Source organism: Mycolicibacterium pyrenivorans (genome assembly GCF_025821625.1).
In the GTDB taxonomy this organism is placed as follows: Bacteria; Actinomycetota; Actinomycetes; order Mycobacteriales; family Mycobacteriaceae; genus Mycobacterium; species Mycobacterium pyrenivorans.
Genome location: NZ_JACKSH010000022.1, coordinates 1 through 54126, shown reverse-complemented (window position 1 = coordinate 54126; position 54126 = coordinate 1). Strand labels below are relative to the sequence as shown.

Sequence of the window (54126 nt, the reverse complement as noted above, 5' to 3'; positions counted from 1 at the left end):
CCCACCGGAGCGGTCTACCACTCCACCGCCCCACCACTACCCGGACCACCAATCCGACGACGAGTCAGCCTCATCGAAGGCCGACTCAGCATCGACCTGGTTACTTTCGACGCTGCGTGACGTACCAGTCGAGCAGGTCCGGATCGTCGACGGCGCTGCGCTCGACGACCTTGGCCGGGTCGCCGCCCTGGAACAGCTTCTTGATGGGCACTTCGAGTTTCTTGCCGGTTCGGGTGTGTGGAATGCCTGGGGCGACGATGATCTCGTCGGGCACGTGCCGCGGTGACACCTCGGATCGGATGGTGCCGTTGATGCGTTCGCGCAGTGGGTCGTCGAGGTCGACACCGTCGGCGAGAACCACGAACAACGGCATCCAGTAGTCGCCGTCGGGCTGCTCGGCTCCGATCACCAACGCCTCGACGACCTCCGGCAGGCTTTCTACCGCCTGATAGATGTCGGCGCTGCCCATGCGGATGCCGTGACGATTGAGCGTGGAATCGGAGCGCCCATGCACGATGACGCTGTCATGGTCGGTGATGGTGATCCAGTCGCCGTGACGCCAGACCCCCGGGAACGTCTCGAAATACGCGTCTCGGTAACGCTGTCCGTCGGGGTCGTTCCAGAACCCGACCGGCATCGACGGCAACGGCTTGGTGACCACGAGTTCACCCACTTCGCCCCGCACCGGCTTGCCGTCTTCATCCCACGCATCCAACGCGACACCCAGAAACGGCGCCGACAGCTCACCGGGCCAGACCGGTACCGTGCGGACCCCGCCGATGAACGCCGACACGACGTCGGTGCCGCCGCTGATCGACGCGACCTGGACATGCTCACCGACATGCTCGCTCAGCCACAGCGACGACGCCGGCGGCAGCGACGATCCGGTGATCCCCACCGTCCGCAGCGCCGACAGATCGTGAGTCCCCTTCGGGTCGGCGTCGGCCTTCATGCAGCCGAGCACGTAACCGGGACTGGTGCCGAGCACCGTCGCCCCGACCCGGGCCGCGATCTCCCACAGGGCATCCGGCCGTCCCGCCGACGGGCTGCCGTCGTAGCAGACGATCGTCGCGCCCACGAGGAGTCCCGCGATCTGGAAATTCCACATCATCCAGCTGGGGCTGGTGAACCAGAAGAAGGTGTCGTCGCGGCCGATGTCGGACTGCAACGCCACAGCTTTGAGGTGCTCGAGGACCACCCCGCCGTGACCGTGCACGATGCCCTTGGGCAGGCCGGTGGTGCCCGACGAGAACAGGATCCACAGCGGGTGCTCGAAAGGAACTGCGACAGTCTCGATCTCGCGGTCACTGCGTGCGGCGAGGTCGTCGACGGTGAACGTCGCCGCCAGCGTGGGCAGCCCCGCTCGGAGCGCGGCAACCTCGTCGCTCTTGTCCCGGTACTTCCCGCCGAACGTGTACCCGTCCGCGGTCACCAGTGCCTTGGGTTCGAGCTGGCCGAGCCGGTCCAGCGCGGCCTTCGCCGAGTAGTCCTGCCCGCAGGCGCTCCAGACCGCGCCGGCGGCGGCCGTGGCCAGGAACGCGATCACTGCTTCCGGGATGTTGGGCAGATACCCGACGACGCGATCGCCGGCGCCGATACCGGCCGCGCGCAGCGCGCCGGCGAATGCGGCGGTGCGTCCCAACAGCTCGGCCCACGACACCTCGCGGTCCGGTCCCTCTTCGCTGACGTAGATGATCGCGGGCCGGTCCGTGCGTACGTTGCGGACGATCTGGTCGACGTAGTTCAGCGTGGCGCCGGGAAACCACCGGGCTCCCGGCATCTCACCGTTCTCGAGAACCGTCGGACCACGGTCACCGACCTCGAAGTAGTCCCACAACGTCGCCCAGAAGCCCTCGATGTCCTCCACCGACCAGCGCCACAGGGCGTGGTAATCCGGGAACGCGGACCCGGTTCGCCGCTCGGCGAAACGCGCGAAATCGGTGACTCGGGCGTCGGCGATATCTCGGTCTGTGGGAACCCACTGGGGTTTCATGGGCGGCCCACCGCCCGCGGCACTGCCGTAGCCTTCAACGCGCACTCCATCCGCCATCCATCGTGTACGAAGCTCCCGTAACCATGCCAGCAGCCGGTGATGCCAGCCAACCCGCCAGGGCGCCGACCTCCTCGGGCTCGACGAGACGTTTCACCGCGCTCTCCTTGAGCAGGATCTTGGTGATCACCTGGTCATCCGGAATCCCGTGCGTCTTGGCCTGGTCGGCGATCTGCTTGGTCACCAGTGGGGTGCGGACGTAACCGGGATTGATGCAGTTGCTCGTGACGCCGTGCGGGCCGCCCTCCAGCGCGGTCACCTTCGACAGCCCCTCGAGGCCGTGCTTGGCGGTGACATAGGCGACCTTGAACGGGGACGCCCGCAGACCGTGCACCGACGAGATGTTGATGACCCGCCCGAAACCGCCGCGGTACATGTGTGGCAGCGCCGCACGGATCAACAGGAACGGCGCCTCCACCATCAACGTCATCATCATGCGGAACCGCTCCGGCGGGAACTCGGCGATCTCGCTGATGCTCTGCACACCGGCGTTGTTGACCAGGATGTCGGTGTTCAGCTGCAGGCTCTCCAGCGCCTCGACGTCGAGAAGGTCGACCGCCCAGGCGGTTCCGCCGATCTCCTGCGCCAGGTCCTTGGCTCCGACGTCGTCGATGTCGGCGACCGTGACCGACGCTCCGCGGCCCGCCAACTCGCGTGCGCACGCCGCACCGATGCCGCTCGCACCGCCGGTCACCAGCGCGGTGCGGCCGTCGAGATCGGTCATACGATGCCGGCCTTGGCGAGTTGCTCGCGGTCGGCCTCGTCGAGCGTCTTCAGGTCCAGGCCGTTGGTCTCCCGGTTGAACAGGGCGGCCACCAGGGTGATCGCCGCGGCACCGGCGAGGTACAGCGCGATCGGCACCCACGAGTCGAACATGTCGAGCAGCCAGGTGGCGATGGCGGGCGCCAGCGAACCGGCGACGATCGATGTGACCTGATAGCCAAGAGAGACACCGGAGTACCGCATTCGGGTGGGGAACATCTCCGCCATGATGGCCGGCTGCGGCGCGTACATGAGCGCGTGGATCATCAGGCCGAGGATGACGGCCGCCATGATCATCAGGTAGTCCCCGGTGTTCATCATCGGGAAGGCGAAGAAGCCCCAGGTGCTGGCCAAAATGGCGCCGACGATGTACACCGGACGCCGCCCGAACCGATCCGAGAGCCGGCCCACCTGCGGGATCACCAGGAAGTGCACCGCGTGAGCGGCCAACAGCCACCACAGGATGTCGCCGGTGTCGGCGCCGACGTGGGTCTTGAGGTAGACGATCGAGAAGGTGACGACGAGGTAGTACATGATGTTCTCGGCGAAGCGCAGGCCCATCGCGGTGAAAACCCCGCGGGGGTAACGCTTCAGCACCTCGAACACACCGTAGGACACCGCCTTGACGCGCTCGACCTCCTCCTGGGCCTCCAGGAAGATCGGCGCATCGGTGACCTTGGTGCGGATGTAGTAGCCGATCAGCACCACCACGGCCGACAGCCAGAACGCGACCCGCCAGCCCCAGGACAGGAACGCCTCGTCCGACAGCGTGCCGGTCAGCACCAGCAGCACCACGGTGGCGAGCATGTTGCCGACGGGCACCGCGGCCTGCGGCCAACTGGCCCAGAACGCGCGTTCCTTGTTCGGGCTGTGCTCGGCGACGAGCAGCACCGCCCCGCCCCATTCGCCGCCGACAGCGAAGCCCTGCAGGAACCGCAGGAGCACGAGAAGAATCGGCGCCCACACCCCGATCTGCGCGTACGTCGGCAGGCATCCCATCAGGAACGTCACGGCCCCGACGAGCAGAATCGCGAACTGCAGCAGTTTCTTGCGGCCGTACTTGTCACCGAAGTGTCCGAACACCACCCCGCCGAGCGGACGCGCGACGAACCCGACCGCATAGGTCAGCAGCGCCGCGATGAGCCCGCTTGCCTCGCTCATGCCCTCGGCGAAGAACACCTTGTTGAACACCAGCGTGGCAGCGGTGGCGTAGAGGAAGAACTCGTACCACTCGACGACCGTGCCCGCCATCGAGGCGACCACCACGCGTTTGAGACCGGTTGTGACGGACCTCGGATCGTCGGGCCGCGACTCTTGTTGGGTGCTCATGGAAACCCCTTCGTTGTGACGACCACCACAGATCCTTGTGAGTATTCATGCAGCTACTCGTTGCGGCAATGCCCAAAATTGCGGGACATATCTGCAAAAATGCACAGGTGACCGCGGCCAATCGACGCCCCAGCCCCGATGACCTGCTGGTGTTGCTGGCGGTGGGCCGGACGGGCAGATACACCACCGCCGCCGACGAACTCGGCCTCAACCACACCACGATCAGTCGCCGCATCGCGGCCCTCGAGGCATCGATCGGTGGGCGGGTCCTGGCGCGGGTGGCCGGGGGTTGGGAGCTCACCGATCTCGGCCGCGAGGCCCTTGCGGCCGCCGAGGCGGTCGACTCGGCGGTCCGTTCCCTCTCGACGGCCACCGGCGGGCACCGCGCGCTGGAGGGGGTCGTTCGGATCTCGGCGACCGACGGCTTCTCCGCCTACATCGCGGCCCCTGCCGCGGCCGTCGTGCAGCGCAGCCACCCCAAGGTGGCGGTGGAGATCGTCGCCGCCACCCGGCGTGCCACCCAGCAGCGTTCGGGACTCGACGTCGAGGTCGTGGTGGGCGAGCCGACCGTGCGGCGGGCCAAGGCTCTGCGCCTTGGCGACTACTGCCTGGGGCTCTACGGGTCCCACGACTACCTCGCCGAGCACGGCGCCCCGACGAGCATCGCCGACCTGCAACGGTTTCCGCTGGTCTACTTCATCGACTCGATGCTCCAGGTCGACGACCTCGACCTGGCCACGAGCTTCGCACCAGCGATGCGGGAATCGGTGACGTCGACCAACGTCTTCGTCCACGTCGAGGCCACCAGAGCGGCGGCAGGACTGGGCCTGCTGCCGTGCTTCATGGCCGACCGCCACGACGACCTGGTCCGCGTGCTGGCCGACTCGGTGTCGATCCGCCTGACGTATTGGCTCGTCACCCGCGCCGAGACATTGCGCCGGCCCGAGGTCGCGGCGGTGATCGACGCGATCACCGCGCGCATGGACGATCAGCGCGACATGCTTCTCGGACGACGGTAAGCGACGCGCTCGACATCCCGTGTTGTGCTATACGGACGTACAGCCAAGAGTTCGGTGCCAGAATGCTGGTAATCGATCGATCGAGGAGACCATGGCTGCATCGCCCCGGCGCGTAGGCGCCGAGACATCCAAGACGCGCGACACTCTTCTGGAGTGCGTCGAGCAGATGATGCTCGACGAGGGTTACGCGAGTGTCAGCTACCGCGCGCTGGCCACCAAGGCGGGTGTCACGCCGAGCCTGGTGCAGTATTACTTTCCCAGCCTCGACGACATCTTCATCGCGGCGATTCGGCGTTACTCCGAACGTAATCTCGCCTACCTGACCAAGACACTCGCCGAGCGATCCGAGGATCCGTTGCGGGCCCTGTGGGAGGTCAGCCGACATGAGGCGACCGGTGCCCTGATGACCGAGTTCATGGCACTCGGTAACCATCGCAAGAACATCCGGGCCGAGATCGCCGCCGTCACCGAGAGCGTTCGCAAGGTCCATCTCGACGCACTCGTCGCCAAGTACGGCAAGGGGGCGCGCCTCGGCGGAGACCTTTCGCTGCCCGCGTTGCAGTGGTTGATCTCCAGCCTTCCGAAATTCCTCAGCCTCGAGGAGGGCATCGGCGTGACCACCGCACACGCGGAGGTCACCGCCGCGTTCGAGCGCTACCTCGATTCGATGGACCCGCCGATGTCGCCGCGCAAGCGCAAGGCGGTGCCCCGCAAGCGCCGCACACCTGGCGGTGCTAGGTCCGTGCCTCAGCCGCGAGATCACTGACGACCTCGCGAACTCTGGCCACCAACTCCGTATCTTCGCCGGGATGCCTGCCCCGCAACGACTCCGTGGGCACCGACATCGCGATTGAGCCGATCACTCGAGGTCCCGCGATTGCCAAGGACTTACGCGCCTCGTCGTGGGCCCACACCCCGCCGTATTGCCCCAGAGACGCACCGATCACCGCCGCCGGTTTACCTTTCACCGGGCTCTGACCATAGGGCCGCGACAGCCAGTCGATCGCGTTCTTGAGCAGACCGGGGACGCCGCCGTTGTACTCCGGGGTCACGGCCAGCAGGGCGTCGGCCTCGGTGGCCGCCGCCCGCAACGCCACGACGGCCTCGGCCGGGTGCTCGGTATCGATATCCTCGTTGTACAACGGCAATTCACCCAGCCGGTCGAACAAGTGCATCCGGATACTCGACGGCGCATTGTCGATCGCCACTTCGGCGAGTTGCCTGTTGATCGACGCCCGACGCAGGCTTCCCAGGAGCACCAGGATCGTGGTCGTCGGTGAAGACGCAGTCATCCGGTGCAGAACATCCCGCGGTACTTGTGGGCCGGGTGCCGTTCGGAGACGTCCGGCGTTGACACGTCGAACAGCTTCTCCCGCAACGTTCCCGGCTGGTACTCGGTCTGCATCAGCCCCTCACGCTGCAGTACCGGCACGAGATGCTCGAAGAACTCGTCGTAGCTCTGCGGCATCAGGATGTTCATCACCTGGACGCCGTCCACCCCGGCGGCCTGGAACTCGCGGAGCCGGGCGACGATCGTCTCCGGCGACCCCACCACCATCTGTGGTAGCGACATCGACGTCAGGAAGTCCTTGACCGTCGGCTTGGATCCCGCCGGCCACGCGTTGATCATCGACAGGAATGCGCCCTGGATGCCGGGGATCTCGGCGATGATGTCCTCGAGCGGCGTCGCGGGATCGTAACGGCCCAGATCCATGCCGCTCAGGCTGGAGAAGTACGCGGTCTGCGCCTCCGGGCTGCGCCACTCCTCGAGCTCACCCCACATTCGGAAGGCCTCTTCGTCGGTCGACCCGACGACGAACATCAGCCCCTGCAGGAACAGGATGTCACCGTCACGGCGCCCCTTGGCCCGGGCGAGTTCGCGTACGCTGCCCACCTGCTGGGCGATCGTCTCCGGTGAGTACGCCGACAGGAACATCAGCTCGGCGTGTGCGGCCGCGAAGTCGAGTCCGGCCGGAGATCCGCCCGCCTGCGCCAGCACGGGTGTCCGCTGCGGTGACGGCTCCATCAGGTTGAAGCCCTCGACGCTGTAGCGATCACCCTTGTGGTTGATGTCGTGAACTTTCGTCGGATCGGCGTAGACACCGTTCGCCGGGTCGTTGACGATGGCGTCGACATCCCACGAGCCCTCCCACAGCTTGTAGGCCACGTCCACGTACTCCTTGGCCCACGCGTAGCGCTCGTCGTGCGAAAGCGTCGCGGGCAGACCGAGATTGCGGAACGCCTTCTCGTTGGCGGAGGTGACGATGTTCCAGCCGATCCGCCCGTTGCTCAGGTGGTCGAGCGTCGACGCCGCGCGGGCGAAGACGAACGGGTGGTGCGAGATCACCGAGCTGGTGTAGAGGAACCCGATATCGTCGGTCTCGCGGGCCAGCGCCGGGATCAGCATCGTGCAGTCCCCGATGGGCACGTTCATGGCCATCTCGAAGACGATGTCGCGGGAACCGTTGTACTCGCCCTGCACGCCCATGACGTCGGTGAAGAAGAATGCGTCGAACTTGGCCTGTTCGGCCTTCTTCGCGAGGTCCACCCACATGTCGAAGCCCTTGAACTCGCGGTTGCGGGCCTGCGGGTGCCGCCAGCTGCCGTGGAAGTTGTGCCCGATGGAGTCCATCACCAGCAGAGTGAAGATCATGCGCTTGCTCATTTGTACGATCGTATAGCAGCGCGGCGCGCGCGTATGCCATTCGAGCCAGTCTCTACGAGATATTGCGGGTTTCCGCGACCATCTTCCGTACCAGCACCTTCTGGATCTTGGAGCTCGGCGTACGGGGGAAATCGTCGACCTGGTGAACCTCCTCCGGCCACTTCTGTTTGGCCAGACCGCTGTTCGCGAAGTGTTCCCGCAATTCGTCCATCGTGGGGAGGACGGCGTCGGGCTTCAACCGCAGCACTGCCGCGGTGCGCTCGCCGAAACGCTCATCGGGCGCGGCCACCGCCACCGCCTCGGCAACGCCTGCCATCGTGAGCAGCACCTCCTCCACCTCCATGGCGCTGATGTTCTCCCCGCCGCGGATGATGATGTCGGACTTGCGGTCGACGATCGACAGGTAGCCTTCGTCGTCCAAAGTCCCGATGTCACCGGTGTGGTACCAGCCCTCGTCGTCGAAGACAGTGCGGGTCAGTTCGTCGTCGAGGTAACCGAGGCACAGGTCGGGCCCGCGGCTGAGGATCTCGCCCTCGGCGGTCAACCGGATCTCCACCCCGGGGAGCGGCCGTCCGTCGGTGTACATCCGCTTCTCTGCCGGCGCGGTGTAGTGCGTGCTGGCGATCGACGGATGCTCGGTGCTGCCGTACGAACGCCACACCGTGACGCCGTGGTCATGCAGCCGGCGTGCGACCGCGGCGGGCACCGATGACCCGCCCATCCCCGCGTACCGCATGTGGTCCAGGTGCGCGGGCGTGAAGTCGGGATGATCGAGCAGGCTGATCACGAAATACGGCGCGCCACCACCGAAGGTCAGGCCGTCGCTGAGCATCAGCGACAGAGTTTGGGCCGGGTTCCAGGCGTCGGTCAGGTAGACCGGGGTCCCGTTCAGCACCGGGATCAGGAACGCGTTGAGCATGCCGATGAAGTGACCGACCGGCGCCGCAGTCAGCTGGCGCTCCAATCCTGGCGGGTAGGCGTCACCCAGCTGCCGCGTCTCGTACACCAGCGTCTGGTGGCTGTGGACCACACCCTTGGCGTTCCGCGTGGTGCCTGAGGTGAAGGCGATCACCGCGGGCAGCGTCGGTGCGACCTCGATGTTGTCGGTGAGCGGCTCCGCGTCGAGCAGGTCGTCGAAGTCGCGCCCGACAACGCCGACGATCGGGATGTCGGAGAACAGCTCGGGGTCATAGCGGGTTCGGCCGAACTCCTCGAAGGTGATGAACACCTTCGGCTTCGCCGTCGCCGCGATGTGCCGGATCTCCTTGGCGCCGTAGAAGTGCACGACGGGCACGACGACCGCGCCGAGGAACGCCGAAGCCCAGAACGTGGCCGCGGCTTCCATCCAGTTCGGCAGCTGAAACGCGACGACATCGCCCGGACCGACCCCTCGACGGCGCAGCCCCGCTGCGAGCCTTCGCGCGATCTGCTCGACGTCACCGAATGTTCCCGACCATGGCCGGGTTGCCGAATACACCCGGAACTCTGCCTCAGGTGCTCGACGCAGTCCATGAGTCAGCAGGTCCGCGATGGTCTCCTCCGTCCACCATCCGCTCGCGATATAGCTCCGGGCCAATTCGGCTGGAATGGCTCGGTTTACCGATACCGGCCCGGCGCTGTCCGGAGGAGTGGCCTGAGTCCTTGACACCCAGGCAGTGTGGCACGCATCATACGAATCAATCAAGCGATTGATTGGAAGGTGCCCCGTGTGAGGAAGTCCCTCGAAGAACGCGTTCAGCTGATCGAGGACCGTCAGGAGATCGCCGACCTGCAGGCGCGCTATATCAACTGCAACGATGGCGGATGGCTCGGACCGACGCACCGCCATCCCGGCACCGTGGCGGGATTGTTCACCGAGGACGGTGTGTGGGAGGGGCCGCTCGGCACTGTCCGCGTACAGGGCCGTGCCGCCATCGAAGAGCTGTTCCGGCAGTTCCAGGTCATCCCGTTCATCATCCACAACGTGATGAACCCGTTGATCGAGATCGACGGCGATCAGGCACGCGGCGAATGGCACGCCATGATCGCCACGACAGCCGCCGAAGGACAGGCGTTCTGGACTTTCGGTCGCTACCTCAACGAGTATCGCCGAACGCCTGACGGTTGGCGTTACACCAGGATGGCGCTGGAAGCGGCATCCATCACGACCTACGAAAAAGGCTGGGGCGCTGAACAGTTCCTCGGCCAAGACGCCGTCCGCCCCCAGTTCGACACCACCGACCGCTAGCCCGCGAAGGACTGCACATGGATATCCAGGAGATCAGTGACCGGCTCGAGATCGAAGCGCTGCTGGCCAAGTACGCCAGAGCGGTCGACACCCGAGACTGGGACCTGTGGCGATCCTTGTTCACCGACGACGCGACGGTGGACTACTCGTCGGCGGGCGCCATCGCCGGTACCCGCGACGAGGTCGCCGACTGGCTGTCACAGGCATTGAGCGCGATGCAGATGATGCAACACTTCATCTCCAACATCGAGACGGTGATCTCCGGTGACACCGCTCAGGTGCGTGCCATGTTCTACAACCCGATGCAGTTGCCGGGAATGGACGAGCTGAGCTACTGCGGCGGGTACTACCACCACACGTTGGTCAGGACACCTTCAGGCTGGCGTAGCCGGGAGATGCGCGAAGAGAACGCCTGGTTCGCCAACCCGCTGCTGCCGGTGCAGGGATAGGCGGCCGTGGGTAAGAAGCTCGTGATCGGCGGCAGCGGATTCGTCGGATCGAACGTGGTCCGCAAGCTCGTCGAACGCGGTGAGGACGTCCGCGTGATGCTGCGAGAAACGAGTTCCACCAAGGCGATCGACGATCTGGACGTCGAACACTGCTACGGTGACGTCTTCGACGACGACGCGCTGCGTCGGGCGATGACAGGCTGCGACGTCGCGTTCTACTGCGTCGTGGATGCCAGGGCCTGGCTGCGCGATCCGTCACCGCTGTTGCGCACCAACGTCGAGGGCCTGCGCCACGTCCTCGACGCAGCGCTGGCCGCCGACCTCGAGCGCTTCGTCTTCATGTCCACGATCGCGACGTTGGCCGTCAGCACCGACGGCACACCAGTCACCGAAGACGACCCGTGCAACTGGTACTCCGACGGCGGTGCCTACACGCAGTGCCGGGTCGACGCCGAGAACCTGGTGTTGTCGTACGCGAAAGACAAGGGTTTACCGGCCGTCGCGCTGTGCATCTCGAACACCTATGGCCCGCGTGACTGGCAACCGACGCCGCACGGCGGGCTGATCGCCGCGATCTCGGCCGGCAAGGCCCCCTTCTACTTCCAGGGCATCGGCCAAGAGGTGGTGGGCATCGAGGATGCCGCCGAAGCGATGGTCCTCGCCTCGCACAAGGGTCGGATCGGGGAACGCTACATCATCTCCGACAGGTTCATGACCACTCGTGAGCTGCATGCGCTGGCGGCCGAGGCGGGCGGGGTGAGGGCACCGTGGATCGCGATCCCCCGGCGGGTGCTGCTGGCGTTGTCGTCGGCGGCTCAGCTGTTCGGCGACCTGACCGGACGCGAGGTCAAGTTCGTCCGACGGGCATTCAACATGGTCGACAAGATGTCGCCGCTCGATCACAGCAAGGCCGAACGCGAACTCGGCTGGAAGCCCGCGCCGTTCGAGGACTCGATTCAAAAGGCCGTCGCGTTCTACCGTGCGCAGCACATGTCGTGACGCCTACTTGAACAGCGTTCCACTGACCAGGCGCTTGAGCGCCTTGACCGTCGAGTGATACTCGTCGGGATCCGCGGTGGCGGCGTAGTCGGTCATTCCCTGCAGCACGAGATAGATCGAGTTGGCCACGCTGTCGATGTCGGTGCTACGCGACAGTGCGCCCTCCCGCCGGGCCTGCTTGATGATGTCGATCGTCACCAGACGCAACGACGAGAACAGCGTCTCGCGGCTCTCCGCCAGGTGCGCGGCGCTGCCCACCCTGATGGCGCGGTCGAACGCAGCGATCATCGGGTACTCCCGCATCAGCTGATCACATTCGTCGAAGACCGCGACCAGTCGTTCCCGGAAGTCATCGCTGCGCTGCGCGGACGCGGCCACCCGGGGGATGGTCATCTCGGCCCACTCGTCCAGAGTGGCTTTGATCAGCTCGGTCTTGTTGGGGAAGTAGTGGTACAGGCTTCCGCTGGTCATGTCCGCTTTGCGGGCGATCTCCCGGATCGTCGCGCGCTCGTACCCCACCTCGGCGACGCAGCGCATGGTGGCATCGATGATGCGTCGCCGGGTCTCCTCGCCGTTGGCGCCGACGGGCCGGCCCAGCAGCGACGGGTTGGTGGACACGGATCCCCCTAGGTCGGCGACGGTACTAGTGAGAGTTTCTCACGCCACCCTCCAGCAGTGGTTCGCCCGTGCCGGCCGACGCCGCATGCTCGCCCGCCCGCCTGCCGGAGAACACGCAGTCCGCGAGTGCCAGACCACTGACATAGCTGTGGGAACAGATCCCCACCGCCGTACGCCCTGCTGCGTACAGGCCCGGGATCGGTCGGCCCTGTTCGTCGATCACCAGGCCGGTGTCGCCGTCGACCTTCAGCCCCCCGAGGGTGAGCCCGGGCACCGGATAGGTCAGCGAGGGGCGGACCGAGATGTCGACGCCGTAGAACGGTGCCTGCTGCACCGGCGCGCACAGCTCCGGCGCCTTGTGGGCCGGATCCACGTCGCCCGAAGCGATGGCAGCGTTGTAGGCGTCGACGGTGGCGGACAACCCCGAGGCCGAGATGCCCAGCTTGCGGGCCAGGCCGGGCAGGGTCGCCGCCTTGCGGTGACCGATGCTGAACACGGCAGCGATCTGCAGGCGCAGGATCGACTCGGCCTGGTCCGCGCCCTGGGCCCGCGCGCGCTTCCAGGTGTCGGCGTCGACGATCAGAAAACCCTTGCCGCCGAACCGCCGGACCATGATGTCGCAGTGGGTGGCGCCGTACAGGTCCTCGTTGGCTATCCGCCGGCCGTCGACTCCGACCGTGATCCCTTCGATCAGCGCGGACGGCGGGGTCAGCAGGCGCCAGGCGCTGACCCGCTCGAGCTGACCCGTCGCACCGCCTGCCTTGACGCCCAGGCGGATTCCGGCCCCGTCGTCAGCTCGGGTGCCCAGCGGACGAATCTGTTGGAATGCCGGCGCGTGGCGGAGCAGCATGTCCTCGTTGAACGCGAACCCGCCGGCCGCCAGGACCACGCTTGGCGCGGTGAAGGTGCGCTCCTGAGCGCACCGGCGCCACATCCGGTCGGCGAGACCCGTGATGGGATGCCCGATCGGCGGCATCCAGTTGGTCAGCTTGGCGCCCACCGCCGTCGTCCGGCCGTGGAGGAACTGCGCGGGCCGACCACCTCCGATCCACGTGCGGCACCGTATTCCGGCCACCCGGCCGTCGATGACCAGAAGGTCGTCCACGAGGGTGCGGGGCAGGAACACCACGCCCAGCTCGGCTGCGGCGTCGCGCATACGACGCCACAGGTCACGGCCCGATTTCGTGCCCGTCGCGATCTGCCGATGCCCCCTGGGGGCGGGCCGGGCGTGCAGCCGGTACGGGTACGCCTTCTCATTTCCGGAGAAGTACAGGTAGTGCTTGGTCGGGTAGGAGGTCTTGTACGGGCACAGGGATGCCTTGAATTCCGCTCCGTGCGTCTCCAGCCAGGCGAGTTGTTCGACGCTCCCCTCGCAGAACCGGCGCAGGGTCGCATCGTCGACGACACCCTGCACTTCCTGCCGAAGGTAGTTGAACATGTTCTCGGGGTCGTCGTCGTAGCCGGCCGCCTTCTGGTACGGCGTCCCGCCGCCGGCGTACACCACACCGCCCGATACCGCCGACGAGCCCCCGCCGAGCGCGCGGTCGACCGCCAACACCCGTGCCCCGTTCTCGGCCGCCGCGATGGCCGCGCAGACCCCGGCGAGGCCGAAACCCACCACGATCAGATCGAAATCATCACTGACCCTCGACATTCGCCGCCTCCTGGTCGTTGACGGTGGACTGTTTCCTGACGCCGGGCTTGCGCACCGTGATGTGCCCCGAGGCCTTCGCCTGGCAGGCCAGCCTGATCCGGCGCGGGTTGGCGCGTCGCACCCGGCGGTCGAGACTTCCGAGCAGCGCGACCTCTGCGTCGGTGCGTTCGGAGAGCAGGTGCAGCCCATCGAGGATCTCGCAGCGGCACGCGGTGCAGGTGCCCCGCGCCAAACACAGTGTCGGCCAGTAATACCCGGCACGCCAGGCGGCCTGCATCAGCGTCTCGCCGGGGTGCACGTCGATGTCGATGCCGGCGGGCTCCACCCGCATCGTCACCGTAGACGCGTCAGTAGGTCGCAATGTAGCGGTCGATCTCGGTGTGCAGTGAGAAGATCATCGGCTCGTACCTGGGTGACAGGGTCGAATGTGCGATCGCCCCTGAGCGGTATCCCGCCTGCTGGCGGTAGATGTTGCCCATGTCCTGCTGCAGCACGAACGGCCAGTCCCCCGGTTCCAGTGGACCTTCTCGACGCGGGGCCGCATTGTCCATGTCGCAGCGCCGCGGGATCTGCATCGCCAGCGCTTCGAAGATCGCCGAGTTCGGGTCGTGGCCGTTCGGGCGGAACCGGTAGAACAGCAGGTTGCCGGTCAGGCCGAGGAACACGAGGTTCGGGAACACGAACCCGTACGTCGAGGCGTTCGGATCCAGTGGGGGCAGCGGGATGTCGGCCTCTTCGGCGTACTTGTAGAGCTCCTCGAAGAACTTGAACAGCACATGGTCGTCGGGCAAGTCACGAATCCGGTCGGCGATGTATTCGTCACGCGCGGTGGCGAATCCGTCGGTTCCTTCGAAGAGCACCTGGTTCTGGTCGATGAAGAACCGGCCCGGTTCCATCCCGGCTACCAGGGTCGGAGGCAGGGTGTAGTCCTCGGGATGCTCCGGATCGAACGGTGTGGCCGTGTCCACGTGGCCCATGCCGTGGTGGTAATAGGGAACCCCGTCGGCGTTGTAGTCGTCGTCGGTGGCGCCCATCGCGAGTTCGGGATGGGCCTGCATGACGTGATACGCCTCGAGAAACGCCTCCGCAGCCACCTTCCAGTTGCCGGGCACTATCGAGTACTTCCACCAGCGCACCCGCATCCGGTCCATCGCCATGGGCGCGAGATGCTTGTCGTAGTCGCCGAAGAACTCTTCGAGGGTGGGGGCGTCGTCGTCGAAGTTGATCCACACGAAACCGTATTTCACGGCCGACCGCACCTCGTTCAGCCGCATCGTGTCCGGGCCGATCGAGCCGGGCGCAAAGCCCTGCCTGCAGTAGATGTAGGCCTGGCTTCCGTCGGTGTTGAACCGCCACCCGTGAAAGGGACAGACGATCTGGTTGCCGCCGAACGTTCCAGCGTCGTCGGGTTCCACCAGTTGCGTAGCCCGGTGCGGGCACACATTGTTGAGCACCTTGATGCCGCGGTCGGGCTGACGCACCACGATGACGGTCTTGTCGACGATCGAGTACTCGATGAAGTCGCCGGGTTCGGGGATGTCCTCCTCGCGACACGCCCACTGCCACGTATGCAGCCACATCTTCTCGTACTCCAGGTCGGCAAAGTCCTGGTCGTAGTACCGCTGCACCGGCAGGTGCACACCGTCGGCGACCCGGAGCGGCACCTTCGAGGTGTCGAGGTTGTGCCGAGGCACGTACGGCTCTGCCGCCTCGCTGGCTGATGTCGTGTCAACGGGGGTGAGTTGCGCTGTCATGCTGCGCCTTTCAGTGGATGGTCGCGACGACGGTGCCGACGGGATAGTCCTCGTCGACCTCACCGATGATGGTGATCTGACCGGCTACCGGACTTTCGATCTCGGTCTCGGTCTTGTCGGTGGCCAGCACGTAGATCGCCTGACCGGCCTCCACGGTGTCGCCGTCGGCACAGAGCCATTCGGTGATCTGGCCTTGTTCGACGGCGACGCCGAGTTTGGGGATTCGCACTTCATGCGCCATGAGTGTGTGTTCGCCTTCTGTCAGCTCAGCAGTGCCCGGATTGCCGGCTCGATCCGGCTGGTGGGCAAGAAGTTCTGTTCGAGCGAAGAAGCATAGGGAACCGGGGTGTTGGCGCCCCCTACCCGGGACACCGGTGCAGCCAGCTCGCCGAACAATTCGGAGTGGATCTGCGCGCTCAGCTCCGCGCCGAACCCGCCGCGGGTGACGGCCTCGTGCACCACGACTGCACGCCGGGTCTTCGCCACAGACGTGAACACAGTGTCGGTGTCGAGCGGCTGCAGGGTGCGCAGGTCGACGACCTCGATCGAATAGCCCTCGGCAGCCAGCTTTTCAGCTTCGGCGATACAGTCCAGCACCTGGCGCCCATAGGTGATCAACGTCAGGTCGGTACCTTCTCGGGCGATGCGCGCCTTGCCCAGCGGCACCCGATAGTCGCCCTCGGGTACCTCGTCGCGGACGCCGAAGTAGAGGCTGCTCATCTCGACGATCACCACCGGATCGTCGTCGAAGATCGCGGACAGCAGCAGGCCCTTCGCGTCGGCCGCCGTTGACGGAATCGCGACCTTGAGTCCGGGAGTGTGAATGAGCGTGGCTTCCAGCATCTCGGAGTGTTGCGCGCCGAAGCCGGCACCCGCGCCGGTGGTGGTCCGCACCGTGAGGGGGATCGGGGTGGCGCCGCCGGACATGTAGCGCAGCTTGGCGGCGTGGTTGAACAGCTGATCGGCGGCCACGGAGATGAAATTCATCAGCATGATCTCGGCCACCGGGCGCATTCCGGCCATCGCCGCGCCGATCGCGGCGCCCATGATCGCCTGTTCGCTGATCGGTGTGCACCGGACGCGCTCGGAGCCGTACTTGGCTTCCAGGCCCTTGTGTACGCCGAACCCGCCACCCTTCGGATCCTGAATGTCCTCACCGAGTTCGAAGACCTCCGGGTCCAGGCCCAGCGCGACGTCGAGGGCGTCGTGCACGGCCTCGAGCATCATCATGGTGCGGGACGCGGTCGCAGTGCTCATCGGGCGGTCTCCTCGGCGTAGACGTCGGTGGTCAATTCGGACGGATCAGGAAGTGGCTGCTCGAAGGCCCAGTCCGCCGCGTCGTCGACCTCTTCCTGGGCGAGCCGGTCGATCTCGTCCAGTTCCGCTGCCGGAACGCTGAATTCATCGACGAGCTGGGCACGGAAGCGTGGGATCGGGTCGGCTTCGTTGGCGGCAGCGAGCTCCTCGGCGGGGATGTACTCACTCTGGTCACCGAAGTAGTGGCCGCAGAACCGGTAGGTGACCGCTTCCAACAAGGTGGGGCCGCCACCACCGCGGGCGCGTTCGATGGCGTCTCCCGCGGCCCGGAACAACTCGACGGGATCATTGCCGTTGACCGTCACCCCCACCATCGAGTAGGCGGCCGCCCGGTCGGCGACGTTGGCCACCGTCGTGCCCCCGGCCAGCGAGGTGTACTCGGCCCATTTGTTGTTCTGGCACAGGAAGATCACCGGGAGGCTCCACAGCGACGCCAGGTTGAGGCTCTCGTGGAACGCGCCGATGTTACTGGCGCCGTCTCCGAAGTTGACGACGGTGACTTGATCGGTGCCCCGCATCTGGGCGGCCAGCGCCAGCCCGTTGGCGATCGGAAGGCCCGATCCCACCACACCGGTGGTGACCATCAGCCCGTGCTTGGGCGATGTGACGTGCATGGGGCCGCCCTTGCCGCGGCACGTCCCGGCCGCCCGGCCCAGGTACTCCGCCCAGAGGTCCCGCAGTGGAACACCTTTCGCGATCTGGTCGTGTAGCCCCCGGTAGGTGGTCACGACGTAGTCGGTGGGCCGCAGGTGCGCGGCGACCGACGCGGCGGCGAACTCCTGGCCCCGCGGCGAGTAGTACATACCGGCGAACTTGCCGCTCATCATCTGCGTCCGGTAGGTCTCGTCGAAGGCATTGATGCGCGCCGCGGTGCGGTAGAGCCCGACCAGGGTTGCCTGGTCCACGCCTGTTTCGATGGTCGTCATCGGAGAAACTCTCCCCTCGGGAGGCCGGTGGCCTCTAATTAATCAACTGATTGATTGCTTACGCGCTATGAGCTGGGTCACCATCCGTCAAGCAACGATTCCGGGGCCAGATGTCAGTTCAGTGGCCGGATCGGTTCGCTGCCGTCCCACCCGTCGGCGGCCTCGCGGACGAACTTCGCGAGACCCTCGGTGACTTCGGTGAACTCCATGAGTTCCACCACCGTGGCGACGCCGGCGGGCGGCTCGGCGTAGGCATACCGAACCCCTCCCTCCTCCGCACTGGACCAGACCACCGGCCAGCCGGCGTCTCTCACGGCGCCCAGTGCGGCGTCGAAATCGTCGGGCCAGTAGGCAAACTGATGAAACCCCGCCCCCCGATCGTCGAGGAACTCGGTGTAGATGCTGGGCGTCTCGCCGTGCTGCTGGATCAGTTCGAGTTGAAGTTCGCCGCTGTTGGCGAGCGCGATCGAGATCGTGACGTCACGCGGATCGCCGCGGTAGTCGGCCTGCTGTGCGATACGCCGCAGTACGAACCACGGCCCCACGCCGAGTTCCACCCAGTTGGCAAGTGCGGCGTCGAGGTCGTCGACCACATATCCGACCTGGCGGATGGGGCCGAGCGAAGGGGATGGGGGCATCTGAAGTCCGATCTGATTGGCCGATCAGGCGATCTGGGTGCCGCCGTCGACGGACAACACCTGACCGGTCACGAAGGCGGCGGCTTCGGACGCGAGGTAGACCACCGCAGCACCGACCTCTGCCGGGTAGGCGTACTGACGCTCCAGCACCGTGCGCCGCCCAATCGACGTGAGTTCCTCGGCCCGGGTGGACATCAGCTGCATGAAGATCCCGTCAGGATGCCATCTGCTGCCCGTGGAAATTGCATCCTCGCCATCCGGGAATGTCGAGTAGGGCGCGACCGCGTTCACCGTGACCCCTCGCGCACCGACCTCTTTGGCCAGCACCTTGGTGAACGCGTGCACAGCGCCCTTCATCGCGGAATACACGGCGAGCAACGGGTCTCCCACGATTCCCGATGTCGAGCCGATGTTGATGATCCGGCCCCGACCGCGGTCGAGCATCCCGGGCAGAAAGGAGTGCGTGCAGTTGAGCATGCTCCCGAAGGTCAGGTCGATGTCGCGGCGCCAGGTGTCCGGATCGGACTCGGCGAAGGCATCCATGCCGACGTTGCCGCCGACACCGTTGACCAGGACATCAGTGGCCCCGAACCGTTCCTGGACGGCTGCGGCAAGTGCGCCGGCCTCGGCCCGATCCGTCACGTCACAGGCCTGCCAGGCCACCTCTCGCGCCCCCTGCTCCAACAGGTGGTTGCACACTTTGGCGCCCTGGGACCGGTCTCGACCGACGACGACCACGTTGGCGCCCTCGGTGGCAAACGCCAGGGCGACACCGCGGCCGATGTTCGCGTTGCCGCCGGTGACCACCACGGTGTGGCCGGCGAGACCGGTATCCAATTTCCCCACTGCACCTTCGGGTTGTCATCGGGCGCGCCCTAATTGATCACGCGATTGATTCCTCCGACGATATGGCTCAGGCCACTTCCCGTCAACCATGGGATGCCGATCGCAGATTTTCCTTGACCTGCTGTCGCGGCAGCCCTACATTCCAATGAATCAATCAGTTGATTAGTTCTGACCGGCCGTCCCACTTCGAGAGAGACGCGAATGCCTGACATCATCACCGTCGATGATCTGCGTGATCCACAGCTGACCGACTTGCAGCGCCAGGTACTCGACGCCACCCGGCACCAGGAAGTGGATTTCGACATCGACGCGATGTTGGACGAGGCAGTGCAGACCTCCGGCATCACCGGCTTCGGCGGAGAAGGCCTCGACGGTGAGTTCCGGAAGCGTCTCGGCGTGCACTTCGCAGCCATCGATGCCGACGATCTGAACCCGCTGTCGCGGATGACTCTGCGGGAGCGATCGGTTCGCCTACTGCGGAGCCGGGTGTTGTTCACCGACCTGTTGCGGCGCTACCCCGAGATCGAGGACATCGAGATCGAGAAGCCGTTCATCGTGATCGGGATGCCGCGTTCGGGAACGACACATTTCGTGAACCTGATCGCGGCAGACAGGCGACGCCGGGCACTGCCGTACTGGGAGAGTCGTGAACCGTTCCCGATCCGCGGCGAAGCTGCCGGCCCCGATGGCATCGACCCTCGATACCAGCGCACCGCCGACGAGTACGGATTCGTCAAGCAGTTCATGCCGTTCGCGCTGGCCGTGCACGACCGGTATCCGGAGGCCATCGAGGAAGAGATCGAACTCGACCTGGACTTCTCCAACTACATCGTGGAGTGGTACGCCCACGTGCCCGACTGGCGGGACTACTACCTCGGGTTGAATCAGGTCGAGCATTACGGTTACCTGAAGAAGGTTCTGAAGGCCCTTACCTTCCTGCGTGGCCCGCGGACCTGGGTGCTGAAGGCGCCCCAGCACTGTGAGCAGATTCCCGCGCTGCTGGAGGTGTTCCCCGACGCGACTTTCGCGTTCACGCACCGCGATCCCGTCGCGGTCATCCAGTCGACGGTCACGCTGATGGCCTACGGCGACCGCATCCGGCGAGAGAAGGTCGACACCGACCGAATCGTCGACTACTGGGTCGACAGGGTCGAACGACTGCTCGGCGCATGCGTTCGCGACCGGGATCTGGTGCCGGCGGAACGCAGCATCGATATCTCGTTCCACCACCTCAACGGAAACGAGATCCCGTTCCTGGAAAAGCTGTATCAGCGCGGCGGGGTGGACCTGCCGCAGGAGACCCGGGCTGCGTTCGACCAATACCTGTCGGGCAATCCGCGTGGCAAGCACGGCCGGATCGCCTACGACCTGGAGCGCCACTTCGACCGGAGTCCCGACGAGATCCGTAGCCTCTTCGATTTCTACTTCGACAAGTTCGATGTGCGCCCGGAAACTTCCGGCAGGGACGTCCGGTGAGCACCGCACCAGACGAACAAGTCGACGGTTTCGAGCCGATCTATCGCAGTAGGCCCGGCGCCGACGATCTCGCGGGTGCGTCGGCGACGGAGGCACAGCGGGTGGCGCCCGGCGTCTGGATGTCACCGGGGCTGACCAACTCGTACATGCTGACCACTGACGACGGTCGCGTCATCGTCAACACCGGAATGGGATTCGAGTCACCGGTGCACAAGGCCAACTTCGACGCCGTCGACGACGGGCCGGTGCGTTACATCATCTACACCCAGGGGCACGCCGACCACGTCGGCGGAACCGACGTCTTCCGCGAGCCGGGCACCCACATCGTCGCGCAGGCGAACTGGGAGATGTGGCGCGACGACACCGAACGACTGCTGGCAAATCGCGCCCGCAACACGATGTTCGCGTTCATCGACAAGATCAGTGCCACCGTGACGGGAATTCAGAAGCGGTTCGGCGAGGTCCTCCCCGCGCAGGCCGATCCCGATCCCGACATGATCGTCGAGGACACTTTCGCCCTCGACGTCGGTGGCCGCCGCATAGAGCTGATCGCCACCCCCGGGGGTGAGACCACCGACTCCCTGGTCGTATGGCTCCCCGACGAGCGGATCTGCCTGAGCGGCAACCTGTTCGGACCGTTGTTCGGCCATATCCCCAATCTCGTCACCATGCGCGGCGACCGCTACCGCGACGCCCTGACCGCCGTCGCCTCCTACGAACGGGTTCGGCTGTTGCAGCCCGAGGTGCTGATCACCGGGCACTTCGACCCGATCCACGGCGCCGCCCGGATCGATGCCGAGCTGACCCGGCTGCGCGACGCGGTGCAGTACATGCACGACCAGACCGTGGCCGCCATGAACGCCGGCGACGACGTCCGCGACGCGATGGCTCAAATCACGCTGCCGCCGCACTTGGAGGTCGGCCAGGGATACGGCAAGGTCAGCTGGAACGTCAGGGCGATCTGGGAGAACTACAACGGGTGGTTCCACCGCCGGTCCACCACCGAGCTGTACCCCGTCGGCCCCGAATCGGTTGCCCCGGACCTGGTGGAACTCGCTGGAGCCGCGGCTATCTGCGACCGTGCCGGTCGGCATCTCGCCGCGGGCGATCCGTTACGCGCGATCCACCTCGGGGAGATCGTGCTCGAAACCGACCCCGAACACCAAGCCGCCCGCGTGGTCGTCAGATCCGCCCATGAAGCGCTGCTGGCGGGCAGCGACAACTTCTGGGAATCAGCCTGGCTACGCAAACAGATCGGAGAACTCCCATGACCGCACGCGCCACCTACGACTTCACCGGAGCAACCGCGCTCGTCACCGGCGGCACCAGCGGCATCGGCCACGCCATCGTCAGCAAGCTGCGCGATGCCGGGGCGGCGGTGACGACCACCGGTCGCAAGCCTCAGGCCGCCGACTACGCGGTCGATCTGGAAGGAATCGAGTACCGCCAACTCGAGCTGACAGACCGAACCGGAATCCGGGACCTGGCCGGTGAATTCAACACCCTCGACATCCTGGTGAACAACGCCGGCGCGATCTTCGCGGGCGGCCTGGACGAGTCGACGCCCGACGGCTTCCGCGCCACGGTGGATCTGAACCTGTTCGGACCGTACGAACTCTCCATCGCGCTGCACGATGCACTCGCCCGATCGACGGCCAAGGGCGGTGCCAGCGTGGTCGGACTGTCGTCGCTGTCGACTGTGCGGGCCGTTCCGATGGTGCCCGCCTACGGCGCCGCAAAATCCGGTGTCCTGTCGATGACGCGCAACTTCGCGATGAAGTGGGGTCCGGACCGAATCCGGGTCAATGCCGTGACCGCGGGCTTCATCGACACCCCGATGACGTCACCGGAGCTCGTCCCCGACTACATCGCCGAGCAGTGCGCGCGAACCCCGCTGGGACGGCTCGGGACACCCGACGAGGTCGCCGAGGCCGTGATCTTCCTCTGCACCGAGAACAGCGCCTTCATCACCGGATCCGTCGTCACCGTCGACGGCGGTTACTGCGTCGGCTGATCCAGCCCACCACTCGAGGAGATGCCATGACAGCGGAATCCGTGCTATCCCATCCCGATACCCACGAGCTGGGCACCGATCCGATCCCGACGGGCCCCTACTACCAACCCGAGTACTTCGAGGCCGAACGTGAGGCCATCTTCAAACGGACATGGCTCGAGATCGGCCACGTCTGCGAACTTCCCGAACCCAACAGCTACATCGTCCGCGACCTCGAAGTGGCCAACACGACAGTGCTGATCACCCGCGGCAAGGACGGTGAGATTCGCGCGTTCCACAACGTGTGCACGCACCGTGCCACCCAACTGGTGCTCGATCGAGGTGGGCAACGGTCGTCCTTCAGCTGCCAGTACCACGGATGGAACTTCACTCCGGACGGCCGGCTACGGTCCGCACCGGACTTCGGCAACTTCTACACGGACAAGTCGCAGTGCGGGCTGCCCAAGATCGCGGTCGATGTCTGCGCCGGGCTGATCTTCATCAACCTCGACCCCGAACCTGAGCAGAGCCTGCGGGAGTTCCTCGGTCCGATGGCCGCCAAGCTGGAGTTGCTGCCGGTCGCGCAGGCGACGACGTTCACCGAGTACGTCTACGAGATCGACGCGAACTGGAAGCTCACCTTCGACAACTTCCAGGAGAACTACCACCTGCGGTTCATCCACCCCCGCAGCGGCGGCAACGGACCCACCGGGCCCGACAACCCGTTCGGTTACCCCACGAACATCGGGTTCTCGGGGCCGCATCGATACCAAACCGTCTGGACCAACCCGGAATTCACGCCTGCCGAGGTGCAAGGGATGGCGCTGATGAAGCAGCTGGAAGGGGCGATGGCCAGGCAGTTGGAGTTCAACATGGACTACCTGGTGCTGTTCCCGAACTTCTTCATCTTCGGGATGGCCATTCAGCACTTCTCCCACGTCGTCTATCCCGTGTCGGCGACGAGATCGCGCGGTGTCGTGCGGCTCTACTGGGTGGGCGACGACGCCAACGCCAGTGAGCGGTTCGCCCGCGAGTATGCCGCCTGCACCACCCTCGACATTCATTCCGAGGACCGCGAGGTGATAGAGGCCGGCCAGCGCGGAATCAGCAGCGGAGCGCTGAGCCACATACATTTTCAAGCTCAGGAGGTACTGCTGCGGCACCTCTATCTCCAGGTCGACGCGGCGGTGTCGTCCTATGAGGCGGAGGTGGCCAAATGACCACGCATCTGTTGCCGCCCGGATTCGAGACCCTGGAACCGTTCGTCGACCGATGGGTGTGCGAGTCGGCCGATGACCGTCTGAAGCGGCGCCTGGGCAGCACGGACGCCGAGCGGGTCGAGTTCTTCGATGCGGCCAAGGATCGTCTGCAGGACGGGCTGACGTACCTGGACAAGAAGCCGTTCACCGAGTACGACGATGACGAGACACGGCTGATGAAGCTGTTTCTCAGCTTCGCCCACATCGCGCTGGCGGTCGAGGTGCAGGGGGACGCCGAGCCGAAACACGCTGTGGGCGCGCGGTTCATGACCATCACGCAGGCCCCATCGGCCGCGCGTTGATCCGGGGCGCCCGCGTCAGCCTGGGATGCAGCGCGCATCAAGGCACCGCGGCGTGTCAGTGAGTCGGGTACTGCGCCCGCTGGCAGGTCTTGCGGCGATTATCGCAGGTCTGCTGCTCGCAGCGACGGCCGTCGCGATGTTCCAGGGACGAACTACCGACACAGTCCCGCTGACGGTCATGTCCAATCGAGCCGGGCTGGTCATGAATGTCGATGCCAAGGTGAAACTTCTGGGCGTTCCGGTGGGGAGAGTCGCCAACATCGACAGCCACACAGACGGTTCGGCCGTCATCCACCTTGAGATGGACCTCGCCGAGCTCGAAAGGATTCCCGCCAACGTACGTGTCGACATCGCGTCCACGACGATCTTCGGTGCCAAGTCCGTGGAACTGTTACCACCAGATAATCCGTCGCCGCAACATCTGAAGCCGGGACAGGTGCTCGATGCCGACCATGTCACGATCGAGATCGATTCGATCTTCGAGCAGCTGACCGCTGTCCTGAGCAAGATTCAGCCAGAGAAGCTCAATGCGACACTCGGCGCCATGTCCACGGCGTTGGATGGCCGTGGAGGCGCGCTCGGCCAAGCACTCAGTGACTTCGAAAGTTTCCTCGCCTCAATAGATCCCAGTATGACGATCCTCACTCGCGATATCGAGGCAGCGACCATGGCGGTCGGGACCTACGCCGACGTCGCACCTGACGTATTGAAGATCGTCGACAACGCGACGGCGATCAGCAGCACCGTCGTCGAAGAACAGCACAATCTCGACGCGATGCTCATCAACGCCACCGGTCTGGCAGACATCGGCAACGAGGTGGTTGGCGGCAACCAGCATCTGCTCACCGACGTCGTGCATCTCCTGCTTCCGACCACGGCGCTGACGAGCCAATACAGCCCCGCGCTGACGTGTGGGCTGAAGGCGTTGGAGCGCCTGGATTCTCTACCACCCGCCCCTGCGCCGGGTGTTGTGGTCAGTACCGGCCTGATGCTCGGCTTGGAGCGTTATCAGTATCCGGCCAACCTCCCGAAGGTCGCAGCGCGCGGTGGTCCGCAGTGCACCGATCTGCCCGACATGCCGATGAACACGCGTCCGCCGTTCGTCGTGACCGATACCGGTGCCAATTCGACCCAGTACGGCAATCAAGGGATCCTGCTGAATTCCGACGGACTCAAACAACTGCTGTTCGGGCCGATCGACGGGCCTCCGCGTAACTCCGCGCAGATCGGTCATCCGGGATGAAACGGCGCTCGAGCTTCGGCCTCAAACTCGGTGTGTTCGCGTCGGTCATGGCAGTGTTGACGGCCCTGTTGTTCTTCATCTTCGGGCAGTACACGACTGGAGCCACGACCAATTACTCCGCGGTCTTCAGCGATGTCTCGGGGCTCGAGACCGGCGACTCGGTGCGAGCCGCGGGGCTGCGCGTCGGCACTGTGACAGGACTGACAATGCGACCCGACAGCACCGTCGTCGTCGCGTTCGACGCCGATCGCAAGGTTCCTCTAACCGTGGGGAGCAAAGCCGCTGTTCGCTATCTCAACTTGGTCGGCGATCGATTTCTTGAATTGATCGACGGTCCGGGACCGGCGGGATCGATGCCGCCCGGTTCGCAGATCCCGGCCGAACGGACCGTGCCCGCCCTGGACATCGATCAGTTGCTCAGCGGTCTGCGGCCTGTCATCGCGGGGTTGAATCCACGCGACGTGAACCTCTTGACGGCATCACTGTTAGAGGTCTTCCAGGGCCAGGGCCACACGCTGGAATCTGTTCTGGCGAAGACGACCTCGTTCTCGGAAAACTTGGCCGACAACAACGCCACCGTCCAGCTGTTGATAGACAATCTCAACGCGGTGATGGCTACCCTTGCCAACGGTGACAAGTTCAGCGAGGCGATGAACCGCTTCGAGCAACTCGTCACCGGGCTTGCCGGGGACCGCGATCCGATTGGCGCCGCCATCGACTCGTTGAGTAACGGCACGGCCTCGCTCGCCGGTCTCCTGACCAAATCCCGCCAACCGCTGGCCGCGACGGTGAACGAACTCAACAGGTTGGCTCCCCTGCTCGACAAGGACAAGCACGTCCTTGACGCAGCTCTCGCGAAGGCGCCCAACAACTATCGCAAACTGGTGCGACTCGGCGCATACGGGAGCTGGCTGAACTACTACATCTGCTCACTTTCGCTACGCGTCAGCGATCTACAAGGCCGGACCGTAATCATCCCGTGGGTTTACCAAGAAGACGGGCGGTGCGCAGAGCTCTGATGCTCAAGTATCACGGATCTCGGTTGGTTCGCCCAGGTTTAATCGGCGTCGTCTTGACCATCCTTGTCATTGCCGTAGGTCTGCAGCCGCAGATGCTGTGGTCATGGGCGACGGCGATTCGGTATCACGCCTTGTTCACCGAAGCAGGCGGACTCGCCGCAGGCAACGAGGTGAGATTGTCAGGGATGAACGTCGGTTTGGTAGAGGATGTGTCGTTACTCGGTGGCAAGGTCATCGTCACATTCAGTGTGGACAGTACGGTGCGACTCGGCGCAGACAGCACGGCTCATATCCGCACGGCAACCCTGCTCGGCCAGCGTGTCCTGACGCTGGAATCTGTAGGTCACGAGGCGCTGAATCCGTCGGATGTGATCCCGACGTCGCGTACCTCAGCGCCCTATTCGCTGACACAGGCAGTCAATGATTTCACGACGAACGCCGCCGACACCGATACCCAGGCAATCGGCCAAGCCCTCGACACACTGTCGTCCACCCTCGACCAGATCGCGCCCCGGCTGGGCCCGACGTTCGACGGGCTGTCCCGACTGTCGCGGTCGCTCAACGGGCGCAACGAAGTGCTCGGGGAACTGTTCCGGAACACCGCCGCGACTACTGCAGTGCTGGCCGAGAGGAGCACGCAACTCAACTCCCTCATCCTCAATGCCAACGACCTCGTCGCCGTGCTCAACGACCGACGCGAGACGATCATCGAGCTACTGGCCGGCATCTCAGCGGTGAGTCGGCAGATATCCGGGATCGTGGCCGACAACGAGAAGGTCCTTGCTCCTACCTTGGAGAAACTGAATTCGGTCACGGCCATGCTGGAGAAGAACCGCGACAACATCGCCAAGGCGCTGCCGGGACTGGCGAAATACATGGTGACTCAGGGGGAAACCGTTTCCAACGGCTACTACTACAACGCGTACGTACCAAACATGGTGCCTGCCCAGTTCTTGCAACCGTTCCTTGACTACGCGTTCGGGTTTCGTCGCGGCGTGGATTCCGGACAACCGCCGGACGATGCCGGACCGCGCGCAGAATTTCCCTGGCCGCGCAACGGAATTCCCGGCGGTTCGCGATGACCGCGACACGCCGCAGGCTCAACGTCACCCTCGCGGTTGCGTTGGGGCTGATACTGGCTGCCGGGGTAATCGTGATGGTCCAGCAGCGACTGAACTCTTCTACTCGGATCACCGCATACTTCGCCAGTGCCACCGGCATCTATCCCGGGGACGACGTCCGAGTACTCGGCGTCAAGGTTGGAGAGATCGAGGCCATCGAGCCGGCCGGCGCCGAGGCGATGATGACGATCGATGTCGATCGCGACGTCCCCATTCCGGCAGATGCCAAAGCTGTCATCGTCGCTCAGAACCTGGTATCAGCGCGCTACGTGCAACTCGCCCCGGCGTACGAGACGAGCGGTCCGGTCATGGCTGACGACGCAGTGATTCCGATCGGGCGAACCGCAGTGCCGGTCGAATGGGACGACGTCAAGACACAGTTGATGAAACTCGCCAGCGACCTGGGTCCTGGCGACGCAGGCTCGGAGACGTCAGTGTCGAGATTCATCAATAGTGCTGCCAACGCGCTGGACGGCAACGGTGAGAAGCTCCGGCGGGCGCTCGCTCAACTCTCGGGGGTTGGGCGAATCCTGGCAGAGGGCAGCGGCAATATCACCGACATAATCAGCCATCTCCAGGTTTTCGTCACAGCCTTGCGCGACAGCAGCGACCAGATAGTCGTCTTCCAAGACCGGTTCGCCACACTGACCGGTGTTCTCAATGAGGATCGATCTGGTCTTGATGCGGCCCTCACCGATCTTTCTGTCGCAATCGACGACGTCCAAGGGTTTATCTCCGGAAGCCGCGATCAGACCGCCGAGCAGATCCAGCGGCTGGCCGATGTGACGCAGAATCTTGTGGACCACAAGACCGACCTGGAGAACGTGTTGCACGTGACACCGAACGCAATTGCCAATGGTTACAACATTTACGACCCCGATACCGCAACGCAGGTCGGCTCGTTCGTGATCAACAACTTCAGCGACCCGGCGGGTTTCATCTGTGGGGCGATCGGGGCGGTGGCGAATGTGACGTCGCCGGAAACCTCAAAGCTGTGCGCCCAATATCTCGGGCCCGCGGCACGACTGCCCAACTTCAACTATCTTCCGCTTCCCTTCAATCCATACCTGGCGAAATCCCCGGACAACGTGATCTACAGCGATCCAGCCCTGGCGCCCGGCGGTGCCGGCGCCACGACTACCGCCGAGCAACCGCCGTCCGTCTCGGCCTACACAGGCGCCGCGGACGACCCGTTCCCGCAGCCCACCGGTCCCACACCACCACCAGGGGCGCCGACCCTGACACAGATCCTCTTGCCTGCCGAAGGGGCACGGCCATGAGTATCGGTGTAACCACACCGCGGCGATGTCGGCGGCTGCTCTCGGTGTTGATCACCAGCGCTGCTGTGGCTTCGGCGGGGTGCGGATTTCAGGGCGTGAACTCCCTGGCTCTCCCCGGCGCGAAAGGACGAGGCGCGCAGGCCACGACCTACTATGTCGAGTTCGCGAACATCGGCACACTGGAATCGAATTCGCCCGTGATGATTGCCGATGTCGTGGTAGGCAGTGTGGGCCGGATGACGTTCTCGAATTGGCTCGTGCAGGTCGAAGTTTCGATCGAGCCCGGGGCCACGGTGCCCGCCAACACGGAGGCGAGCATCGGGCAAACCAGTCTGCTCGGATCCACACACGTAGCGCTCAGCCCGCCGCTCGGCCAGGAACCGGACGGGCATCTCGCGCCGGGCACCACGATCCCCGTGAACAAGTCGTCGATCTTTCCCTCGACCGAGCAGACGCTGTCGTCGTTGTCGGTGGTGGTCAACGGGGGGGGACTAGGTCAGATCGGCGATATCGTCCACAGTTTCAACGCAGCGCTGTCAGGACGCCAGAGCGACATACGTGATCTGCTGGACCGGCTGGACCGGTTCGTGAGCGTTCTGGATGCGCAGCGTGACAACGTGATTGAGTCCATCCACGCGCTCAACAGGCTTGCCGGAACCTTCGCAGACCAACGAGACGTGATTTCACGAGTCCTGCAGGAAGTCCCGCCCGCCTTGGACGTACTGATCAGGGAGCGACCCCACATCACCACGGCTCTCGACAAACTGAGAATTTTCAGCGACACCACCACCAGGCTGGTCGACGACACCCAAACCGACATCGTGGAAAATCTCACCAACCTTGCCCCCACACTCCGCGCCCTGGCTGATGTCGGGGACGGTCTCGACCGTGCTCTGGCATACACCACGGTATTTCCCTACGGCCAGAACCTGATCGACCGCGGAGTGCGGGGCGATTACATGAACCTCTTCGAGACACTCGATTTCACGGTGCCCAGGTTGAAGAACACGACGCTACTCGGCACCCGGTGGGGCGATCCGAACGCAACCCTCGTACCGGCGCCGGGCGAGCCTTTCTACCTCAACTACACCTATAACCCGCTCATGGTGGGGGTCGCACCCGGTGAGTCCGCGCCACCGCCGCCGGGCCAAACAGAGTCGGTGCCCGACGCCGGTATCCCGCTGTCCCCTCAGAGCCAAGGTGAAACGAGGCCCGCCCCGACCCCAGCTGCCGACCCTCCGACGATCTTCGCGGGTCCCTACGGAGCGCGGAATACGACGACTCCTGATACTGCGGGCGGTAACTGATGCTCTCTCGGCTCGTTCGAAATCAGTTGATCATCTTCACGATCGCGTCGATAGTCGGTCTGTCGCTATTGAGCTTCAAGTACATCCAGGCTCCGACTCTGCTTGGCGTCGGGCGGATCACCGTCGAGTTGGAGCTGCCGGCTTCAGGCGGCTTGTACCGGTTCGGCAACGTCACCTACCGTGGCGTGCAGGTGGGGAAAGTGACGAAGGTCGCAGTCCGTAATGCCCGCTATGTGGTGGCGACGTTGTCGCTCGACACCTCTGCCCGTATTCCCGCCGATCTGGTCGCGCGCGTGCTGAGTATGTCCGCGGTCGGTGAACAGTACGTCGACCTCCAACCACGCAACGACTCGGCGCCGTACCTGGCGGACGGCTCGGTAATCGGCATACAGAACACAACGATTCCCCAGAAGGTCGGTCCGATGCTGGACCAACTTGGCTCGCTGCTCGACAGCATCCCTCAGGACAGACTCACCGTCCTGCTCGATGAATCGTTCAAAGCGTTCAACGGAGCGGGCTACGACTTCGGGTCTCTGATCGATTCCTCGACAACGGTGGCAGCCGATCTCCGAGAGGTGGCCGACCAGACGCGCACGCTCATCGACGACAGCGAGCCGTTGCTGAATTCCCAAGCGCAGGGCAGCGAGAATATCCGCACGTGGATACGCAGCCTGGCCGGTGTCACCGATCAGATACGTGCGAACGATCCACAAGTTCGTACTTTGTTGCAGCGCGTTCCGGGAGCGGCCGATGAAGTCTCGCGCCTGCTCGCCGACCTCAAGCCGACGCTGCCAATCCTGTTGGCCAACCTCAAGACGATCGGCCAGATCTCGGTGACCTATAACCCGTCATTGGAGCAGCTGCTCGTCTTGCTGCCCCCGGACATCGCCGCCATCCAGGCGGTGGCACCGCTCAACAACCCAACCGGCATGGCGAAGGGAGACTTCGCCATCACCATCTCAGATCCGCCGGCGTGCACCGTTGGTTTCCTTCCTCCTTCGTCTTGGCGGTCTCCAGCCGACGTGTCCGATATCGATACGCCTGAGGGCATGTACTGCAAGCTGCCGCAGGACTCGCCTATCGGTGTGCGCGGGGCGCGCAACTACCCCTGCATGGAACATCCTGGAAAGCGCGCCCCGACAGTGCAGTTGTGCGACAACGAGCAAGGATTCGTCCCCCTGGCTCAGCGTCAGCACGCCTTGGGGCCGTATCCCCTCGACCCGAATCTGGTGGCGCAGGGGATTCCGCCGGATAGCAGAGTCGATGCGGATTCACGCATTCATGCCCCTGTCGAGGGCACACCGTTACCGCCGCCCACCGCACCCTCGCTGATGCCGTCGCCCCCCACCGCCGTGGCCGCCCCAAGTTCTGTCGCCACCAACGAGGCAGGAACTACCGCGTCCGGCGCAGCCGTCCACTACAACCCGCGGACCGGTGCGTATATGGCTCCCGACGGCCGTCTCTATCGGCAGTCGAATCTGACGTCGTCGGAGGTGCCGACAACATGGAAAGACCTGCTGCTCGGCTCGGCGTGAAGCGGCATTCTGCCGAGTTCATCGGCAAGCTGGATGGAAAAGTGGCGATCTTGACTGGGCGTGCGAGCGGGCTCGATAGGCAGGAGGCACTGCGTTTCGCCGATGAGCGCGCCGAGGTCGCCATCTGCGACATCCAGGAGGAGAGGCTCGACGAGACCCGCCGACTCTGCGAGGAACGGGCGCCGCCTGCGGTGCAGGCAGTACGCGAAGGCGGCCCTCAACAACGTGTTTCATCGCCCTGGGAATCCCTACCACGACGTTGCACCAGTGGTCGTGTCCCTGGCCCCAGACGACAGTCACTGGGTAGCCGGTCAAACGGTCAATGCCCACGGTCGAGGCTGGATCGCGGAGTAGCTACCCCGGAAGGAGCGCGCGAGCGGCTGCGACGCAGGGGCGCAGCCGCTCGTGTGGCCCCACACCGGCCTCGGCCTGCGATCTGATGGGAACTTCCAGTCCGATGTGCACGTCGGCCGGCAGCGCCTCGAGAATGTCGGCAAGCGGCAGGATGCCGGTGCCTGGGACCATCCGCTCGAACGTCGCGGCCACGAGGTAATCCTCCATGCTGTCGATGACCGGGTTGTCGCTCAGTTGGGCGTACCCGATCACACCGTGGTCCAGTGCTCGAAGGTCATCAGCGCCCGCACCGGAGCGCGCGAGATGCATGGTGTCGACCAGCAATTGAAACTCCGGCCGTCCCACGTGCCGTACCGCATCAACCGCTGCCTCCAGATCACCGACCACCGATCCAGGCATCATCTCCAGGGTCGTCCGCATACCGCGTTCGGCTGCCAACTCGGTGAGGCTCGCGAATTGGTCGAAGGTTCGGGGGCGGTCCGGGTCGAGACCGAGGGTGTTGATTCGTGGGACGCCGAGTTCGCACATCACGTCGAGGTCGCTCGCGAAGTCGCGGCAATCGGCACCCGGGATGACGAGGAAGCCCTCGCCGAGGGAGATCCGGACCCCGGTGTCGTCCATCACCTTACGCAGCTCGTGCCGCAGGCCGGCGTCGTTGCGCAGCGAGAACGGCGGATATCCCAGCGAATCCAGCGGCATGGCGGTCAGACCCGTCGAGATGTACCCGACGCCGAGATCAGCAGCCAGCCGGACGAATTCCACTGGTGGCAGGCCGAATACGCTGAGGTACTCGATACCCAGCCGATTGGCGTTCACAGTCCGGCCTTCACAGCTGCGCCCGCGTCGACGAACAATTGCTGCCCGGTGACGTACCGCGATTCGTCGGACGCGAGGTACACCACCGCGTGTGAGATGTCGGAGGGGTCGACGTAGGGCACCGGAATGGCGTGAATGAACGCGAAGCCGACCTCCGCGTCGACGCGGGTCGGGTTTTTCAGGTCGGGCCGGAATGCCCGGTAGATGGCGTCGATGTGCAGCATGTCGGTGTCGACATTGGTGGGGTGCACCGCGTTCACCCGGATCCGCTGCTCCCCCAGCACCAAGGCAAGCGACTTCGTGTAATCACGGAGCATGCTCTTGGCCAACCCGTAGCCGACGGCTCCCGGACCCTGCAATCCCAGTCCGTCGGACCTGTTCACCTGTGATGCCAGGGCTGCAATGGATCCTGTGACGATGATCGAGGAACCCTCCGGCAGATAGGGCAGCCCGGCGCTGACGGTGTTGACGACACCCAGGAAGTCCACATCGAACGCGTCGACGAAACCCTGTACGGGCACAGTGGGGCCGAACGCGGAGATTCCGGCGTTGGCGACGATCACGTCGAGCCCGCCGAGTTCGGCGACGGCGCTACCGAGTACGTCTCGCAGCTGGGCACGATCGCGAACGTCGGCCTCAGCAACAATGATTCGCCGTCCTTGGTCCTCGACGAGGCCTCGGGTCGCGTCCAGGTCAGCCTCGGTCGCGAGAGGGCTCGGATTGGAGGCGATATCGCTGCAGATATCGAGCGCGATGATGTCGGCACCCGCGGCGGCCATGTGCAGCGCATGGCTGCGGCCCTGTCCGCGGGCCGCACCGGTGATCACCGCGACTTTGCCCTCAAGTCGACTCATATCAAACTCCCGTCATCGGTGTATTCGTATTTCGCAGCCGTGCTATACGATCGTATAGGGTCCGAGCATGGGCCGTCTGCGGACCCGCGAAAAGGGTATGGCGGCGCCACGAATGTGCTATACATCTGTACAGCAAATTTGCGTTGAAGGCACCATGGAAGGACCCCCGTTGACGAACACCGATGAACTCGATCAGCTGCGCAAGCGCGTGCAGTACCTCGAGGACCGCACCGCGATCCTCGACTGCGTTATGAACCAGGCGCGCGGGCATGACCGCCACGATGCCGACTTGATGGGCAGCGTGTACTTCGACGACGGTGTCGACGAGCACGGGCCGACCGTCAAACTCGGCCCAGAGTACGGGCAGTGGGCCAATCAAGCGCACACCGCGGTGTTCGAGGATCACCTGCACAACATCACGACCCACACCTGCGAGGTCGACGGCGACGAGGCACATGCCGAGAGCTACGTGATGGGCGCGATGCGGGTCAAGGGGGGCAAGATCGTGTCCCTGATGGGCGGGCGCTACCTCGACCGACTCGAGCGCCGTGACGGCGTCTGGAAGATCGCGGTGCGGCGATGCACCATCGAGTGGATGATCAGTGGCGACTCGTCGGTCCTGAACTCCGGTGCCGTCAAGGGGTTCATCAAGGGCAAGTGGGACAAGACCGATGCCTCCTACATCCGACCCCTGCTGCTGGACAGCGAGCCCGTCGACCGCTGGTGACGATGAACCTCGAGGGAGCCGTCGCACTGGTCACGGGCGGAGGGTCCGGCATCGGCCGGGCGAGCGCAGAACGCTTCGCGGCTGCGGGCATGCGGGTATGCGTCGTCGATCTCGACGGCGAGGCCGCCTCGGCCGTCGCGGAGTCGGTCAACGGATTCGGCATCGCGTGTGACGTGTCCGACGCTGAGCAGGTCGATGCCGCGTTCGCCCGATGCGCCGAGGAACTCGGCACCGTCGATCTCGCACTTCTCAATGCCGGAATCACGATTCACTGGTCGGGTGACATCGGTTCACTCGACCTGGCTCAGTACCGCAGGTCCGTGGGCGTGAACCTCGACGGCGTCGTATTCGGCGCCGTCGCGGCCGTCCGGACGATGCGGGCCCGCACCGGCGGTGCGCCCGGCGCGATCCTGGCGACGGCCTCGCTCGCGGGTCTCATGCCGTGGCATCCCGACCCCGTCTACTCGCTCGGCAAGCACGGTGTCGTCGGGTTCATGCGCTCCATCGCGCCCAACCTCGCTCCCGAGCGGATCGCAGTCCACACCATCTGCCCGGGGATCACCGAAACCGGCGTCCTGGGCGACCGGCGCCCACTCGTCGAGGGCTTCGGCGTGCCGGTGATGGAACCGGAGGCGATAGCCGACGCCGTCCTTCTCGCCGCCACCGCCCCAATAGAACAGACCGGGTCGTGCTGGGTGGCCCAGTACGGAAAGCCCCCCTGGGCCATGGAATTCCCCGAGGTGCCCGGAGCCGACAGCAAGCTGAACATTCCCGTCAGCGACCGCTCCGGCAGCTGAACCGTCAGCCGATCACCGCGGGCATGCTGTCCCAGCCGCGCACCGTCGATGTGGGCGCCCGCACGGCGTTGTCCATGTCGATGGTCCAGTCGGGCCAGCGCTTCAGGATCTCCTCGAGGGCGATGCGCCCCTCGACGCGGGCCAGCGACGCACCCAGGCAGAAGTGTGTTCCCCGCCCGAAGGACAGGTGATTGGCATTGCGGCGGATGTCGAAGCGCTCCGGATCCTCGAACCTGCGTTCGTCGTGGTTCGCCGACCCGACCATGAGCAGCAGGGCACTGCCCGCCGGAACGGTCTGTCCGTGATACTCGACGTCATTGCTGACATAGCGGGCGATGCTGTGCACCGGAGGTTCGATGCGAAGCACCTCCTCGACGGCGCCCGGAATCAGCGCCGGATCCTGCACCAACTCACGTCGTGCATCGGCGTGCTCGCCGAGCAGCTTCCCCAGCCACCCGAACAACCGCCCCACCGTCTCCGTGCCGGCGTTCGCGATGACGCCCAGGAACACCAGGAGCTCTTCACCGCTCAACTTGCGCTCGACACCTGAGATGTCGGTGAATTCGACGTTCAGGAGTTCGGTGACGAGGTCGTCGGACGGATTCTGCTTCCGCCACTCGACATACTCTCTGAACATGTTCCCGTTGAAATAGTTCGTCTTGCTGACCGCGAGTGGTTCACCGGGCTTGTTGCGGAGGCGTCGCCCGGCCATGGACCGGACGCTGCGCTGCAGGGAGTCCGGCATGCCCACCAGCATGCCGATCACGCGCATGGGCATCTCGGCCCCGAGGTCGAGGGTGAAGTCGAAGCGGTCCCCGTCGACCAATGGCTCAAGGCAAGCGGCGCAGAACGCGCGCACCTCGGCCTCGATCGCGTTCATCTTCCGCGGGGTGAAGGCCCGAGACACCAGCACCCGGTGCACGGTGTGCAGGGGCGGGTCCTCATTGATGAAGACGCCGAGCGGCATGGCCGGTTCGGCCTTGACCACCTCGAGGATGTCCCCCTTGGCCGAGCTCAGGTTGTCGACGTCACGCAGCGCGGCCTCGACGTCGGCGTTGCGGCTCAACGCCCAGAAGTCGAACTTCTCGTCGTAGTAGAGCGGGGCCTCGTCCCGCAGGCGCCGGTACGTCGGATACGGGTCGACGTCGATCGTGACGTCGTAAGGGTCATAGCGGAGTTGGCTTTCGTCCAAGTCCTTCATGGTGCTCCTTACGCCCTGTGCCGTCGCAGATTCCGCGATGCAGTACGATCGTACAGCACGCTGCGCATCACCAAAAGGAGTGTCGATGGATCTCGGCTTCGTCTCGATGAACACGCCTCGCGACCTCGCCCCCGGCCTGCTGGGTCCGGAACTGGAATCGCGGCGATTCGAGTCACTGTGGGTCGGAGAGCACCCGCAGATACCGGTGGCCGCCGCAGACCAGTTCCACCCGAGCCTGCTCACGGCACAAAAGCAGATGTGGGACCCGTTCCTGTCGTTGTTGTCGGCGGCTGCGGCCACCACCGACCTCCGCCTCGGCACGGCCGTCGCGTTGCCGCTCGAGCGCGAGTTGTTCACCTTTGCAAAGGAAGTCGCGACGCTCGATCAGATGAGCGGAGGACGTCTGCTGCTCGGGGTGGGTGTCGGGTTCCGTGCCGAACTCGAGGTGTCGGGTTCGGTGGCCTGGAGCGATCGTTACCGGGCGCTCCGCGACATGGTCGCAGCACTGGGCTCCCTGTGGACCGAGGACGAACCCGAACACCACGGCGAGTTCTACGACTTCGGTCCTGTGTGGTCGAACCCGAAGCCGGTTCAGCGACCGCATCCACCGCTGCTGGCCGCGGCCACGGGACCCAAGGCGACCCGCGACTGCATGGCCTGGGCCGATGGCTGGCTACCCGGCGACGCGGCATTCAGGGACGTGGCGAGCGCACTGGCCGACTTCCGCCGCGGGGCAGAAGAGGCCGACCGCGATCCGGAGGCCTTGGACCTGACGATCATGGCGTGGGGCGACCCCGAACTCGAGCGGCTGGCTCGCTACCGGGGCCTCGGCTTCAACCGCGTCGTGCTGGGCGGCGGCCGTCGCGGCGGCAGCGATGCGTCGACGACGCTGTCGTTCCTCGACAGGTACGCAGAGATGGTCGATGAGCTCGACTGACCGCACTGCGAAACAACCACTGGCGCAACCCGATTCAGGCCGGTGGCACGGGCCGGACACTCGAGTGGACCAGCTCGATGAGCTGACCCTCGGGGTCGCGGAGCATGCAGGCATATCCCCCGCCCGGGTCTGCCACGACGGACCCACCCGCGGCGCTGGCCGCCTCCTGCGCCGCGGCCATATCGTCGACGGCGATCGACAGGTGCGTGAGGCCGGCATCGACCATCGAGCCGTCCGGCGCGTCTGGGGCCGGGTGTCCGGAGAACGTGAGTAGCTGCAGCACGAAACCGTCGTTGCGTAGGTAGACGGCCTCGAATCCGATGGGCGGCTCCAGACCGAGCAGCCCCATGGCGAGTTTGTCGGGAACGGTCATCCGCTTGGCCTCGGTGAACCCGAGCGCCTCGTAGAAGCGCTGCGAGGTCTCCAAGTCGCGGACGCGAAGCCCGACGTGACTGACGCTCACCTCAGACTCCCGCCGGACCGGGTGCACCGTGCATGTACAGGGTTTGGCCGGAGCAGTAGCTGGATGCGTCGGAGGCGAAGAACAGCACGCCGTAGCCGATCTCGTCCGGGTCGGCGATCCGGCCCGCTCCGTTGGTCTGGCCGATCATGTCGATGTCGTACCCGCCCCGCTGTGCTTCCTCCTCGAGGCCGGGAGTGCGGATGGCGCCACACGCGATGCAGTTGACCCTGACACCCTTCCGGGTCCAGGCTGCCGCCATCGACCCCGTCAGATTGTTGAGGCCGGCTTTGGCCGCACCGTACGCCGCCGCCTGCGGCATGGCCAGCAGGCTGGCACCGGAGGAGATGTTGACGATCGCACCCTTGCCCTGCGCGATCATCGGTTTGGCGGCCGCTCGCGACAAGTACCACGCGCTGGACAGGTTGAGGTCCAGGACCTGGTGCCACTCTTCATCGGTCCACTTCATGATGGCCTTGGTCTCGCCGCCCCCTGCGTTGTTGAGCAGGACGTCGATTCGGCCGAACTCGGCCAGCGCGGCATCGACGAGGGCCTGGCACTGATCTGACTGGGTCACGTCCGTCGGCACCGCGATCGCGCGACGGCCGAGCGCCTCGATCTCGGCCACGGTGGATTTGAGCGGCTCGGCCCGCCGCCCGGCGAGCACGACGTCAGCCCCCCGCTCTGCCAGGACGAGTGCCGATGCCCGCCCGATTCCGGTGCCACCGCCGGTGATCATGGCAACGCGCCCCTGCATCGAGAACCTGTCGCTCACAGACACCACTTCCTATCCACAGTCGTCACAGCCCTGTTGCCGTACGACTGTACAGCATTGCGCACCGCGCACAAGATTTGCCCCGAAATAGTCGACATATCAGCGCATGTCGAGTACACCAATTGACATGGCGCAGCCGACCAACGATGTCTGGGAAGTCCTGTCCACCGCCCGATCGATCCGTCGATTCACCGACGAACCCGTCGACGACGAGACACTCGAGCGCTGCCTGCAGGCAGCTACCTGGGCACCGAACGGCGCGAACGCCCAGCTCTGGCGTTTCATCGTCCTCGACGCACCCGAGCAGCGCGCCGCAGTCGCCACCGCCGCCAGGACGGCGCTGGAGACCATCGAGTCGATTTACGGGATGACCCGGCCCGCGGCCGATGATCACGGCCGCGCCGCGCGCAACAATCGCGCCACCTACGAGTTGCACGATCGCGCAGGTGACTTCACCTCCGTCCTGTTCACCGCGTTCCGCAACGAATTCGCCTCCGAGTTCCTGCAGGCCGGGTCGATCTACCCCGCTATGCAGAACTTCCATCTCGCCGCGCGCGCCCAGGGGCTGGGGGCGTGCTTCACCAGCTGGGCGTCTTACAGCGGGGAGAAGGTGCTCCGTGACGCGGTCGGCATCCCGGACGAGTGGTTCCTGGCCGGGCACATCGTCGTCGGCTGGCCGCGCGGCCATCACGGCCCGGTGCGCCGGCGCCCCACATCCGATGTGGTGTTCCGCAACCGGTGGGACCCCGAGCATGCCGACATCGCCTACGGCCGCGGCGCCCGACCTCAGAAGAGGTAACCGCTAGCGTTCCCGCGCCAGCTCCCCGAGGAAGCCCCGAGTGCGTTGCAGCGACGCTGCCCGCTGCGCTCGGTCCGTCCCCACCGCGATCGGTTGGGCCCACACATCGGTCGCGCCGGCGGTGATCAGGTCGCGCAGCTGTTCCAGCACCGCCGTCTCGCCGCCGACGATCGCCACGTCGGCAGCACTGTTGCCGCCACCCACCTCGATGATGCGCTGGTAATTGGTCATTCCCGCGTAGGCCGAGGACATCGCGGCCACCGCGTTCCTGGCTTCGGCGGTGTCGTCGTGAACTGCGATCGGCAGCCCTGCGACGACGCGCAGAGAAGGTGTGCCGTGGGCGGCTGCGGCATCTCGGAGTACCGGACCGATGCTCGTCGCGATCGCCGTCGCGGACGCCATCCACAACACCACGCCGTCGGCAAACTGTGCCGCGATCCGCAGCATGCGCGGCGACAGCGCCGACAACAACAGCGGGACCGGATGATCCAGCGCCACCATCCGTCCCGAGCTGTGCACACTCCAGTCGACCCCGTCAACGTCGACGTCCGCGCCACCCAGCAGGCCGCTGATGATGCGCAGGTACTCCCGGGTATTACGGCCAGGATGCGCGTAGGACAGACCCAGCACCCCTCGCACGACCGGCTCGTGCGACGGCCCCAGCCCCAGCGTGAGACCGGGCCGCCCCATCGCATTCGCTGCGGCGGCAACACGATTCGCCTGCAGCAGCGGATGGCAGGGATAGGTCTGAAGAACCGCGGTGCCCAACTCGATCGACGTGGTGGCCCGGCCGGCGATCGCCATCGCGACCAGCGGGTCACCGGCCACAGAGCTCGCGTACCACAGTGCCGAGAACCCCTCCGCCTCGGCCCGCTGCGCCTGCTCGACGATTCGATCGACCGATGAACCGCCTCCGGTCAATCCGATCCGCATATCCCTTACCTCATCACATGAGAGAACTGCCGCTGCGGATGTACATCGAACAGGTCCCGGTAGGAGGGCGGCTGACGACCATCCTCGTCCTTGATGCCGTACTTCACCGCGAGTTCGGCACCGATCAACGTCTGGCCGCTGACGGACATCAGGTCGGGGTCGTTGTACAGCGCCCAGATGACATGCCCGGTCAATTCGGGCGTCTCCGCGCTGTCGAGGATGTGGGCGAACTTGCCGGGATTGCCTGCGATGATCGCGCGCACCCGGTCGGTCAACAGGGAGCCCATCCAGATCGAAACAGCGGCGATCCCTTCGTCTTTGAAGTCGAACGCCATGTCGGCGGCCATCTTGTCCGCACCGGCCTTTGGCACGCCGTAGGCCGGGCCGAAGGCATAGTGGGCCGCCCCCGACGACGACGTGAAGGCGACGAGCCCCCGGTGCTGCGGAATCATCAGCGGCGCCGCATAGACGGTGGCGACATAGCTGCTGCGCAACCCCACGTCGAGCGTGTCGATCACGTTGAGGGGCTCTTCCCAGAACTTCGTCCGGCCCATCATCTCGTCGCGGATGATCGCGGCGTTGTTGACGAGGATGTCGATGCGGCCCTGCTCCCGGCCGATCTGCTCGAACAGCGCCTTCACCTGATCGTCATCCCCATGATCCACCCGCACCGCGATGCCCCGCCCGCCGGCGGCGGTCACAAGTTCGGCGGTCTCCCCGATCGTGCCCCGTATCGGCGAGTCACCGGGCTTCTCGCTGCGACCGGTCACGTACACCGTGCAGCCGTGGCTGCCGAGGGCGTGCGCGATCCCGGCTCCGGCGCCTCTACTGCCCCCGGTGACCACCGCGACCGGCCTGCTGCTCGACACTGCTCGTCTCCTCACATCCGGTGAATCACTCTGTTGCCGCGATTTATTCGGGAATTTCGGCGGCCGATTTCAGTTCCGTGATCGGCCGTGCCAGGCCTTGTTCGTCACAGATTCGTTGGAGCTTCTCCACTGTCGCGGCCACCCCCGGCCCCAGCCTCTCGCCGGGGGTGAAGGTGGCAGGCAGATGACGCATGCCCTGAATGATGCCGATGCTCTCATAGTGCACGGCACCCTCGGGCACGCACCGGTAGTCGGGCATGCGATCGAGGACCGCGAGGACCATCGACTTGAACACCGTGCGCGCCGCGTTCGACCCGATGCACCTGTGCACGCCGAGGCCGAAGCTGAAGTGCCGGTTTCCCTTCCGGTCGAGGACGAGGTCGTCGGGATCGGCGAAGAGGGCAGGGTCGCGATTGGCCATCGCCCACGACAACCAGAGTCGCTGCCCCTCCCGCAGCACGGTGCCACCCACGGTCATGTCCGCCGAGATGGTTCGGGCGTCGCCTGGGGCGGGTGTGAAGAAGCGTAAAAACTCCTCGGTCGCCGCATTGAGTAACGTGGCCCGCTGACTGCTCAATCTCGCGCGTTCGTCGGGGTTCTCGGAGAGCCACTCCAGCGCGTGCGCAGTGAGCGCCGTGGTGGTGTCGAAGCCGCCGCCGATCAGCAGGTTCAACATGCCGAGCAGTTCGATGTCCGGCGGGGCCGCACCGTCGATGCGGAGCTTGGCGAGCGCGTCGATGATTCCGGGTCGTGGATTCTCGCGAATCTCGACGAGGTTGGTGAACAGATCGACCCCCATCGCCAGGTACAGCTCTCGCACGCGTTCGACGTCGGGTGAATCCGGCGGGGTGTACACCGACGCGTGCGCCGGCTCGTTGTACATCGCCCATTTGTTCAGCGGGACACCGAGCATCGCGAGCGTGAGCACTGCCGGAACCACATTGGCGAGATCATCCACGAAGTCGATTCGTCCCGATTCGATGTGATCGTCGATGCAGGCGCGGACGATCTCATCGACGAACGGCTGCCAGCGCTTGACCGCTGCGGGCGACAGGTAGGGATTGAGCGCAGTCCGGTAGTGGCGGTGGTCCGGGTCGTCCATCTCCAACATGCCGCCACGAAAGCCTTCGGTCTCGATCATCGTCGGGATCGAGATTCCTTTGTAGCCGCGACGCTCGTTGTGCACGTCGTGGTCGTTCGAGACGTGTGGGCAACGCGCGACCTCGAACACCTGCTCGCTGCCGGCTGCCACCCAATGCCCACCGTAGGTGTCGGTCCACGCGAGCGGACATCTGCGGTGCATCTCGTGGGTGACGTCGAGAAACGTCTCACGGTAGTCGGCGCTGTGCCGATCGAACTGAAACCTGGTGCTCATGTGTCCGCACCGTCTGTCACGACGATCGCCTGCTCTGGACACGAGCGGGCGGCCTCGGCGACCTGCTGGCGGTGCTGCGCTGCGACATCACCGGTCACCGCGTGGGCATGACCGTCGACATCGTCGAGCCGGAAGGACTCCGGCGCGATCATGGCGCACAGGGTATGGCCCTGGCAGCGAGAATTCTCCACTTGTACCCGCATTCGCTTCTCCACCAATCTGTTGTCCGGCAGCATGATTGATCCGACAGTCACACGACCGCGCCGCCGTTGACGCCGATCACCTGACCGGTGATGTATCCCGCCGCGTCCGAACAGAGGAACGTGCAGAGTGCGGCCACGTCTTCTCCGGTGCCGAGGTGTCCGGCGGGGATGGCTTTTGTCAGGTACTCGGACGGCGGCAGCCTTCCCGAGCGTTGCTGCTCCTGGAGCATCGGCGAGTCGATGGCGAAGGGGGGGACGCTGTTCGCGGTGATTCCCTTTGCCGCGTAATCACGCGCCAGCGTCTTCGTCAGGGCGATGACGCCGCCTTTGGTCGCCGAGTAGTGCCCCTGCCCGGGCGCACCCTGCTGGCCTGCGGCCGAGGAGATCGTGACGATTCGTCCCCACCGCGCCGCCATCATGTCGGCCAGCGCGGCCCGCAGGCACAGAAACGTGCCCGTGAGATTGACCGCGAGGTAGTGGTTCCACTCGTCGAGGGTGATCTTCTCGAAGCGGGTGAAGCCGGCGATGGCCGCGCTGGTGACGATGATCTCCACCGGACCCAAGGACTGCCGGACGGCATCGAAGGCCGCGTCCACGGATGCCTCATCCGAGACGTCGACACCGACCGAGACCGCGTGTCCTCCCTCGGCTCGCAGTTCGTCGGCGACGCTTTCGGCAGCGTCGGCGTTCACGTCCAGAACGGCCACACGATGACCTGCTCGGGCGAGCCCGGCGGAGATCGACCGCCCCAGGCCGGATCCGCCGCCGGTGACCACTGCTACTCGCGTCACATCACAATCCTTCTGCTGCCGTTGCCGGATCAACTGCTGTACAGATGTATAGCTGATGCAGAGGTCCGGCACAAGACGGCTACGGCCGCGTTGCCCCGCCCCGCCCCTTCCCTGTACGGTCGTATAGCGCGGCGCTGTACGGCCGCACCGATCGCTGCCGAGGAGAGACGTTGAGCGAGCTCTACTACGACCCATGGGACTTCGACATCGACCTCGACCCGTACCCCACCTATCGACGGCTGCGCGACGAGTGCCCGGTCTACTACAACGAGCGGCACGGCTTCTGGGGACTGAGCCGCTACGCGGACGTCGACGGGGCGCTGAAGGACACGGCGCGGCTCAGCTCGGCCAGAGGCGACATCCTCGAAGTCGTCATGGCAGATCCGGTGATGCCTCCGGGAATCTTCATCAACGAGGATCCGCCGCTGCACACCATTCATCGCGCGATCGTCTCCAGGGCGTTCACACCGAAGAAGATGCGAGCGATCGAAGACAAGATCCGGGCATTCTGCGTCGCATGCCTCGAGCCGCTCGTCGGTGGCGACCGCTTCGACTTCGTGCAGGATCTCGGGGCCGAGCTCCCCATGCGCACGATCGGCATGCTCGCCGGAATTCCGGACGCCGAACAGCCCGCGGTACGTGAACACGCCAACCAGGTGCTCCGCAACAAGCCGGGCAAGCCGATGACGATCGACAAGGACCGCTATTTCACCGGGGAGATGTTCGGCGAGTATGTCGAATGGCGGGAGAAGAACCCGTCCGACGACCTGATCACCGAACTGCTAAACGTGGAGTTCGAAGACGAGACCGGCACCACGCGGCGGCTGACCAAACAGGAACTCATCGTGTTCCTGGCAGTCGTCGCGGGCGCGGGCGTCGAAACCACCGGTCGCCTGTTCGGGTGGATGGGCAAGGTGCTGGCCGAGCACCCCGACCAACGCAGAGAACTTGCCGAGGACCATTCCCTGATTCCGGCAGCGATCGAGGAGCTGCTCCGCTATGAACCCCCGGGCCCGCACGTGGCGCGCTACGTCGCCACAGACGACGTCACCTTCCACGGGACGGTCGTGCCCGCAGGGAGCCCCCTGCTGCTGATGCTGGCGTCGGCAAACCGCGATGAACGCCATTTCGCCGACCCTGATCGGTTCGACATCCACCGAAAGCCGGGCGGTCACCTCACCTTCGGTCGCGGCGCGCACTTCTGTGTCGGTTCTCCACTGGCCCGCTTGGAAGGTCGGGTGGCACTCGAGGAGGTACTCAAGCGCTGGCCCGAATGGGACCTCGACATGTCCGGTGCGCGGCGGTCGCGGACCTCGACAGTGCGCGGCTGGGACACCATGCCCGCCGTGATCGGCTGAGAGTAGTACGGGCGGCAGCACCGGTTGCGGGCGTGCGCTCTAGCGCTCTCCGAGGATGAAATCCGCCGCGCGCCAGGCGATCGCCATGATCGGTCCGTTCAGATTGCCCGCCACCATCGTCGGCAGTATCGAGCAGTCGACGACGCGTAGATTGTCCACGCCGCGCACCCTGAGTCGGCCGTCGACGACGTCATCGTCACCGGGCCCCATGGCCAGGCTGCCCGCGGCGTGATAGCCGCAGTAGCCGCCGTCGAGGACGGATTCGACGAGTTCGTCGTCGCTGCGGACCGCCGGCCCGGGGAAGGTCTCGTGGCTGATGCGTTCGACCATCGGCGATTGCTCGAAGATCGACCGCATGCGTCGCAGCAGGTTCGCCGCGGTCTCGCGATCGTATTCGGTGGCAAGGTAGTTCGGGTTGATCCGGACGGCGGCGTCGGGATCGTCCGAGGTGATCTCGATGGCGCCCTCCGAGGTCGGACGAAGCACCATGCCCAGGCATGAGACGCCGGCCTGCCGCTGGATCGCCACCGGTTCTCCCACGTTGTAGGGCGGGAGGGTCCACGGCCCCATCAGGAGTTGCCCGTCCGGACGGTCCACCTCGGGCCGCGATTTCATGAATGCCAGGATGTCGAACGACGGTGCCGCCAGCGGACCCTTGCGGGTCGCCAGGTACTTCGCCCCCGTCAGCGCCTGAGCGAAGCTGCTGGAGAGCTGTTTGTTGTAGCCCAGGTCTTCCACCAACTCGTATCGCAGTGTGGCACAGCGATGCTCGCGAAGTCCTCGGCCGACGTTGTCCCGGACCAGATAGGCGGTGACGCCTGCGGCTCCCAGGACGTCGCGCGGGCCGATCCCGGAGCGCTGCAGCAGTACCGGACTGTTCAGGCTACCGAGTGCGACGATCACCTCGCGGTTGGCGTGCACCCGTGTCGTCCCACCGTTGCTCGCGACCTCCAGACCGGTGGCCCTGCCGTTCGCGAAGGTGATCCGCCGCGCGGTCGTGTTGGTGCGCACCGTGAGGTTCGGTCGTGACAGTGCCGGCTTCAGGAAGGCGGTCGCTGCGCTGACCCTGCGTCCGTTCTTGATCGTCGCCGTCGCGTAGCCGATGCGCTCGTCGTCGGATTCGTTGAGATCCTCGACGTTCTCGAGCCCGACCGATGTGCCTGCCGCGATCATCTCCTCGCAGAGCGGGTCGGGATCGCGTGGCACGGAGATGTGCAGTGGCCCGCCGACACCACGGGTGGGCGATGGACCGAACTCGTGGTCTTCGATGCCGCGGAAGATCGGCAGCATGTCGTCCCAGCCCCAGCCCTTGTTGCCGAGGCGTTCGATACCGTCGTAGTCGGACCGATTGCCCCGGTTGTAGACCATGCCGTTGATCGAGCTCGACCCGCCCAGCACCTTTCCGCGCATCCACTGCTCGGAGTGCTGCTTGGAGCCGAAGGGCGTGGTCGAGTAGTGCCACATGTACTTGTCGTTCTCGAACAGCTTGCCCGCACCCTTGGGAATGCTGAAGAGGGGATTGCGATCAGTCCCGCCCGCTTCGATCAACAGCACCGTGATCCGCGGATCGGCTGACAGGCGGTTCGCGAGCACGCACCCCGCAGACCCTGCACCGGCGATGATGTAGTCGTAACTGGTCATGCGCTGTACCTCTCACCGTCCGGGAGATCGAGCCGAGCTATACGAATGTATAGCACAACCGGCTCCGACGACGGGAGCTGCTGTGGATCAGAGCCTGCGGGAGAAGGTGGCGAACCGCCAGAGATAGCGGGGCAGGCCCAGTACCGACGGCGCCTTGGGCCAGGAGTCGGACCGGAAGTAGGCATCGGAGCCGCCGTCGACGAATATGACACTGCCGCAGAGGAAGTCAGCAGCGTCGGACAACATGAAGATCATCCAGTCGGCCAGACTGCCGGGGTCGCCGAATCCGCCCACCGGCACCGGGAACGCATTGACCGTCTTCGCCTCCCTCGGTGTGGCGAGCTGCTGCTCCAACAGCGGGGTCAGAATGGCGCCGGGGGAAAGCGCGTTCAGGCGGATGCCGGCGCCTGCCCAGTCGGCGGTCACCGCGTGGCGCCGCACCCACCGCGACACCGCGAGCTTGGACGCTGCGTAGGCCATCGGCGGCGCCGCGGGGCCGAACAGACTGACGGCGCGCTGCGCTTTCCCCGGGTCGCCGGCGAGCAGGGCGCGCACCGCCCTGCGCGGGACCGCGGGCGTCGTGGTGGTCGAATTGCTCGCCACCACAACCACCTTGGCGTTTCCGGCGGCGGCCAGCGCGGGCCGCCACGCGGTCAGCAGATCCACGACGCCGAAGTAGTTGACCTGGTAGATCAGCCGCGGACGATCCGCCCCCGGCGTGGGCCCGATCCCGGCGGAGAGCACCGCCCCGCTCAGAGGACCACCTCCGATGGCCTCGAGCACCGCGTCGGCAGCTTCGGCACGTCCCTGTGGAGTGGACAGGTCTGCGACCACGTCGGCGTCCCTCAGATCGACGCCGACGACCCTGTGCCCGGCTGCGCGAAGACGTTCGGCCGCCTGATGTCCCATGCCCGACGCTGACCCGGTGACTGCGTAGGTGCCCACCGACCCACAGTATCCGGGGGTATTGCGCTCGGGCGGTCGGGCTGGTGCAGTCGTGTCATGCCGTTCATCGAGCACGCCCGCGGCCGCGCGTACTACCGTCACTGGGCGGCCGCCGAAACCCGGGCCGCCGTCATCTTCCTGCACGGGTTCGGCGAGCACACCGGGCTCTACCACCGGTACGGGTTCGCGCTCAACGCCGCAGGCATCGACCTGTGGGCCGTCGACCAGTTCGGGCACGGCCTGAGCCCGGGGGAACGGGGCGATTTCGGGTCCATCGAGGACAGCTCGGCATTGGCCGACAGCCTGACCGAACTGGCCCGGGAGCAGTGCCCGGGGATTCCGCTGCTGGCGCAGGGGCACTCCTTCGGATCGATCGTGACGCTGTTCCGGCTTCTGGACGGCTCCGATCGGTACCGGGCCGGCATCATCTCCGGCGCGCCACTGATCCCGGTGCCCGAACTCCTCGACGCCGACACCTCGCTCGACCTCGAGCCGGGTTCGCTGTCCGCCGATCCGTTCTACCTCGACGCGCTGGCCAATGATCCGCTGGCGTTCGTCGAAGCCGACGGCGCAGCGCTGGTCCGTGAGTTGGACCGGGGCTGGGACCGCTTCGGATCCGACCTGCCGACGCTGTCGGTACCGACGCTCGCGGTGCACGGCGTCAACGACCCGATCGCGCCGATCGGTGCGGTGCGTGCCTATGCCGAGCAGATCGAGTCGCTGTCACTGGTCGAGTTCGCCGGCGCCGGGCACGACATCCTCAACGAGTCCCAGCACCGCGACGTCGCTTCGGCGATCATCGGGTTCGCCGACCGTCACCTCGAGTGACAAAGTTATCCACAGGAGTTACCAACAGTGTGGATGAATGACAAGCGTGTGATTCGGGGACGTCTGCCCGGCTACAGCCAGGTGTCTTCCGTCGTCGCGGTCAAGAAAGCCTCGAGGTCATTGCGCCAATCCGCCGGCGTGTTCTTGTCGGGCTCGATGCCGGTGTACCCGCCCTGATAGAACAGCAGCGGTCGCGGCTTCTTCTTCGGGACGTCGGACAGCGAGTGCACCGCACCGAAGACCACGAAATGGTCGCCGCCGTCGTGGACGGAGTTCACCGTGCAGTCGATGTGGGCCAGTGAGCCCTCGATGATCGGCGAGCCGAGTTTCGACGGTGCCCAGTCGATACCGGCGAACTTGTCCGGTTCCCGGGAACCGAAGCGCGCCGAGACGTCCTTCTGGTTCTCGTGCAGGATGTTGACGCAGAAGCTGCCGCTGGCCTCGATGGCCTGCCAGGACCGCGACACTTTCGTCGGGCAGAACAGCACCAGCGGCGGATCCAGTGACAGGGCGGCGAACGACTGGCAGGCGAAGCCGACGGGCGCACCCTCGTGCACCGTGGTGATCACCGTGATGCCGGTGCAGAACTGGCCGAGCACGTTGCGGAACGTACGCGGGTCGATGGGAGGGTCGCTCATCAACGATGAATCCTCGCGCAAGCGCTCGTCATTACTACTTGAAGCCCACGCTGAAGTCGTGACCCCACAGGGAGACCGCGGTGCTCTCGCGGGCGACCCAGCGGTCGTCGTCCTCCACTTCGAGCCCCTCGCAACCGAACTCGATGTCGAAGCCGCCGGGTGTCTTCATGTAGAAGGACAGCATCTTGTCGTTGACGTGCCTGCCCAGGGTCGCCGACATCTTCACCTTGCGGCGCAGCGCCCGGTCCAGGCAGAGCCCGACGTCGTCGGCGTTCTCGACCTCCACCATCAGGTGCACGATCCCGCTGGGCGTCTCGCCCGGCATGAACGCCAGGCTGTGGTGGCGGGGGTTGACCCCCAGGAACCGCAGCCACGCGGGAGCGCCGTCGGCCGGCCGGCCGACCAACTGCGGTGGCAGGCGCATCGAGTCGCGGAGGTGGAAACCGAGCACGTCCCGGTAGAAGTGCAGCGTCTCCGCGTCGTCGCGGGTCGTCAGCACGACGTGGCCGAGACCCTGCTCCTCGGTGACGAACTTGTGTCCGTAGGGACTCACCACACGGCGGTGCTCTAGTGCCACACCGTGGAAGACCTCGAGGGAGTTGCCCGACGGGTCGTCGAAGATGATCATCTCGTCGACGCGGCGGTCGGCCAGTTCGGTGGCCGTGGCCTCCTTGTACGGCGTGCCCTCGACATCCAGCCGGTTGCGGATGTCCTGCAGCGCAGCGGCGTTGGCAGTCTCCCAGCCCGACACCATGAGCCGGTCGTGGTCGCCCGGCACGATCACCAGTCGAGCCGGGAACTCGTCCATGCGGAGGTAGAGGGCGCCTTCCGTGGCACCGCTACCTTCCACCATGCCGAGCACCTTGAGCCCGTACTCGCGCCACGCTCCGATGTCGGTGGTCTCGATGCGCAGATATCCCAGCGATCGGATGCTCATCTGGTGCCTCCGTTCTTCGCGCTAGCGCTCATCACGAGCCTCCCAGGAAATCGATGGTCAGCTTGTTGAACTCGTCGAACTTCTCCAGCTGCGCCCAGTGCCCGCACTGTCCGAACACGTGCAGCTGAACGCGGGGAATCTGCTTGAGCGCCACCAGCGCCCCGTCGAGCGGGTTCACCCTGTCCTCGCGTCCCCAGATCAGCAGTACCCGCTGCCGCAGCTTGTACACGTCGCGCCACATCATGCCCAGCTCGAAGTCCGCACCGGCGAACGACTTGCCCATCGCCTTGGTGGCGGCAAGCGACTCCGGGGTGCTGGCGATCTGGAACCGCTCCTCGACCAGCTCGGGTGTGATCAGGCTCTGGTCGAACACCATGATGCGCAGGAACTTCTCGATGTTCTCGCGCGTCGGGTCCGCGGCGAAGCGGCCGAGCAGCTTCACGCCCTCGGTCGGGTCGGGCGAGAACAGGTTTACGCTCAACCCGCCCGGGCCCATCAGCACGAGCCGACCGGCGCGCTTCGGGTTGTCCAGCGCGAACCGCACCGCGGTGCCGCCGCCGAGTGAGTTACCAACCAGCGCAGCACGTTCCAGTCCCAGATGGTCGAACAGTTCGAGCAACGCCGTGGAGCTGTAGCGGTTGTACTGCTCGTGTTCGGTGTGCTTGTCTGAGTGCCCGTACCCGGGCTGGTCGACGGCCAGCACGTGGAAATGCCTGGCCAGCACACCGATGTTGCGCCCGAAGTTGGACCAGCTGGATGCGCCGGGACCACCGCCGTGCAGCAGCACGACGGTCCCCGCGGTCTCACGGTGCTCGAAGCCGGCCTCGTGGTAGTGCAGCTTCATGTCCTCGCGTACCTGCGCGTAGCGCGAGGTCGACTCGAACGTGATCTCTTGCTGCTGAGCGGCTTCGGCTGCGAAGGATGTCATCAGGCCGGCCAACTAAACCATCGTGTCCTGCGGCGGCAACCCGAATTCGTTGTTGCCGAAGATCAGGTAGGCCCGCTCCGGCTCGTTCGCCGCGTGCACCCGGCCGGCGTGGGCGTCCCGCCAGAATCGTTGCACCGGTTGCTCGATGCCCAGCGCGGTTGCGCCGGATGCCTCGAACAGCAGGTCGATAGAGGAGATGGCGCGCGCCGTGGCCCGCACCTGGTCCCGCCGGGCGCGGGCACGCAGCTCGAACGGGATCTCCTGATCCGCCTTGAGCAGTTCGTATTCGTCGCGGACGTTGCCGATCAGCTGGCGCCAGCCGGCGTCGATGTCACTGGCGGCCTCGGCGATGCGCACCTTCGCGAACGGATCGTCCTTGGACTTCTCGCCGGCGAACGCCGCACGGACCCGCTTGCCCTGATGCTCGACGTGGGCGTCGTAGGCGCCGTATGCCATTCCCATGATGGGGGCCGAGATGGTGGTGGGATGCATGGTGCCCCAGGGCATCTTGTACACCGGCGCGGTGTTGTTCTCCAGGCCGCCGGCCGTGCGGTCGTTCATCGCCTTGTAGGACAGGAAGCGGTGCCGTGGCACGAAGACGTCCTTGACGACGACGGTGTTGCTGCCGGTGCCCTTCAAGCCGACCACATGCCAGACGTCGTCGATGCGGTACTCGCTGCGCGGGATCAGGAAGCTGCCGAAGTCGACGGGCTTGCCGTCCTTGATCACCGGTCCGCCGAGGAACGCCCACGTCGCGTGGTCGCAGCCCGAGGACCACTGCCACGCACCGCTGACCAGGTATCCGCCGTCGACCACGGTGCCCGCACCCATCGGGGCGTACGACGACGAGACGCGCACCGTCGGGTCGCTGCCCCACACCTCGTCCTGTGCCTGCTGGTCGAACAGGGCGAGGTGCCAGTTGTGCACACCGATGATGGACGACACCCACCCGGTGGAACCACACGCGCTGGCGAGGCGCCGGACCGCCTCGTAGAAGACGGTGGGGTCGCACTGCATGCCACCCCACTGCTCGGGCTGGAGCAGCTTGAAGAAGCCGACCTCGTCGAGTTCGTTCACGGTCTCATCGGGCAGGCGCCGCAGTTCTTCGGCGGCCTGAGCGCGCTTGGCGATCCGCGGCAGCAGATCGTCGATGCCGGTTAGGACCGACTGCACGTCACGCTGTTCAATGGACGTCACGGATTTGCCTCCCGAGAGTATGGACCTGGCGATGAGCGCTTGCGCGAAGAGCAGATCGCGGCGATGTGCGCTTGCACGAAGAGCAGATCGCTAACAGAAAGATTAGAACACGTTACGATTTGTGTCGAGCAGCGCATGTCTGTGGGCGCTGGACCAGCGCACATGCATTTCTGTAACCTGTTCTAGTTATAGGCGGAAGTCAGCATGAAGGAGGGCAGGCCAGTGACCGATGAACCGCTCGGCAGCCACGTGCTCGAGCTCGAGGTCGCCGACGTCATCGAGGAGACGTCCGACTCGCGGTCGCTGGTTTTCAAGGCGCCCGAGGGCCCTGGAGCCCCCGAGCTCCCTGCCGACAAGTTGCACTACGCGCCCGGCCAGTTCCTGACGCTGCGGGTGCCCAGCGATCGGACGGGGTCGGTGGCCCGGTGCTACTCGTTGTGCACCTCGCCGTTCACCGGCGATCCGATGACCGTGACGATCAAGCGCACCGCCGACGGCTACGCATCGAACTGGCTGTGCGACAACGCCCACCCCGGCATGAAGCTGCACGTGCTGGCACCGTCGGGCACCTTCGTCCCCAAGACCCTCGACACCGACTTCCTGCTGCTGGCGGCCGGCAGCGGGATCACCCCGATGATGGCGATCCTGAAGTCGGCGCTCAGCGAGGGCAGCGGAAAGGTGACGCTGGTCTATGCGAATCGTGACGAGAACTCCGTCATCTTCGCCACGGCCCTGCGCGATCTCGCGGCCAAGTACCCCGATCGGCTCACCGTCGTGCACTGGCTGGAGTCGGTGCAGGGGCTGCCCACCGCGACCGCGCTGTCCGAACTGGTCACGCCGTTCACGACGCGCGAGGCGTTCATCTGTGGACCCGGGCCGTTCATGGCGGCCGCCGAGGAGGCCCTGAAGACATCGGGGGCCGCCGCCGAACGCATCCACATCGAGGTGTTCAAGTCGCTGGAGTCCGACCCGTTCAAGGCAGTGGTGATCGAGGAGGACGACAGCGACGAGGGTCCCGCCACGGCGATCGTGACCCTCGACGGCGAGACCCAGGAGGTGCCCTGGCCGCGCAACGCCAAACTTCTCGACGTGCTCTTGGCCAAGGGTCTGGACGCACCCTTCTCCTGCCGCGAGGGACACTGTGGCGCCTGCGCGGTGCTGATCAAGTCGGGTGAGATCGAGATGGAGGTCAACGATGTGCTCGAGCAGCAGGATCTCGACGAGGGCCTGATCCTGGCGTGCCAGGCGCACCCGCGCTCCGATTCGGTTGAAGTCACCTACGACGAATGAGCCGCGGGCTACCATTCCGGCCACGGGAGGAACACGTGAAGCGATTTGCCCGACTGTCCGCCGGACTGTCTCTGGTCACGGCGACCTGGTTCGCCCTCGCGCTCGTCACCCCCGTCTCCGGGGCGTCGGCAGCACTCGACACCGCTGACGCCTCGATCCCCGTCGACCCGGTGACCGCGATCGAAGTGCACACCACCGCCGACTGCGTGCGGGCGGCCAACCAGTGCTTCTTCATCGCGAGCGCGAATCTGCGGACGCCGCAGGGCCCGATCGGTTTCCCCGACGACCTGTGGGCGCGCCAGACCACGACGCTGCGATCGACGGACCGAAATCTGTTCCTCGACACCGACTTCCAGGCAGCGAACACCCGGATGTTCAAGTCGCTGCGGGACATGGAGTTCACCACGATCTACTTCGGCGGCGGACCGGTGGAGAAGTACCGGCTGCAGGGCAACACGTGGCCGACCGACTGGGCCACCGGGCGGCCCAAGCTGGATGCCGACTACATCGTCTGCTCACACATCCAAGTGGTGTACGCGGGCGTGAACCTCACGACACCGGACGCCTGCTCGCAGACCACGTTCGACTAGGAGCGTGGGTCAGTAACACGCCGGGCGGGGTGCCTGGGCCGGTGGCGGGTGTAGGGGATCATGGGGTGTGCCTGATGATCTCGATGCCGACGGTT

The 54126-nt window shown here is 65.4% G+C and carries 55 protein-coding genes; 24 read left to right on the top strand and 31 right to left on the bottom strand.

The genetic code is table 11. The features are described 5' to 3' along the window. Window positions 1–100: 100 nt before the first annotated feature. From H7I57_RS02770 to H7I57_RS02760, 3 genes are read right to left on the bottom strand one after another with little or no spacing between them, the layout of a single operon-like run. Window positions 101–1993 carry an acetoacetate--CoA ligase gene (locus H7I57_RS02770; RefSeq protein ID WP_264021758.1) on the bottom strand — a complete coding sequence of 631 codons (1893 nt, stop codon included), beginning with the start codon at window positions 1991–1993 and terminating at the stop codon, window positions 101–103. Between the two features lie 34 nt (window positions 1994–2027). Further along, complete coding sequence (locus tag H7I57_RS02765; RefSeq protein WP_264021757.1) at window positions 2028–2774, bottom strand: 3-hydroxybutyrate dehydrogenase; 747 nt, start codon at window positions 2772–2774, stop codon at window positions 2028–2030. Continuing rightward, window positions 2771–4141 (bottom strand): MFS transporter, encoded by a 1371-nt coding sequence (locus H7I57_RS02760; protein WP_264021756.1) that lies wholly within the window; start codon window positions 4139–4141, stop codon window positions 2771–2773. The genes H7I57_RS02765 and H7I57_RS02760 overlap by 4 nt, the downstream gene beginning before the upstream one ends. A gap of 68 nt (window positions 4142–4209) precedes the next feature. Here H7I57_RS02760 and H7I57_RS02755 point away from each other — a divergent pair, with 68 nt between their 5' ends. Continuing rightward, complete coding sequence (locus H7I57_RS02755; protein ID WP_264021755.1) at window positions 4210–5160, top strand: LysR family transcriptional regulator; 951 nt, start codon at window positions 4210–4212, stop codon at window positions 5158–5160. Window positions 5161–5251: 91 nt separating this feature from the next. After that, window positions 5252–5926 (top strand): TetR/AcrR family transcriptional regulator, encoded by a 675-nt coding sequence (locus H7I57_RS02750; RefSeq protein WP_264021754.1) that lies wholly within the window; start codon window positions 5252–5254, stop codon window positions 5924–5926. Here H7I57_RS02750 and H7I57_RS02745 read toward each other — a convergent pair. From H7I57_RS02745 to H7I57_RS02735, 3 genes are read right to left on the bottom strand one after another with little or no spacing between them, the layout of a single operon-like run. Beyond that, on the bottom strand, window positions 5895–6452 hold the full coding sequence (locus tag H7I57_RS02745; RefSeq protein ID WP_264021753.1) for an NADPH-dependent FMN reductase: 558 nt from the start codon (window positions 6450–6452) through the stop codon (window positions 5895–5897). The two genes, H7I57_RS02750 and H7I57_RS02745, sit on opposite strands and share 32 nt — an antisense overlap. Beyond that, window positions 6449–7825 carry an LLM class flavin-dependent oxidoreductase gene (locus H7I57_RS02740; protein ID WP_264021752.1) on the bottom strand — a complete coding sequence of 459 codons (1377 nt, stop codon included), beginning with the start codon at window positions 7823–7825 and terminating at the stop codon, window positions 6449–6451. The genes H7I57_RS02745 and H7I57_RS02740 overlap by 4 nt, the downstream gene beginning before the upstream one ends. Window positions 7826–7877: 52 nt before the next feature. Then, a complete protein-coding gene (locus H7I57_RS02735) occupies window positions 7878–9401 on the bottom strand; it encodes an AMP-binding protein (RefSeq protein ID WP_264021761.1) in 1524 nt (507 codons plus the stop codon). A gap of 132 nt (window positions 9402–9533) precedes the next feature. On the opposite strand from H7I57_RS02735, the gene H7I57_RS02730 reads away from it, so the two are divergent. From H7I57_RS02730 to H7I57_RS02720, 3 genes are read left to right on the top strand one after another with little or no spacing between them, the layout of a single operon-like run. After that, window positions 9534–10052, top strand: coding sequence for a nuclear transport factor 2 family protein (locus H7I57_RS02730; RefSeq protein WP_264021751.1), 519 nt, complete (start codon window positions 9534–9536; stop codon window positions 10050–10052). A 17-nt stretch (window positions 10053–10069) separates the two neighbouring features. Then, window positions 10070–10501: a nuclear transport factor 2 family protein gene (locus H7I57_RS02725; protein ID WP_264021750.1), complete on the top strand. Its 432-nt coding sequence runs from the start codon at window positions 10070–10072 to the stop codon at window positions 10499–10501. Between the two features lie 6 nt (window positions 10502–10507). Continuing rightward, a complete protein-coding gene (locus tag H7I57_RS02720; protein WP_264021749.1) occupies window positions 10508–11500 on the top strand; it encodes an NAD-dependent epimerase/dehydratase family protein in 993 nt (330 codons plus the stop codon). Window positions 11501–11503: 3 nt separating this feature from the next. Here H7I57_RS02720 and H7I57_RS02715 read toward each other — a convergent pair whose 3' ends face one another. The 9 genes from H7I57_RS02715 to H7I57_RS02675 form a co-directional block, all read right to left on the bottom strand. Next, window positions 11504–12118 (bottom strand): TetR/AcrR family transcriptional regulator, encoded by a 615-nt coding sequence (locus tag H7I57_RS02715; protein WP_264021748.1) that lies wholly within the window; start codon window positions 12116–12118, stop codon window positions 11504–11506. A gap of 25 nt (window positions 12119–12143) precedes the next feature. Continuing rightward, entirely contained in the window at window positions 12144–13772 is a 1629-nt protein-coding gene (locus tag H7I57_RS02710) for an FAD-binding protein (RefSeq protein ID WP_264021745.1), read from the bottom strand. Continuing rightward, window positions 13756–14103 (bottom strand): 2Fe-2S iron-sulfur cluster-binding protein, encoded by a 348-nt coding sequence (locus H7I57_RS02705; RefSeq protein ID WP_264021744.1) that lies wholly within the window; start codon window positions 14101–14103, stop codon window positions 13756–13758. The genes H7I57_RS02710 and H7I57_RS02705 overlap by 17 nt, the downstream gene beginning before the upstream one ends. Window positions 14104–14119: 16 nt before the next feature. Continuing rightward, entirely contained in the window at window positions 14120–15526 is a 1407-nt protein-coding gene (locus H7I57_RS02700; RefSeq protein ID WP_264021743.1) for an aromatic ring-hydroxylating oxygenase subunit alpha, read from the bottom strand. A gap of 10 nt (window positions 15527–15536) precedes the next feature. Then, complete coding sequence (locus H7I57_RS02695) at window positions 15537–15767, bottom strand: biotin/lipoyl-containing protein (protein ID WP_264021742.1); 231 nt, start codon at window positions 15765–15767, stop codon at window positions 15537–15539. A gap of 20 nt (window positions 15768–15787) precedes the next feature. After that, window positions 15788–16783, bottom strand: coding sequence for an alpha-ketoacid dehydrogenase subunit beta (locus H7I57_RS02690; protein ID WP_264021741.1), 996 nt, complete (start codon window positions 16781–16783; stop codon window positions 15788–15790). Continuing rightward, window positions 16780–17769: a thiamine pyrophosphate-dependent dehydrogenase E1 component subunit alpha gene (locus tag H7I57_RS02685; RefSeq protein WP_264021740.1), complete on the bottom strand. Its 990-nt coding sequence runs from the start codon at window positions 17767–17769 to the stop codon at window positions 16780–16782. Before H7I57_RS02685 ends, H7I57_RS02690 begins: the two co-directional genes overlap by 4 nt. Window positions 17770–17882: 113 nt before the next feature. Beyond that, a complete protein-coding gene (locus tag H7I57_RS02680) occupies window positions 17883–18407 on the bottom strand; it encodes a VOC family protein (protein WP_264021739.1) in 525 nt (174 codons plus the stop codon). A gap of 24 nt (window positions 18408–18431) precedes the next feature. Continuing rightward, window positions 18432–19244, bottom strand: coding sequence for an SDR family NAD(P)-dependent oxidoreductase (locus tag H7I57_RS02675; RefSeq protein ID WP_264021738.1), 813 nt, complete (start codon window positions 19242–19244; stop codon window positions 18432–18434). A gap of 210 nt (window positions 19245–19454) precedes the next feature. Between H7I57_RS02675 and H7I57_RS02670 the strand changes: the two genes are divergently transcribed. From H7I57_RS02670 to H7I57_RS02620, 11 genes are read left to right on the top strand one after another with little or no spacing between them, the layout of a single operon-like run. Further along, the gene (locus tag H7I57_RS02670) at window positions 19455–20729 is read left to right on the top strand and encodes a sulfotransferase family protein (protein ID WP_264021737.1); all 1275 of its coding nucleotides are present in this window, start codon (window positions 19455–19457) and stop codon (window positions 20727–20729) included. After that, window positions 20726–22000 carry an alkyl sulfatase dimerization domain-containing protein gene (locus H7I57_RS02665; RefSeq protein WP_264021736.1) on the top strand — a complete coding sequence of 425 codons (1275 nt, stop codon included), beginning with the start codon at window positions 20726–20728 and terminating at the stop codon, window positions 21998–22000. The genes H7I57_RS02670 and H7I57_RS02665 overlap by 4 nt, the downstream gene beginning before the upstream one ends. Next, window positions 21997–22743 carry an SDR family NAD(P)-dependent oxidoreductase gene (locus H7I57_RS02660; protein WP_264021735.1) on the top strand — a complete coding sequence of 249 codons (747 nt, stop codon included), beginning with the start codon at window positions 21997–21999 and terminating at the stop codon, window positions 22741–22743. The genes H7I57_RS02665 and H7I57_RS02660 overlap by 4 nt, the downstream gene beginning before the upstream one ends. A gap of 26 nt (window positions 22744–22769) precedes the next feature. Further along, window positions 22770–23942: an aromatic ring-hydroxylating oxygenase subunit alpha gene (locus H7I57_RS02655; protein ID WP_264021734.1), complete on the top strand. Its 1173-nt coding sequence runs from the start codon at window positions 22770–22772 to the stop codon at window positions 23940–23942. Continuing rightward, entirely contained in the window at window positions 23939–24283 is a 345-nt protein-coding gene (locus H7I57_RS02650; protein WP_264021733.1) for a hypothetical protein, read from the top strand. Before H7I57_RS02655 ends, H7I57_RS02650 begins: the two co-directional genes overlap by 4 nt. Window positions 24284–24308: 25 nt before the next feature. After that, entirely contained in the window at window positions 24309–25526 is a 1218-nt protein-coding gene (locus H7I57_RS02645) for an MCE family protein (protein WP_275080814.1), read from the top strand. Beyond that, window positions 25523–26545, top strand: coding sequence for an MCE family protein (locus H7I57_RS02640; protein WP_264021732.1), 1023 nt, complete (start codon window positions 25523–25525; stop codon window positions 26543–26545). Before H7I57_RS02645 ends, H7I57_RS02640 begins: the two co-directional genes overlap by 4 nt. Beyond that, window positions 26545–27627, top strand: a complete 1083-nt coding sequence (locus H7I57_RS02635; RefSeq protein WP_264021731.1) for an MCE family protein — start codon at window positions 26545–26547, stop codon at window positions 27625–27627. Before H7I57_RS02640 ends, H7I57_RS02635 begins: the two co-directional genes overlap by 1 nt. Continuing rightward, the gene (locus H7I57_RS02630) at window positions 27624–28946 is read left to right on the top strand and encodes an MCE family protein (protein WP_264021730.1); all 1323 of its coding nucleotides are present in this window, start codon (window positions 27624–27626) and stop codon (window positions 28944–28946) included. Before H7I57_RS02635 ends, H7I57_RS02630 begins: the two co-directional genes overlap by 4 nt. Then, window positions 28943–30253: an MCE family protein gene (locus H7I57_RS02625; protein ID WP_372510108.1), complete on the top strand. Its 1311-nt coding sequence runs from the start codon at window positions 28943–28945 to the stop codon at window positions 30251–30253. The genes H7I57_RS02630 and H7I57_RS02625 overlap by 4 nt, the downstream gene beginning before the upstream one ends. Further along, window positions 30253–31788, top strand: a complete 1536-nt coding sequence (locus H7I57_RS02620; protein ID WP_264021728.1) for an MCE family protein — start codon at window positions 30253–30255, stop codon at window positions 31786–31788. The genes H7I57_RS02625 and H7I57_RS02620 overlap by 1 nt, the downstream gene beginning before the upstream one ends. A gap of 354 nt (window positions 31789–32142) precedes the next feature. Here the strand turns inward: H7I57_RS02620 and H7I57_RS02615 are convergent, their stop codons facing one another. After that, a complete protein-coding gene (locus H7I57_RS02615; RefSeq protein ID WP_264021727.1) occupies window positions 32143–32958 on the bottom strand; it encodes a sugar phosphate isomerase/epimerase family protein in 816 nt (271 codons plus the stop codon). Next, a complete protein-coding gene (locus H7I57_RS02610) occupies window positions 32955–33812 on the bottom strand; it encodes a mycofactocin-coupled SDR family oxidoreductase (RefSeq protein ID WP_264021726.1) in 858 nt (285 codons plus the stop codon). Before H7I57_RS02610 ends, H7I57_RS02615 begins: the two co-directional genes overlap by 4 nt. A 169-nt stretch (window positions 33813–33981) precedes the next feature. Between H7I57_RS02610 and H7I57_RS02605 the strand changes: the two genes are divergently transcribed. Together H7I57_RS02605 and H7I57_RS02600 are read left to right on the top strand one after the other, a co-directional pair. Further along, window positions 33982–34539 carry a nuclear transport factor 2 family protein gene (locus H7I57_RS02605; protein ID WP_264021725.1) on the top strand — a complete coding sequence of 186 codons (558 nt, stop codon included), beginning with the start codon at window positions 33982–33984 and terminating at the stop codon, window positions 34537–34539. A gap of 2 nt (window positions 34540–34541) precedes the next feature. Beyond that, a complete protein-coding gene (locus H7I57_RS02600) occupies window positions 34542–35336 on the top strand; it encodes an SDR family oxidoreductase (RefSeq protein ID WP_264021724.1) in 795 nt (264 codons plus the stop codon). Between the two features lie 4 nt (window positions 35337–35340). On the opposite strand, the gene H7I57_RS02595 is transcribed toward H7I57_RS02600, so the two are convergent. Then, a complete protein-coding gene (locus H7I57_RS02595) occupies window positions 35341–36537 on the bottom strand; it encodes a cytochrome P450 (RefSeq protein ID WP_264021723.1) in 1197 nt (398 codons plus the stop codon). An 85-nt stretch (window positions 36538–36622) separates the two neighbouring features. Here H7I57_RS02595 and H7I57_RS02590 point away from each other — a divergent pair, with 85 nt between their 5' ends. After that, window positions 36623–37474, top strand: a complete 852-nt coding sequence (locus tag H7I57_RS02590) for a TIGR03619 family F420-dependent LLM class oxidoreductase (protein ID WP_264021722.1) — start codon at window positions 36623–36625, stop codon at window positions 37472–37474. A gap of 34 nt (window positions 37475–37508) precedes the next feature. On the opposite strand, the gene H7I57_RS02585 is transcribed toward H7I57_RS02590, so the two are convergent. Further along, window positions 37509–37937 (bottom strand): VOC family protein, encoded by a 429-nt coding sequence (locus H7I57_RS02585; protein ID WP_264021720.1) that lies wholly within the window; start codon window positions 37935–37937, stop codon window positions 37509–37511. Between the two features lies 1 nt (window position 37938). After that, a complete protein-coding gene (locus tag H7I57_RS02580) occupies window positions 37939–38709 on the bottom strand; it encodes an SDR family NAD(P)-dependent oxidoreductase (protein WP_264021719.1) in 771 nt (256 codons plus the stop codon). 127 nt (window positions 38710–38836) lie between these two features. Between H7I57_RS02580 and H7I57_RS02575 the strand changes: the two genes are divergently transcribed. Beyond that, window positions 38837–39508 carry a nitroreductase family protein gene (locus tag H7I57_RS02575; protein ID WP_264021718.1) on the top strand — a complete coding sequence of 224 codons (672 nt, stop codon included), beginning with the start codon at window positions 38837–38839 and terminating at the stop codon, window positions 39506–39508. A gap of 3 nt (window positions 39509–39511) precedes the next feature. Here H7I57_RS02575 and H7I57_RS02570 read toward each other — a convergent pair whose 3' ends face one another. From H7I57_RS02570 to H7I57_RS02550, 5 genes are read right to left on the bottom strand one after another with little or no spacing between them, the layout of a single operon-like run. Further along, window positions 39512–40441, bottom strand: coding sequence for a TIGR03564 family F420-dependent LLM class oxidoreductase (locus tag H7I57_RS02570; protein ID WP_264021717.1), 930 nt, complete (start codon window positions 40439–40441; stop codon window positions 39512–39514). Window positions 40442–40446: 5 nt separating this feature from the next. Then, window positions 40447–41310, bottom strand: a complete 864-nt coding sequence (locus H7I57_RS02565; RefSeq protein ID WP_264021716.1) for an SDR family NAD(P)-dependent oxidoreductase — start codon at window positions 41308–41310, stop codon at window positions 40447–40449. A 43-nt stretch (window positions 41311–41353) separates the two neighbouring features. Next, window positions 41354–42685, bottom strand: coding sequence for a cytochrome P450 (locus H7I57_RS02560; RefSeq protein WP_264021715.1), 1332 nt, complete (start codon window positions 42683–42685; stop codon window positions 41354–41356). After that, window positions 42682–42888, bottom strand: coding sequence for a ferredoxin (locus H7I57_RS02555; RefSeq protein WP_264021759.1), 207 nt, complete (start codon window positions 42886–42888; stop codon window positions 42682–42684). The genes H7I57_RS02560 and H7I57_RS02555 overlap by 4 nt, the downstream gene beginning before the upstream one ends. Window positions 42889–42935: 47 nt before the next feature. Next, on the bottom strand, window positions 42936–43679 hold the full coding sequence (locus H7I57_RS02550) for an SDR family NAD(P)-dependent oxidoreductase (protein ID WP_264021714.1): 744 nt from the start codon (window positions 43677–43679) through the stop codon (window positions 42936–42938). 170 nt (window positions 43680–43849) lie between these two features. On the opposite strand from H7I57_RS02550, the gene H7I57_RS02545 reads away from it, so the two are divergent. Further along, the gene (locus H7I57_RS02545; RefSeq protein WP_264021713.1) at window positions 43850–45037 is read left to right on the top strand and encodes a cytochrome P450; all 1188 of its coding nucleotides are present in this window, start codon (window positions 43850–43852) and stop codon (window positions 45035–45037) included. A gap of 39 nt (window positions 45038–45076) precedes the next feature. Here the strand turns inward: H7I57_RS02545 and H7I57_RS02540 are convergent, their stop codons facing one another. Both H7I57_RS02540 and H7I57_RS02535 read right to left on the bottom strand, forming a co-directional pair. After that, window positions 45077–46678, bottom strand: coding sequence for a GMC family oxidoreductase (locus tag H7I57_RS02540; RefSeq protein ID WP_264021712.1), 1602 nt, complete (start codon window positions 46676–46678; stop codon window positions 45077–45079). Window positions 46679–46765: 87 nt separating this feature from the next. Then, a complete protein-coding gene (locus H7I57_RS02535) occupies window positions 46766–47623 on the bottom strand; it encodes an SDR family oxidoreductase (protein ID WP_264021711.1) in 858 nt (285 codons plus the stop codon). 57 nt (window positions 47624–47680) lie between these two features. On the opposite strand from H7I57_RS02535, the gene H7I57_RS02530 reads away from it, so the two are divergent. Next, a complete protein-coding gene (locus tag H7I57_RS02530) occupies window positions 47681–48451 on the top strand; it encodes an alpha/beta fold hydrolase (protein WP_264021709.1) in 771 nt (256 codons plus the stop codon). 71 nt (window positions 48452–48522) lie between these two features. On the opposite strand, the gene hsaB is transcribed toward H7I57_RS02530, so the two are convergent. From hsaB to hsaA, 4 genes are read right to left on the bottom strand one after another with little or no spacing between them, the layout of a single operon-like run. Then, the gene (hsaB, locus tag H7I57_RS02525) at window positions 48523–49089 is read right to left on the bottom strand and encodes a 3-hydroxy-9,10-secoandrosta-1,3,5(10)-triene-9,17-dione monooxygenase reductase subunit (RefSeq protein WP_264021708.1); all 567 of its coding nucleotides are present in this window, start codon (window positions 49087–49089) and stop codon (window positions 48523–48525) included. A 34-nt stretch (window positions 49090–49123) separates the two neighbouring features. After that, window positions 49124–50026 (bottom strand): iron-dependent extradiol dioxygenase HsaC, encoded by a 903-nt coding sequence (hsaC, locus tag H7I57_RS02520; protein WP_264021707.1) that lies wholly within the window; start codon window positions 50024–50026, stop codon window positions 49124–49126. Between the two features lie 31 nt (window positions 50027–50057). Next, the gene (hsaD, locus tag H7I57_RS02515; protein ID WP_264021705.1) at window positions 50058–50954 is read right to left on the bottom strand and encodes a 4,5:9,10-diseco-3-hydroxy-5,9,17-trioxoandrosta-1(10),2-diene-4-oate hydrolase; all 897 of its coding nucleotides are present in this window, start codon (window positions 50952–50954) and stop codon (window positions 50058–50060) included. Window positions 50955–50966: 12 nt separating this feature from the next. After that, window positions 50967–52151 (bottom strand): 3-hydroxy-9,10-secoandrosta-1,3,5(10)-triene-9,17-dione monooxygenase oxygenase subunit, encoded by a 1185-nt coding sequence (gene hsaA, locus H7I57_RS02510; protein ID WP_264021704.1) that lies wholly within the window; start codon window positions 52149–52151, stop codon window positions 50967–50969. 222 nt (window positions 52152–52373) lie between these two features. Here hsaA and H7I57_RS02505 point away from each other — a divergent pair, with 222 nt between their 5' ends. Together H7I57_RS02505 and H7I57_RS02500 are read left to right on the top strand one after the other, a co-directional pair. Beyond that, window positions 52374–53441: a 2Fe-2S iron-sulfur cluster-binding protein gene (locus tag H7I57_RS02505; protein WP_308204303.1), complete on the top strand. Its 1068-nt coding sequence runs from the start codon at window positions 52374–52376 to the stop codon at window positions 53439–53441. Between the two features lie 35 nt (window positions 53442–53476). Beyond that, on the top strand, window positions 53477–54031 hold the full coding sequence (locus tag H7I57_RS02500) for a hypothetical protein (protein ID WP_264021701.1): 555 nt from the start codon (window positions 53477–53479) through the stop codon (window positions 54029–54031). Window positions 54032–54126: the final 95 nt, after the last annotated feature.

Bases quoted from the DNA above. Each gene is read 5' to 3' on its own strand.
- H7I57_RS02770 (WP_264021758.1), bottom strand. From the start codon at position 1,993: ATGAAACCCCAGTGGGTTCCCACAGACCGAGATATCGCCGACGCCCGA.
- H7I57_RS02765 (WP_264021757.1), bottom strand. From the start codon at position 2,774: ATGACCGATCTCGACGGCCGCACCGCGCTGGTGACCGGCGGTGCGAGC.
- H7I57_RS02760 (WP_264021756.1), bottom strand. From the start codon at position 4,141: ATGAGCACCCAACAAGAGTCGCGGCCCGACGATCCGAGGTCCGTCACA.
- H7I57_RS02755 (WP_264021755.1), top strand. From the start codon at position 4,210: ATGCCCAAAATTGCGGGACATATCTGCAAAAATGCACAGGTGACCGCG.
- H7I57_RS02750 (WP_264021754.1), top strand. From the start codon at position 5,252: ATGGCTGCATCGCCCCGGCGCGTAGGCGCCGAGACATCCAAGACGCGC.
- H7I57_RS02745 (WP_264021753.1), bottom strand. From the start codon at position 6,452: ATGACTGCGTCTTCACCGACGACCACGATCCTGGTGCTCCTGGGAAGC.
- H7I57_RS02740 (WP_264021752.1), bottom strand. From the start codon at position 7,825: ATGAGCAAGCGCATGATCTTCACTCTGCTGGTGATGGACTCCATCGGG.
- H7I57_RS02725 (WP_264021750.1), top strand. From the start codon at position 10,070: ATGGATATCCAGGAGATCAGTGACCGGCTCGAGATCGAAGCGCTGCTG.
- H7I57_RS02710 (WP_264021745.1), bottom strand. From the start codon at position 13,772: ATGTCGAGGGTCAGTGATGATTTCGATCTGATCGTGGTGGGTTTCGGC.
- H7I57_RS02705 (WP_264021744.1), bottom strand. From the start codon at position 14,103: ATGCGGGTGGAGCCCGCCGGCATCGACATCGACGTGCACCCCGGCGAG.
- H7I57_RS02700 (WP_264021743.1), bottom strand. From the start codon at position 15,526: ATGACAGCGCAACTCACCCCCGTTGACACGACATCAGCCAGCGAGGCG.
- H7I57_RS02695 (WP_264021742.1), bottom strand. From the start codon at position 15,767: ATGGCGCATGAAGTGCGAATCCCCAAACTCGGCGTCGCCGTCGAACAA.
- H7I57_RS02690 (WP_264021741.1), bottom strand. From the start codon at position 16,783: ATGAGCACTGCGACCGCGTCCCGCACCATGATGATGCTCGAGGCCGTG.
- H7I57_RS02685 (WP_264021740.1), bottom strand. From the start codon at position 17,769: ATGACGACCATCGAAACAGGCGTGGACCAGGCAACCCTGGTCGGGCTC.
- H7I57_RS02680 (WP_264021739.1), bottom strand. From the start codon at position 18,407: ATGCCCCCATCCCCTTCGCTCGGCCCCATCCGCCAGGTCGGATATGTG.
- H7I57_RS02670 (WP_264021737.1), top strand. From the start codon at position 19,455: ATGCCTGACATCATCACCGTCGATGATCTGCGTGATCCACAGCTGACC.
- H7I57_RS02660 (WP_264021735.1), top strand. From the start codon at position 21,997: ATGACCGCACGCGCCACCTACGACTTCACCGGAGCAACCGCGCTCGTC.
- H7I57_RS02655 (WP_264021734.1), top strand. From the start codon at position 22,770: ATGACAGCGGAATCCGTGCTATCCCATCCCGATACCCACGAGCTGGGC.
- H7I57_RS02650 (WP_264021733.1), top strand. From the start codon at position 23,939: ATGACCACGCATCTGTTGCCGCCCGGATTCGAGACCCTGGAACCGTTC.
- H7I57_RS02645 (WP_275080814.1), top strand. From the start codon at position 24,309: ATGCAGCGCGCATCAAGGCACCGCGGCGTGTCAGTGAGTCGGGTACTG.
- H7I57_RS02640 (WP_264021732.1), top strand. From the start codon at position 25,523: ATGAAACGGCGCTCGAGCTTCGGCCTCAAACTCGGTGTGTTCGCGTCG.
- H7I57_RS02635 (WP_264021731.1), top strand. From the start codon at position 26,545: ATGCTCAAGTATCACGGATCTCGGTTGGTTCGCCCAGGTTTAATCGGC.
- H7I57_RS02630 (WP_264021730.1), top strand. From the start codon at position 27,624: ATGACCGCGACACGCCGCAGGCTCAACGTCACCCTCGCGGTTGCGTTG.
- H7I57_RS02625 (WP_372510108.1), top strand. From the start codon at position 28,943: ATGAGTATCGGTGTAACCACACCGCGGCGATGTCGGCGGCTGCTCTCG.
- H7I57_RS02620 (WP_264021728.1), top strand. From the start codon at position 30,253: ATGCTCTCTCGGCTCGTTCGAAATCAGTTGATCATCTTCACGATCGCG.
- H7I57_RS02610 (WP_264021726.1), bottom strand. From the start codon at position 33,812: ATGAGTCGACTTGAGGGCAAAGTCGCGGTGATCACCGGTGCGGCCCGC.
- H7I57_RS02600 (WP_264021724.1), top strand. From the start codon at position 34,542: ATGAACCTCGAGGGAGCCGTCGCACTGGTCACGGGCGGAGGGTCCGGC.
- H7I57_RS02595 (WP_264021723.1), bottom strand. From the start codon at position 36,537: ATGAAGGACTTGGACGAAAGCCAACTCCGCTATGACCCTTACGACGTC.
- H7I57_RS02590 (WP_264021722.1), top strand. From the start codon at position 36,623: ATGGATCTCGGCTTCGTCTCGATGAACACGCCTCGCGACCTCGCCCCC.
- H7I57_RS02575 (WP_264021718.1), top strand. From the start codon at position 38,837: ATGGCGCAGCCGACCAACGATGTCTGGGAAGTCCTGTCCACCGCCCGA.
- H7I57_RS02570 (WP_264021717.1), bottom strand. From the start codon at position 40,441: ATGCGGATCGGATTGACCGGAGGCGGTTCATCGGTCGATCGAATCGTC.
- H7I57_RS02560 (WP_264021715.1), bottom strand. From the start codon at position 42,685: ATGAGCACCAGGTTTCAGTTCGATCGGCACAGCGCCGACTACCGTGAG.
- H7I57_RS02555 (WP_264021759.1), bottom strand. From the start codon at position 42,888: ATGCGGGTACAAGTGGAGAATTCTCGCTGCCAGGGCCATACCCTGTGC.
- H7I57_RS02540 (WP_264021712.1), bottom strand. From the start codon at position 46,678: ATGACCAGTTACGACTACATCATCGCCGGTGCAGGGTCTGCGGGGTGC.
- H7I57_RS02530 (WP_264021709.1), top strand. From the start codon at position 47,681: ATGCCGTTCATCGAGCACGCCCGCGGCCGCGCGTACTACCGTCACTGG.
- hsaB (WP_264021708.1), bottom strand. From the start codon at position 49,089: ATGAGCGACCCTCCCATCGACCCGCGTACGTTCCGCAACGTGCTCGGC.
- hsaC (WP_264021707.1), bottom strand. From the start codon at position 50,026: ATGAGCATCCGATCGCTGGGATATCTGCGCATCGAGACCACCGACATC.
- hsaD (WP_264021705.1), bottom strand. From the start codon at position 50,954: ATGACATCCTTCGCAGCCGAAGCCGCTCAGCAGCAAGAGATCACGTTC.